Raw genomic sequence first — 57,671 nt, 5'->3', positions numbered from 1 at the left:
TTTACCTTTAATTCTTCTTGTATTTGATTGTAAGGAGCTTCTATTTCAGTATATACATTTTGCAGGGCTTCCTTCTCAGCAACAATTTTCTCACGCCCTTGTTGCCATACAGAAATCGCCTGTTTTATTTCTTCAATAGAAGTTGCTTTCGATTTTCCCTTCATCGTTCCATACTCACGCTCAATAAACTGTTTATGTTTCTCAGATTGCTCTTTTAACGTATTAACTGTTTTCGGAAATATAATTGCTGTAGAAAGCGTCGCTTCTACTTTCGTTTCATGAATGAACGCCGCTTCTGTATGCGTCATAATTTGAGATCCTAAATAAAACGTAATAGAACACATACACGGCAATATAAGCATCTTTTTAAAATTACGCGGTCTTTTCAGCATCTTAATCTCTCCCATCGAACATTACGTTCTTTATACAGAACATTATCTATATTATAGTAAAGAACTATTAAAATTGATAGACAAATACTAGAAAAATAGAAAAAGGGCTATCCATGTGATAGCCCTTTTTCTTATTATCTTTCTTCACCTGCTGTTTGTTGTGCATCAAACGTCCAATTTAATTGTAACTTATCGCCTTGGAATTGATTTTGATCTTTTCCATTATCAACGAACTCGAATTTCACTTTGAATTTATCAGATTTACCTGCTGAAATACCTTTTTCATCCCAGAACCAAGCCGATAAATCATTATCTACAGCTGTAAGTGTGTCACCTTTTAATTTATCTAAAGTAGTTTGTTTCACAATTGTCTCATGCTTATCTACATTTTTTAAGAATGTTACTTTAATATGTTTACCAAAATCATCTTTATTGTCTTTCTTTACATCTTCTACATTATAATCTGTTTTCAGTAGAACCTTTTTAATATTTAAAGAGCCTTTATTTTCTAGTTTAAATTCTTTTTCAATTGTATCCCCAGGTTTTAAATTCGATACGTTAACAACTGTTGATGGATTTAATGCTAAATCCAGTGTTCCAGCCGCAAATGTATTATTTGACACTTCTTTATCACTGAAAAATGCAAATGTTCCTCCACCAACTAAAGCTGCTCCTAATACTGCTGATGTAATACCCATTCCTAATTTTTTCTTTAAAGTCATGTCCATATCCCCTTAATATATATTTGTTAACTTCCTAAACGGAAAGTATAACCAAACGAACTAGACGGATTGTTCTACTTTTTTATCTTTCTTTTCTCCGTCAATGCTACGAATAGCACCAAAAATAGAAATCGCGGAATACCCAAGTAAAAAGACTCCTGGAATAATAAGAAGCAATGCTGCTCCCGCTTTTGAATTCGCATAATTCAGTAAATAACCAACATACGGAACTGTAATATCTGCATACTTTCCAACTACATTTTCTGCAAGTACTGGCTCTAAATCTGGTCCGTTGTTGTTATCCCCTTTTGTTTCATACATTACTTTTCCATTTGTATCTTTCACACCGATAATACGGTGAGTGATAATTTTTTGATCTTTCTCTTTAAAGGTAATAACATCACCTTTTTGATATTTAGAACCATCTTTGTTTGGTTCTATTGCAATGATTGATCCTGTTAAAAACGTCGGCTCCATTGATCCTGAAAGAACGCTCTTAAATTGATATCCCATCACTGTCGGATCACCACCGCTTGCTTTTGAAGAAATAACTACAAAAGCTAAAAAAACCATCAATGCAAATAAAACAAATGAGATCGCGTTGCTAATTATCTTCCATATTAATTTCATCGTCTCTCTCCCTCTCCGTTGTTTTATATTATTTGAAGTATGCAATATCCACTTTGTTCTTTAACAAGAACACAAGTAAATGATATAACGAACTTTAAGTTATTGCAATAAGAAAATTTACAATTATTAGTTATTTAAAATATAGAAAAAAGACTGTGCCAAAATTTTACACAGTCTTTTTATTAGTAATTTATTTACCTTCTGATTTCATTCCTTTTGTATTTCGGCGCAACACTACATATAAAATTGCTCCAAATAATATAATCGCACCTATCCCAACACTTATTACTTTCACATTTGAGTCTTTTACTTCAGGCATAGTTGTATCTTTTTTAGGCATCGTAAAAGTGACATCTTCTGTTGAAAGAACATTTACCGTCGCAATTGTTTGATTATTTTTCGTAATATCAACTGCACCAACTACCTCACCACGATGTATTCCTTTATGATATAAAGATTCTTTATCTAATGAAGCCGCCCGGAAAATAGTTTTCACATTTTTCCCTTCATCTTTCTTAAGCATAAGCTCCGCACTTTGTTCCAACTCAGAATTAACATCTTTATTTAAATATGTTGTTTTTTGATGCCAATTATGTTTATCAAGCACCATTTGCTTCGTAAATTGACCGAAAGAATATTCCGCCATCTGCTTCAAATCTTCATAAATTTCAGGTCTTTGAGAAGCCATTACTACGCTTATAATACGATTTCCATCTTTCTCATTTAATAAAACAAGTGTATTACGTGCTTCATTCGTAAACCCTGTCTTACCGCCAATGCTATATGGATTTTCAAAAAAATTAGATTTATTAAAAATAGACACCGTCTGCCTAGACGTCGTAACTGTCGTTCTTTTCGTATTCATCGCTTGTAAAATTTCAGGATACTTTTGCACACCCTTCGTAATCATAGCCATATCATACGGCGTCGTATAATGGTTCGGATCATGCAATCCATTCGGTGTTACAAAGTGGCTATCTTTCGCCCCTAATTGCTTCGCTTTCTCATTCATCATATTAGCGAAATTCTCAACACTCCCGCCAATCCGCTCCGCAATCGCATACGACACATCATTCGCACTCAGCACCATTAAAATCATAAGCGCAGTATTTCTATTAATTGTCTCTCCAGGTTGAAACTCAATTTGATAATTACTCTTCTCTTGATCTAATGCTAATTGTGAAAATGTAAATTGATCCTCTGGCTTTGTATGCTCCATGAGTAAAATCGCTGTTAACACCTTCGTCGTACTAGCAGGAAATGCGCGGTGATATGCGTTTTTGTCATACAAAACATCTCCTGTTTTTGCATCAATTGTCGTTGCAAACTGACTAAAAACATTCGGTCCTTCCGCAGGTGGTGGTGCAACTTGTTCTGGATTTACTCCAATATTCGTCTCAGCACGCAATGTTATGGGCGTCAAAAAAAACGAACAAATAACTGTAATAAAAACCAAAATTTTCTTAAAATTTACCATATGACTCTCCCTTTTCCATTTACTCCTTAACAAAATAATAAATCTACCAATCATATGTAATTTGTATTATATTGGAAGAATTTTCACTATTTTTTACTATATCATACTTTTACGATAAAGAACATAAATATACAATAAAAATAAGAAGGAATTACTCTTTCTTATCCTTCTCATCAATCAACGAATCTATTAACTTTTGACTAGCTTCCTCGGGCGTAATCTCATCTGTTATTCCCATAAACGACCAACCTTTAGAATCAACCCACTCAACAAACTCTTGTAAAAATTCATCATGTGTAACATCCACATCAAGAATCGATCCATTAATCGAAATCGTTCTATTTTTAGACACGCGCATCTTGAACGTTTTTCTTACCATTACAACTTTTCTCCCTCTACTTCTGAATATTTATAAAGTGAAACTTTCATCAACCCTCACGAATCGGACTTTTACGGGCATTCCGACCCGAACCTAACTTCTTTACTTTTGCTGAATTTCGAAGTAAGGGATCTTACTGCCCGCAAATAGCGAGATAAAATAATCATGTATCTCTGTTATACATGATTTTCAGTAAATTGTAAAAAGGATATATTGGCCAATTGGCATATTAAAACTGAAAATCTATCATTCTGCAAAAATATCAAATGATATGTAATTGTTCATAAATGACTAAATAGATTCACATAAAAATAAAACAACTTACATTTTACCACACCAAATACAAATGACTTTCTTACAATGGAATGGAGTATACTAGAAGAAAACTTAAAATGAGGAGGAACCTCATGAAGCGTTGTACGTATTGTAAAACGAAGTGGACAATAAAAGATGTATGGGCAATACTCGTGACATTTGAAAAGGATTGTCCGTATTGTTTTATGAGACAATATCTATCAAAGAAAACGGTGAACGCTATGCCAGAACTTATAAGCTTACCTTTACATTTCTTACTCCCTTTTCTTGTTGATTTGAGTGCTGAAGGTCCTTTGGATTGGTATCGTAAATAATATAACCACTACATCCAAAGACTACTTTCTACTGAATTCGCTTCTCATCATTATTCCTTCATACATTACTAGCATAATCGCTTATACTTTCCCTTTTGAAGATTCTGTAGCTCAGCAGGAAGAGCGTCCCCTGAACAAGGTTTATCAATTATGACTTTAATAAACGATGATATATGCATACTGTTAAGCATAAAAAATTAGCATTAAGTTCCACTCAAATATTAATTGAAACCCAACACTCCATTTAATCTGTAATCTAGAATACAAGCAGTGTTTTTTATTATGCATTTTTGCATACAGTATTATTTTCTCTTGTAAATAGATAATAATGTTATATAATAAAACCAACGTTTTACCAATAAAAGGTAATAAGAAGTAGTGGAATAAGTAAATAACCAAAGCGTATTAACAGATTTGTTCTATGTAAATCATGATACATATATGGAATCAAAACTATGAAATTTTATGTAGTGATTAGATTACTACAAGATGAAAGATTCATAGCGAATACACTTAAGGAAAAAACGTTCCATTAGATTAATGTGATATCTATCGAACGAATTGAGAGTATACTTAGGGGGAATTTCAAGTGAAAACATTTGGTAAAGTATTATTAACTGGCGCATTAGCTTTAGGCGGTTTAACGGTTATGAACATTGAAACACCAAAAGCACATGCTGACGAATGGGATGGTTGTCATTACATTTGTGGTCCTGGTGAAACGGTGAACGGTGTTACAGTTCAGGTACACTCTACACAAGTTACTTTTGGTAACAGCGTAATTGCAAGAATTACAAATGACCGAGCTGAAGAAATTCATTACAATGTCAGCCTTGAAAAGAAATATGGCGATAGATGGGGAGAATTTGAAACCAACTTCCGTTGGCAAAATCAATGGGTCCCATCTGGAAGCAATGATGAAATTGCAACTTTCACAGGATATGGCGATGATATTTATGAGGATGGAACATATCGTTATAAAGTCGAAATAAAAGGCGCTGACGGTTCTATTGATACAATTTACACAGCAGGAATGACAGTTACAGGACGATAGCTTATGAACAAGCTCCATTATTTATGATTGTATTTTTGAAAATATCATTGATAATTGCGTTGATATTATTATTAAAATAAGCTCTTCGGGGCTTATTTTTTTATACAAAAATTAGAATATGAATATTCAGAAAATTACACCTTTACACCATTAAAGTTTGTTGCTATTATAGGAATACATCAAATGTTACAATACTCAACAAATTGTACAAATTCTCCGATTACACGAATGAAATGAAAATACATTGCTGATGGTAACATTTATAGTTGGGATCCCGTAGCTCAGCAGGGAGAGCGCCACCTTGACAGGGTGGAGGTCGTGAGTTCGAGCCTCTCCGGGGTCATATGAAAAACCCCTTGATAGTCAAGGGGTTTTCTTTATGTAGCAAATAAATGATTATTATTAAAACTAAATTTTTCCCTACTTCTTTTCTCCATTTTGGAGAAAGACATAAATTATATTAATTATCGCTCTACGTTGTTCGCTAGAACTCGATTCTTTACTCTCTTTTGGGAGCTTTTTAAAATTCTCTTTGAAAAATAGCCTAATACAGCAATTTTTATATTTATTTATATAAATTTCTCAACAAAAAAGATCTACACAGTTTAACTATGCAGATCTTTGTAAATTTAAGTTTAGAAATGAATAGACGAATCCTATTTTTGCCCTAATTTGATTGCCTTTTTGATATTACTAAATGCACCTTTACCATATATTAATACGCCACCGCGGTAAACACGACTCGTTAAACCAATCATCATACATATTGTTGCAATTAGAATTGCTAATGCAAGCGCAATCTCCCATACTGGGATATTGAGGAATCCAATTCGTACAAGCATAACAATAGGAGTGAAGAAAGGTACATAACTAGTAATGGTAACAACCATGCTGCTTGGGTTTGACATTCCATAAATTGCTATATACAAAGCAGCAAGTAACATAAACATCAGCGGCATAACAGCTTGAGAAGATTCCTCTATACGCGTAATGATAGAGCCAAATAGACAAGATAATGAGCCATATAATAAGAATCCTAATGTGAAGAATAGAATCCCATAAAACACTAGAGTTGGAGCAACAGAATTTAAATCAATACTATTTAAAATATCATTTTTCGAATCATTAATTGCTGTTTTATATCCAACAGTTGCGACCAAGCCCCAAATTATGATTTGCGTAATACCAGCCAATAATGTTGAGAATAGCTTCGCATATAAATGTTTGGTAGGCGAAATACTTGAAACAACTAACTCCATAACACGAGAAGATTTCTCTGTTGCAACATCTGTTGCTAATTGTGCAGCATACATTAATATCATTAGATAATTTAGCATGATAAAGACATTAATTAAAATCCCTACACCCTCAGTATGTTCTCCATCTTTAACCTTATCTGAAACCGTTTTGGTATGAATTTCTACTGGCGTTGTTAACACCTTTAATTCATCTTGAGATAGATTCAATTGCTGGGCGAAATTAGAAGATTGTATTTGAGATAAAATCGTTTGAACCTTGCTAACATCTTGCTGATTTACATCCGTCTCAGTTATATACGTAGCCTTTAATTGTTTATTATTCAATTCCTCTACAACGATTGCATATGTATAATCACCATTTTTAACACCTGATTCTGCTTTTTGTTTATCCGTGCTACGTTTAACTTGTATCTTACTATCGACATTTTTAAACACTTGATGAATGGTTGAATATAATTCTTCTTTTTCTGTAACAACAACAACTTGATCGTCCTCGTTACCTGCAAACAAGTTATAAATCTTGTCAAAATTCATCAATCCTATAATTAACATAGAAACTATTATTGTAATAGCAAAATATGATTTTGATTTCACTTTAGATTTATAGTTTTGTAAAAAAATTGTCCAGAAACTATTCATTTTGTGCACCTACTTTCGCAATAAAGATATCATTTAATGTAGGCTCTTCTACTGCAAACTTTTTAACATACCCTAATTTTGTTATCTCTTTAAATAAAACACGTGAAACTTCTTCATATGAAATTTTAAGAGTAACTGCATTTTTACGTTTCTTCATACTTTCTACACCTTTTATTTCTTTCAAATGGTCAAAGTTATGATCGCCAACGATTACAACGTTCTTTTTACCAAAATCACTTTTAATTTTGGTAATGTCACCCTGAACAACAGGTACACCTTTGTGCATAATACAAATGTGTTGGCATAACTCTTCCACATGTTCCATACGATGTGAACTAAAAAGAATTGACGACCCTTGTTTTTGCATATCAAGAACAGCGTCTTTTAACATTTCAACATTTACTGGGTCTAAACCACTAAATGGTTCATCTAAAATTAAGAGTTCAGGCTTATGTATAATCGCTGTTATCAGCTGGATTTTTTGCTGATTGCCTTTAGAAAGTTCTCCTACCTTTTTGTTCAGATGCTCAGTAATATTAAAACGCTCCAGCCAATAGTGAAGTTCTTTTTCTGCATCTTTACTTTTCATGTTCTTTAGTTTTGCAAAAAAGTTAACTTGTTCTTTGACAGTCATTTTCGCATAAAGACCACGTTCTTCTGGTAAATACCCAATTTTATCTGTAACACCATAATTTATAGGTTTACCATTCCATGAAATGGTCCCACTTGATTTCGATAAAAGTCCAAGTATCATTCGAAATGTAGTCGTTTTACCTGCTCCATTCCCGCCCAAGAATCCAAACATTTCACCTTTTGGTATCTCGATATTCAAATTATTCACTGCAACATGCTCGTCAAATTTCTTTGTTAAATCTTTAATTAGTAAACTCATTATCCACACCCTTAATTCCCAAGATGATTTATTTATACAATTGTATATCCATAGTCAACCACAATATTTTGCCCTCTAATGGCATCGCTTTTATCAGACATTAAAAATAAAATGACATTTGTTACATCTGAAATTTTAACAAATTTTCTATATGGAATTTTTTTAAATAACTTATTTCCTTCAAAGGACTTCAAATAGCTTTCGTTATTATCGTTTATACTATAGGACAGTGGTATACAATTCACTGTAATTATTCATTTTTTATCTTTCAAAAATGAATAATTACCAACAAATGTTATATTTCGCATTATAAGGTTAGCATAAGATTTAAAATATTTAATATGCAATTTTGCATATTTTAACATTCCTAATTATTTACATAGTGTTTGACCATCTTTATTTAAAGCAGCCCCCACATTCACAAAATTCACTTAAAACAAGAATTTGTTTATCCATACTTTTTCTATAATTTTTCATGAAAGAACTGAAATTAATTAGTACCCCCTGTTAAACACCTAAATCTGATACTTAAACTAACTAATCTTCCTCTAATAAATTGTTTTCTTATTTGACTTCACAATTAATAATACCCAGCAGGTATAGTCACAACATCTTCGTACACCTCCTCATTAAAGCTGAAGGAACACTAATTAAAATCTGGTCCAGAAATTTTACCTTTCTACGTTACAGGATCCGCATAAGAAAACATAGAATACAGTACCTCCTCTGTTACAACTAGCTGTATGTCATAAACCAAAAAATCATAATATAAAATTTATAGAATTAATTTCTTGAGTTCAAACCTCTCCAGGTTCATAAAAAAGAGACACCATATCAACCTTCTACGTGATATGGTGTCTCTTTTTATCTAATTCAATTACTTCCCACCAAACATCTTCTCCAAAGACTTCGCATTGGCAAACAATACTTCTTTCAAGTTATCGTCAGCAACGATTTTATAGTCGCCATCTTTGTCTTTCTTTAAGTTCAATGTAACTTCGCGAGTTGCCATTGCTGCATCTTTATCTGCCAAGTTTTTGACGATAGTTGATGTCATTGTTTTTTCGATTGCTTTTTCAGATTGTTCTTTGTCTTCACTAAAGGCACTAGCGAACGCCATTGGCATAACTTCTCCCACTGCTTTTGTTACAGCAACGGATAGATCAGCAGATGTAATTTTCACTTTCACTTCTGCTTTGTCATCCTTTTTCGATACTTCTTCTAGCTTTTCAAATTTAAAGTTCTTTGTAATTGCACTTAGCATTGCTTTTGCCTCAGCATCATCTGTTTTTTCATTTAGTTTATTAAATTCCTTGTCACTCTCGACAAATGTACGAGCTTTTTCTACATCACCTTTTTGTATCGCTGTTAAAAATTCTTCTGTAGTATCTTTCGGATTTGCACACCCTGCTAAAACACCTGCTGTTAATCCTACTACCATCATTAATAGCAATAATCTCTTTACCTTTTGCACGCTCATTCTCCTCTTATCTTTTCTATTAAGTCAGCATCATACAATATTAAGAAACTGACATTACAAACATTTTTTAGTATAGCATTTATATGATTCATTTTCTATTAATTCCCAAAAGATAAAGGACCTTGCAGCATTCCTACAAGGTCCCTCTTCTATCAATCTGTATCCGTAGCACAAATGAACCACATTTTCTGCTCCCTACTATCTAACACCATCCAAGTAGCATCCCATGCAACATCGTAAAACCAATCTGTCCAAGGGCAATAGCTTTTGAACACTTTAATATCTTCATAGCGATCTTGGAACATATATTGACATACATTCACGGCTAATTGTTTTGCGATAACTGGTCGTTCCTTAAATCCTTCATATGCTCCGCCCGACAAAATTTGAGCGGCAATGCTACCATCAAGCATGACTGCCCATTGCTCTTTAAAATGCAACTTATATTTTTCTGACGTATGTATTTTTAACTCTTCTAAGCTATTGATTATATCTAAAGAGTTAAAGATTCTTCTAAAGAAGTGCTCGTGTCCATCTTTCCAATATGGTATTTCTTTAAAAAAATTTTCGTTATGTACTTTAAAACAGCTTATAACCACTCCGCCATTTACGTTTTGTTCCTTAAATGTATGTATGAGTTTCTCAATAGATGAGTCATTCGTTTCTATTTTTTCAAACGTTCCTGCTTTCCATCTCATAACGCCCACTACTCTCTATTCAAAATTTGTTTCTTAATTATAAATATCAAAATAAAACCCAGCAACTTTAAGATTGCTGGATTATCTCTTATTTATATTTAAAAAAACAATAACAATTGCTCCAATTATATAATGCCCTGCTACCATCCACATACTCCGATCAAAAATCATAAGCGATAACCAGAGTGATATATTCATAGTAGCAAATAATAAATATAAAATGTAATCTCTCTTTTGTATTGCTCCTCTATTCATCAAAATGTAAGCGGCACCGATAAGAGGAAAAAGACAAATATTTTTCTTAACGACTACGGATGCGGAGTTAGTGTCTGCATATGAACCTCCTTTTCATCATAATACTTGCTTCAACATCGGCCTCACTACCTTATATTCATCACTATAAGCTTCCTTTATGATTAAAGGCGGGTAATCACTTTTTTCTTCCTCAATCATTATGAATACTTCTGTTTTCTCTTGTAATGTATTAGATTCTCTATTTTTAGTAGGTTTTTTACTTGTTTTAATTTTCTTTGTTACTTCGCCAAGTTTTTGCCCAACTTCTTCTACTTTGGCAGGTTCATTCGTAACATAGTATTCTTGTTCGTCCCATACTAATATAGGTGGCACTTGTTCTCTTTTGTTACATATTATATAAGTAGTACTAGCTACAAGTAGTATACAAGTTAATAAATAGAAGATAGTTTTTTTATTCATATACTACACTCCTTATCTATCATTTCATTGGATTATATAACACAATTTATTTTCAGAAAATGGATTTGGTGGTAATTTTCAGGTTGAACAATAAAGAAAAACCTTACCAAAGTAAGGTTCCGTTTTTACATTCTATAGTGACTGATTAATTAATACGATCATTACAATAATTGCTATAAGCATAACAACTAAACAGCCGATTAATTTATAAAATCCTCGCTTCGTTAATGTCCCACCTTGAACGTCTTTACGAATAAATAAGAATACGGCTAAAAATAATACAAGCCCAATGCCAAAAGCATACATCATTTGCATATGTTAATCTTCCTTTCTCTCCTCCATCTTAATATCTTTTTGCTAAAACAACAAATGAGATAAAGACGGTACTCATTGTAAGTGCCATAAGTATATTCAATAATATAGAAGAAACTTTTTTAAATTTTAGCACGTCTATTTTGAAGCGAAACACGGAACACTGTAAATAACTGTTACTATATCTCCTCACTTCTTTTTTTAAAATTTAATATCTCCATATTTGTTTTATCCTTTTAAAATATTTCATTTATTTCTTTATTTCACGAAATGCGTTATTTGTTTTACGGTGTTTTTCGTCATATTTATAGAAACTAACTGTTTATGGAGCATTTTTTATGTTTAGCAACTTTTTTTGTAGAAATCCTTCACTTTCCTTTCAATATTTAACACTATCTAAATAAAGTTTACGATAAATTCATAATTTTTTATTTTTTATACTATATTCCGTTATATTGTTGTATAATATCTATGAAAGCGCTTATTATTTCAATATACATAATTCAAACTTTTTTTATCGAAACATTCTAACTATTATACCTATATTTAAATGCAACAATTATAGCTATTAGTATAGGCATACCAAATATATCCACCCCATTTTTCTGTAAAATTACTTTATAACATGAAAGATTAACTTGGGTGATAAGTTATTGTGAATGTTTTTTTACAAAACAGATAAGTAATAGTGTTTGGTATTATGTAAATTATTGTAATAACATAAGAGTAAAGAAAAACATTTACATTGATTATTGATTCATTACTTATTGAAAAAGAGCAAAATGCACCTTTGTATGGAAAAGGATTATATGCATTGGGAGGTTTAAACAAATGACGAGGAAGAATACAACGACAAACCCTTGGGCCAAGTTCCACGGTCCGAACCTTGGTTATGTTATTGAGCAGTATGATCTTTACGTAACTAGAGCAGGTTCTGTTGATCCGGAATTACAAGAGCTTTTTGAAATTTTTGGAGCTCCTTCGTTTCAAGATGATGTCGTAACAGGGGACAACACAGCAACACATTTTTCTCCTCAAAACACAGGTAATATTGAAAAAATTCTTAAAGTCGTTCAACTTGTTGAGCAGATTCGTTCTTTTGGGCACACGTTGGCTCACATCAACCCGATGGAAGATGCTGCAAATGGACAATCTCTTCTTGAGAAAGCAATGAACGAACTGAGCGATGCTGACTTGAAAGCGATTCCAGCGAAAACAGTATGGCCAGATGCACCAGAAGGTATTCACACTGCACTTGATGTAATTCATAGATTAAAAGACGTTTATACAAAATCTTTAGCTTATGAATTTTCTCATATACAAGATAGTGAAGAACGCGCGTGGTTGCATCAAATGGTGGAATCAAATTCATTGCGTCAACCACTATCAAATAAAAAACGAACTGCTCTTTTAAAACGTTTAACAGCTGTTGAAGGTTTCGAGCAATTCTTGCATAAAACATTCGTTGGGCAAAAACGTTTCTCTATCGAGGGCGTTGATATGCTTGTACCTGTTTTAGATGAAATTGTTCTAGAAGGTGCTAAGAACGGCGTTGAGGATGTCATGATCGGTATGGCTCACCGCGGTCGCCTAAGCGTACTTGCTCACGTATTAGAAAAACCATATAGCCACATGTTTGCTGAGTTCAAACATGCAAAAATAGAAGGCGCAGTGGCTAATTCTGGCTGGACTGGCGACGTGAAATACCATTTAGGTAGAGAACAAGTCGTTAGTAACGAAGAAGTTAGTACTCGCGTTACATTAGCAAATAACCCGAGTCATCTTGAGTTCGTGAATCCTGTAGTAGAAGGTTTCGCACGTGCGGCTCAAGAGAATCGTAAAAAATCTGGTCTTCCAGATCAAGATACTTCAAAATCATTCGTAATTTTAGTTCATGGTGATGCTGCATTCCCTGGTCAAGGTATTGTATCTGAGACACTCAACTTAAGCAGATTGAACGCGTACCAAACAGGCGGAACGATTCATGTTATCGCAAACAATGCAGTTGGTTTTACGACTGATAGCTATGATTCTCGTTCTACGAAATATTCAAGTGACCTTGCAAAAGGCTTCGATATTCCGATTGTTCACGTGAATGCTGATGATCCGGAAGCTTGTCTTGCAGCTGCTAACCTTGCGATTCAATATCGCATGTTGTTCAAAAAAGACTTCTTAATCGATTTAATTGGTTACCGCCGCTACGGTCATAACGAAATGGATGACCCGGCAGTTACGCAACCACAAGTGTACAAAAAAATTAAAAACCATCCAACTGTAAGAGCAATTTATGCAGATCAATTACAAGCTGCTGGTGTTCTAAATGCAGATGAGGTTGAAACAATTACACAGTTTATACAAGAGCAATTAAAATCCGACTATGCACAAGTACCACCAGCTGATACGAGTGATGCAACAATTCACGTTAAAGTACCAGATGTTGTTGCAAAAGGTATTCAGTCAATTGATACTGGCGTTGAGATTGACTCACTTCGTGCAATTAATGAAGGTCTACTATCTTGGCCAGAAGGTTTTAACGTATATCCGAAAGTGAAGAAAATTCTTGAGCGCCGTAAAGATGCTCTTGAAGAGAACGGCAAAATTGAATGGGCACTTGCTGAATCATTAGCATTCGCTTCTATTTTACAAGAAGGTACGCCAATTCGTTTAACTGGTCAAGATTCACAGCGTGGTACATTCGCACACCGTCATATCGTATTACACGATACTGATACAAATGAAACATATTCACCATTACATCGCTTACCAAACATTAATGCTTCATTCTCTGTTCATAACAGTCCGTTATCAGAGGCTGCTGTTGTTGGTTACGAATATGGTTATAACGTATTCGCTCCAGAAACTCTTGTTATGTGGGAAGCGCAATATGGTGACTTCTCAAATACTGCGCAAGCATTATTTGATCAATATGTTTCAGCTGGAAGAGCAAAATGGGGTCAAAAATCTGGCTTAGTTCTTCTATTACCACACGGTTATGAAGGTCAAGGACCAGAGCACTCTAGTGCACGTCCAGAGCGTTTCTTACAGTTAGCTGCTGAGAATAACTGGACAGTTGCAAACTTAACGAGTGCGGCTCAATACTTCCATATCCTGCGTCGTCAAGCATCTATCTTAGGAACGGAAGCTGTTCGACCATTAGTATTGATGACGCCGAAGAGTTTATTACGTCACCCACTTACGCTTTCAACTGCTAGTCAGTTAAGCGAAGGACGTTTCCAACCTGCTTTAGAACAAGAAAACCTTGGCATGAAACCAAATAAAGTAAAACGTCTTGTTTTAAGCACAGGTAAAATGGCGATTGACTTAGCAGCAGAAATCGAGTCTGGTAAACATGAGTACAACTTAGACGAAGTTCATGTCGTTCGTATTGAGCAATTGTACCCATTCCCTGCTGAGAAAGTTCAATCTATTATTAAACGCTTTAAAAACTTAGAAGAAATCATTTGGGTTCAAGAAGAACCTCGTAATATGGGCGCATGGCATTACATGGCTCCAATTCTGTTCGAACTTGCTGGAGATAAAGTGAAAACAGGCTACATTGGACGTCCTGATCGCTCTAGTCCATCTGGCGGCGATCCATTCGCTCACAAAGCTGAGCAAGAACTAATCGTTGCACATGCTTTAGATGTAAAGTATAACTTCCGTCAAGATAAACAAGAAATTGAAGTTTACAGCAACTAAAAAGTAACAATGAAGCTTTCTTGCTTGTTCCTTGGGCAGATATTCTGCCCAAGGCCAGGCTAACAAATGGAGATTACCGAAGACAAAAGAAGAAAAAACACACCGTTAGGCAAATAAGGGGAGGACATTTAAAATGATCGAAATTAAAGTACCTGAGCTTGCAGAATCTATTACTGAAGGAACTATTTCACAATGGCTTATCAACGTAGGCGACAAAGTTGAGAAAGGTGGCAGCGTTGTTGAGCTTGAAACTGATAAAGTCAATGTAGAAATCATTGCAGAAGATTCAGGTATTGTATCGAAGTTACTAGGCGAACCTGGGGATACAGTTGAAGTTGGCGCAACTATCGCAATTTTAGATGCTAATGGAGCACCAGTTGCAGTAAGTACACCTGCACCAGTGGCTGATGAGCAACCAAAACAAGAAACGACTGAAGCACCGAAAGCTGCGGCACCAAACGCTGAGCAAACTGCAACACTACAAGGTTTACCAAATACAAACCGTCCTATCGCATCACCAGCTGCTAGAAAAATGGCTCGTGAATTAGGAATCGACTTAAACGACGTACGTAGCACAGATCCACTTGGACGCGTGAGACCACATGATGTACAAGCTCATGCTGCAGCACCAAAAGAAGCACCAGCTGCTCCAAAGAGTCCAGCTCATGCTCCAGTTGCAAAAACGGAATTCGAAAAACCAGTTGAGCGCGTGAAAATGTCCCGCCGCCGTCAAACAATTGCAAAACGTCTTGTAGAAGTTCAACAAACATCTGCAATGTTAACAACATTTAACGAAGTTGATATGAGTGCGATCATGGAATTACGTAAAGAACGCAAAGATGCTTTCGAGAAAAAACATGATGTACGTCTTGGCTTCATGTCATTCTTCACAAAAGCAGTTGTTGCAGCATTAAAACAATTCCCATTATTAAATGCTGAAATTCAAGGTGACGAGCTTATCATTAAAAAATTCTATGATATCGGTATTGCAGTAGCAGCTCCAGATGGATTAGTTGTTCCAGTTGTACGCGATGCCAACCAATTAAATTTCGCTGAAATTGAAAGTGAAATTCGTGAATTAGGTAAAAAAGCACGTGACAACAAACTTTCATTAAAAGAACTACAAGGTGGTACATTTACAATTACAAACGGTGGTGTGTTCGGTTCTCTAATGTCAACACCAATCCTAAATAGCCCACAAGTTGGTATTTTAGGAATGCATAAAATCCAAGTACGCCCAGTTGCAATTGATAACGAGCGTATGGAAAACCGCCCAATGATGTACATTGCTTTATCTTACGATCACCGTATTGTTGATGGTAAAGAAGCAGTTAGCTTCCTTGTTGCTGTTAAAGATATGCTTGAAGATCCAAAGTCATTATTATTAGAAGGTTGATAGATTAAAATCTATTAAAGGCTGTAGAATGAATCATTCTACAGCCTTTTTTTATTGTGTTCATACGGGACAAATTTCATGACATAAGGTAATAATGTATGCCTAAACGTAAGGAGGATTAAAATGAATAACCTTCCAATTCATGCAAAACTTAAAGTAAATAAGGATACTTTCTTCCTCCCCGATTCAAACGGGGGTGTCTATTTTCGAAATAACGCCAGTTCATTTCGTATGGACGGTGATGGAATTTATGATTGGATTGAAAAATTAATGCCAATGTTTAACGGGAATTATTCTTTAGCCGAAATAACCGATGGCCTCCCTCTCCCCTATCAAAACCGTGTATTTGAAATTGGAGAGATTTTATATGAAAATGGTTTCGTTCGCGATGCAAATCAAGATGCACCTCATGAATTAAACAGTACATTACTCGACAGATATGCTTCACAAATTGAATTTTTAGAAGCTGATTCTCATTCAGGTGCTTTAAAGTTTGAAACATACCGCGGAGCAAATGTCCTTGTACTTGGTTCTGGGGATATGCTCACTTCCTTAGTTTCTTCTTTATTAGAATCTGGTTTACCTACATTTCATTACCTCGTTACAGATCGGGATGAAACAAACTATGACAGAATACATGAGCTAATAGAACGTGCATATGAAGTTGATAACAGTGTACTCCTTCAAGAAATCGATACTACAATTGACCGTCCCTTGCATGAAGTATTCGAACCTTTTGATTGGATTTTATATGTTTCTCAAAACGGAGACATCGACGGTTTAAAAACAGTTCACACTATTTGTAGAGAAACGAAAAAGAATTTCATACCAGCTATTTGTTTATCAACACTCGGTATAGCTGGACCTGTCGTAACAGAAAATCGTGATGAATGCTGGGAATCCGCATGGCATCGGCTACATGAAACGACTTTGCAAAATGAAAATTCATCGGATTCCTTCTCACCAATTACATCTGCCATGTTAGCAAATGTAATCGTTTTTGAATTGTTTAAACATGTCGCGGATGATTCATATCGTGAAAAAGAATCACAATTCTTTTTATTAAACTATGAAACACTTGAAGGAACGTGGCATCCTTTTATAAAACACCCTCTTGCAACTGATGAAAGTTTTACAATTGATACGATAGAAAATCTTTCTGAAAAACTTGAGCATCGGTATGGCCAACATACTTCAACTGATGTATTCCGCTTTTTCGACTCATTAACTTCTAAAGAAGCCGGTATATTCCATGTATGGGATGAACAAGATTCATATCAATTACCGTTATCACAATGCTATATTCAAGTAGCCAATCCATTATCAGATGGCCCAGCTCCCCTTCTGCCTCTTATGACTCGCAGTGGATTAACTCATAATGAAGCACGCCGAGAAGCTGGTTTAACAGGAATTGAAACATATGTAGCAGAAATCATTCACCGCCTTATTCCTGAACATAACAATATCGGTATCGGTGCTGGAGAAACGATGACAGAAGGATTTTACCGGGCACTACAACAACATTTAAACAATAAACTGTATGAGCGGCAGTCACATATGCTAGAAGAACTTACAACTGTTGATTTAACTGATATTCAAGATAAACATTGTAGATTTTATTACGATGCTCTCTCTACAATCCATGAAACACCTAAAATCGCAATGAGTGAAGAGATTCTCAGTTTTCCAGTCGTTTGGGTTGGTATAAATGATAGATGGTACGGTGCATCTAATATTAATATGACGTTAGCGTTACGAAACGCACTACAACTATCACTCTTTCACGTTCAAAATGAAGAAATTCCTTACAGAGCTAATATCTTGCCTGAATCATCTATTATTTTATATGACACGGATTCTTTTAGAGTGGAAATACAAGCGGAAGAAGAAATTCCAAGCGTACAATCTTTACAACTCGCCTTACAACATTTAGAAGAACATAATTTTTACCCCTTCGTATTTGATTTAGCGATTGAACCATTTTTGAAAGAAAACTTAGACGGTGTGTATGGGGTATTAATTGCAAAGGAGGACGGTTTATGATTCAAAATATATTGCTTATAGGAGATGGCCTTCTTGCAGACTATGTACATGATCAATTATGCAAACAATATTCCATCATTCGTCAGCATACTCTTACAGAAGAACTTCCTGAAAATATTCATCTCGCTCTCGTATTACATGATGGATCTCCTTCTACTATTCATCATGATGCTGAGCTAATTTTTCGCTCAAATCATATTCCGTGGCTACGTGGTTTTACTTCATTTGGCGAAGGTATTATCGGTCCTTACATTCATCCTCTTACGCCCGGATGTTCCCATTGTTCTGATGGACGCCGTTTTATCGCTGGCTTTGATCAAAAAGAAATGTGGGAACTACAGCGGAAATATGCCTTTAAAGCAGATAATGTAACGAGACGTGATGTACGTGCCACCCAAAATGGAATGTTGCAAATGTGTCATCTTATTTGCGCAGAAACAGAAAAAATATTAACTCATAACCATTCTTCTTTAGAAAATGAACTTATTTTACTAAACTTACAAACATTACAATGTACGCGGCATTCTTTTCTTCCAGATCCTCTCTGTCCTGTATGTAGTAATTTACCTGATGATACTGCGGATGCGGCGGAAGTTTCTTTACAACCAAGTTTAAAAGTAAGCACCGAAACGTATCGCTGCCGTTCCATTCATGAATTAAACACATTTTTAACGAGAGACTATTTAGATTATCGGGTCGGTATGTTGAACGGCAAAATGCAGCATTCTTTATTACCATTCGCTGACGTCATTATAAACATGCCATTAATGTTTGGAAATGAAGGTGTTGCAGGCCGAACTCATTCATTTGCAGTGAGTGAAGCAACTGCCATTTTAGAAGGTTTAGAACGATATTGCGGTATGTCGCCTCGTGGAAAAAAAACAAATGTGCACGGTAGTTTTCATGATTTAGAGGAACATGCACTAAATCCCCTCACACTCGGTGTACATACCAATGAACATTACAATCGTGATAACTTTCCATTCAAGCCGTTTGATCCTGATTATGAGCAAAACTGGGTATGGGGATATTCTTTATCACAAAACAGACCGCTTTTAGTTCCTGAATCAATTGCTTATTATAGCCTCGGTCATCGAGATGCTTTCGTGTATGAAACATCAAATGGATGTGCAATTGGCGGTAGTTTAGAAGAAGCGATTTTTCACGGCATTTTAGAAATTGTAGAGCGTGATGCCTTCTTACTCACTTGGTATGCCAAATTACCTCTTCCCCGCCTTGATCTTAGTTCAGCAAATGATACAGAATTACAATTAATGATTCAGCGGTTACGTACGATTACCGGATATGAATTACACGCTTTTAACGCGACGATGGAACACGGCATTCCTAGCTTATGGGTAATTGCAAAAAATACGCGTGAAAATGGAATGAACGTTGTTTGTGCAGGAGGCGCTCATTTAGATCCTATTCGAGCCTTAAAAAGCGCCATTCAAGAAATAGCAGGCATGTTACTTATAACAGACGATGAGCTCGAGCACAAAAGAGAATACTACGAAAAGTGCTTACAAGATCCTTATTTTGTTAATAAAATGGAAGACCATAGTATGCTGTATGGATTGAAAGAAACGGAAGAACGTCTTCACTTCCTTTTACGGGAAGATGCACCGGTGCAAACGTTCCAAGAAATGAATGTATCACAATCATTTGATATGGATTTAACATCCGATCTCCACCAACTTTTAAATCGTTTGCATCAATCTAATCTTGAAATAATCGTTGTAGATCAAACCGTTCCCCTCATAGAAAAGAACGGATTACATTGTGTAAAAGTTATTATTCCAGGCATGCTACCGATGACGTTTGGTCACCATCTTACTCGAGTTACAGGACTGGACCGGGTATATACCGTACCGATGACACTTGGATATACAGACGAACCTTTAACGAATGAAAGATTAAATCCACATCCACATCCGTTTCCATAGTAAAGGAGGGATTTCATGCAGCTAGATACTTTTTTACATCATCTCCATTTCTCTATCGATGAAATTATGCCGAATCATGAGGTGGACTGGAAAGACGCACCGCTTCCTTATAAATTATATCGAAATTTACCTACCATCCCGCTCTCCTTAGAAATCCCGTTATCTTTACCGAACTCTTCTACTACACCTACTTTAGATGAGATTGGTCATTACCTTTGGTATTCATTTGGTGTAACACAATTATGTCAGCTAAATAGCGAGAGAAATGTATTACGTAGATCCATTCCTTCAGGCGGTGCCTTATACCCGAATGAATTGTATATCTATTTAAAGATTGACGATTATCCAGACGGCATTTACCATTATGACGCCGCGCATCACCGACTTATTTTACTTCGCGAAGGAAATTTCGATTCTTATTTGGCAGACGCACTCGGTAATCGCTGTAATATACATGATTGTTTCGGTGCTGCATTCGTATCCACTATGTTTTGGAAAAACTTCTTTAAATACAATAACTTTTCATATCGACTTCAAGGATTAGATAGCGGGGTTCTCATTGGACAATTGCTAGAATGTACAAAACAGTTCGGTTATACGAACGGCGTATACTTTCAATTTCTAGACCGTGCACTGAACCATTTACTCGGATTGTCAGAAGGTGAAGAAAGTGTGTATGCCGTTATTCCTTTAAGTACAGAACCAGAAACTAATTGGTTTCACAATAATTACCGTGAAAATAAAATAGTTACTTCTCATGAGTTGTTGCAACAAATTCCGCCGCTCGCACATGAACATTTCGTTCGCTCAAAACATGTAGGTGAATATCCGATGATAACAAAAATAAATGAAGCTTCTATGATCGAATCGACAGCACACTTCCAAACGCTACATCATGAAGAGCACTATCAACATAATACGTACGCTGTACAGCTACCGAAAGTAGAACGGTTATCGTATGATTTCCTACAACTTTGTAAAAAACGATATTCTCCTGATGCGGACTTTATTTTAACGAAATGGGATGCAGCCGAGCTCGCTACTTTACTACAAGAAGCGAGCCTCTCCTTCCCCTATTACAACGACCTTGACGGTAAGTATACAAATGAAAATGCACGCGTCTCCTTATATGGATGTTTTTATAACGTGAAAAATATTGAAAACGGAGCTTACGCTTATAACAGTAAAACACATTCCATACAACCAATTCGATATGGAGACCTTCGCTACCCACTTCAGTCTAGTATGACGATGGATAACGTAAACCTTTTTCAAGTACCACTTTGCTTACATGTAGTCGGAAAGAAAGATTATTATACAAATGCACTAGGCTATAGAGGGTACCGTATTCATCAAATGGAAGCAGGTATACTCGTTCATAAACTCGTTTTTGCAGCGACCGCGATGGGGATGGGCGGGCATCCTTTACTTAGTTTTGATACAAATTCATGTGATCAATTGTATGGAATAGATGCTGGGAATGAAACATCTCTTATTCAAGTTCCAGTCGGGGCATATCGGGCGCGGAATTGGTTAAAAGGGGCTTTGCATAGTTAAAAGCACGCCGATGGACGGCGTGCTTTTTTACTAGATTAACTTAAAAATACTCTTAATTTGTCTAGCAAATAACCAATTTTTCGTACCGTAGTTATCATTTAAACTATCTAAATTAATAGATTGTCCGTTAGCAAACTTTAATTCTAACGTAGTATTTTTGTCATTTGTTTTTAAGTTACTATTTGTAATGGCATCATACTTTAATTTTTCAATCTCAACATATTCGTCTTTTTCTTGTCCAATCACGACATGGTCTTGAAAGAAGAAAAAGACTTCTACTTTTTTACCGAAACAAAATACATTTTTCGTATAAATTAATGTCGCGTTATCAAGTCCGACACATACTTCTTTCATTTCTTCCACAACGTGTCCAAAGTCTTCTTCATGTCTTGCATTTGATTCAGCAATCCATTCTTCAATTGTTTTCATGTTAATTGCCATACTGCGCCCCCTGGTTCGTTCATTGCTTCGTTTAAAAAATAAATACTATATGAAAATATAAGCGATACGTACTATGTTTTCAAGGGGGAACGGTATATTCAAAATAAAGTGAAACTTTATTTACTCCCTCATTGTAAAAAAATAGCACTTTAAAAAGTGCTATTCTGCTCTCCTTGCCGCTTGCTGAATTGGATCCCAAACGCTGTTATATGGTGGTGCGTAACTTAAGTCGACGTCTTCTAAATCATGAATGCTCATTTTATTGAAAAGCGCCATCGCAATCACATCAATACGTTTATCTACGCCTTCTTCTCCAATTACTTGCCCGCCCAATAATTGTTTCGTATCGGAGCGATATAGTAATTTCAAGTAAAGTGGTTTTGCATTTGGATAATAGCCCGCCATATTTGTAGAATCTACTTTGACCGTTTTATACGGAATGTGTAGCCCTTTTGCTTCTTTTTCATTTAACCCTGTTCTTGCGAGTGTCAAATCCATAAATTTAATAATGCCTGTGCCTAACGTACCTTTAAAAGCTCTTCGTTTATCAAGCATATTCAGTCCAGCAAGTCGCCCTTGCTTATTGGCAGTCGTTCCGAGCGGGATATGATCATGAATTTCCTTTATAACGTGGTAATGTGTTGCGCAATCACCGGCTGCATATACGTCTTGCACATTTGTTTGCATATATGCATTTACTTCGATTGCTCCTTTATGATTCTTACGTATATTTGTCCCTTCAAGAAAATCAGTATTTGGCTTCACTCCAACCGACACTAAAACAAGATCTGCTTTATACGTACCTTTATCCGTTTCGATTGCTTCTACTCGTTCATTTCCTTTAAACGCTTTTACATTTTCATTCGTTAAAATTTCAATAGTGTGTTTATCTGCTTCTTTATGTATATATTCAGCCATATCTGCATCATAAATCGTACCGATATGATCATTTCGCTCAATCATTCTTACTTTCTTACCAAGTTCGACGAATGTTTCTGCCATTTCCAGTCCGATTGCACCACCGCCAATAATAGTTACATCTTCAACTTTATTCGTTTCTAGCGTTTTTAATATACGTTCAGCATCCGGAATTGTTTTTAAAAGATGAACGCCTTGTAATTCCCGTCCTTCCCATTCCGGCATAACAGGACGTACCCCGGTCGCAATTAATAATCGATCGTACGAAAATTCAAAGACATCTTTCGTCTTTGTATGCTCTGCGTACACCATTTTCTTTTCCGTATCTACTTTCGTTACTTCATGACGCACTTTCGCATCAATTCCATATTTCTCACGAAACGTCTTCACGTTGCGCGCGATTAACTTTTCAGTTGAAGCGATAGCACCACTAATGACATACGGTAATCCACACTGAGCATACGAATAAATCTCACCTTTTTCTAAAGTTACAACATTTGCATTTTCATCGTTTCTAACAATTTGCATCGCTGCACTCATACCAGCTGCATCTCCGCCAATAATGACATAGTTCACTTTACCACTCCTTCTTTTTTACATACTCTTTACGTTTTCCATATTTTATAGAAATAACACCTACTTCCATTGTAAAGAAAGAGAATTTCATCTTCAAATTTGGTGCACAAACTTATGTATGAATAGGTAACTGTCGTGTCTTATAAACAACATGTTTAATATGCTATAACAGTAACTATTGAAAGTAGGTGAAACATACATGTGCGCTGGTCTTCTCGCTCAGTTTCCAGAGGAACCGAAAGAACCGAAAGCCGCCCTCCCGCTTGAACAAGAATTTACCATTAATGCAACATTATACAGTGCTCGCGCTTGGTTATCAGACAATGACACTTTCTCTCAAACTATTTGGAAAGCTACCCGCTTCGCTTCTGCATCACACGCTCGCAAGGCCATCTTCCCAGTCGGTACTGTTAAAATTGTAAATGTTTCTGATGATACAATAACGGTTACGATATCATCAGAATCAAAAGATGCTCTTAAAATAATCGTCCCTCCACATTCTGAAGCTGCTTTAACGTCTAGTTCTTTATCTGATGTGCAAGCCAGTACATCAGGAGGGGCAAGTAAAGTCACATTTCTCTTTCATATCTTTTTCTCTAGGGAACCTGCTCCAGCCAAATAACGATAGAAAAGGTACAGCAATATACACTGTACCTTTTTCAAGCGCTCTATTCTCTTGATTTGATTAGTTCAATATTATAAGTTTCGATATCTGTTAACGTTCCTTTAAAATAAGGATTTTCTCTATACCAAGGCTGTTTTGCAAAATATGCTTGCATATCTTTCGTTTGAAAAATATGTCCATGCCTTGCATATATTTCATTTCTAGCAATTTTCAACTGCTCTTTCGATAAATATGTTAAATCTGCGCTCGTTAATTTTCGAATATCACTATCAGGAAAGATGAAACCATTATATACATACCCAGTCGCGGGCGTTGGAGTAACATTATAAACAACTGTTTTTTCTGTACTTTTCTTTTGAAATGGAAGATTATAAGACGAAAGTGCCGTTACCGTCTCTACTTTTGTCGTTTCTCGTCCACTTTCTCCATTTCGTTCTAAATAAACCGTCGCACTTCCATCAGTCGCTACAGGCCCCCATGTAATTTCTTCTCCTGCCAGCGCTGTAACCGGTTTTTGATTTACATACAATGTTGCACCAGGCGCGTTCGTTTGAACTGTAATATATTGACCTTGCAACGTTAAATCTATCGTTACGTTATTTTGGCTTTGTTTCATAAGTACAACCTTTTCCTCACGAGATAATTTTACGTAGTCATTTTTATACTCTGATTGAAACACTTGATTTCCCGGAAGAAATGGCCCATATTGCTTCTCAAACTTTTTGTCATCTGTCTTATCAATTTCTTTTCCGTTCATTTTTAACGATACGTCTTTTTCATTTGTAAGCAAAGTTGTATAGTACGTCTTTGCTTTCAATTTATATCGATCAAATATAAAGAAATACTTTCCGTCTTTCGTTAATGAAAAATCAGCTTTTTCTATTCCGTCCCGTTGTTTTTCACCTTGTCTCAAATATTGTTTTAATTCATTTACGTAAGATGGATTTTCTTTTATATATGAAAATAGAGGCGTTACACTCTCTCTCGTTATCATAACCGATGGATCATCTGCCGTAACGATCTCAGCTAATTTCTCTCCGTCCCTCTCTTGTAAAATCGTAATTATCCGGTCTACTTGTGCCACCTGCGTATAATACGACGATCCGTACAAATACAATCCAATAATTGCTATAACAAATAGCGCTAACAGTGTAATGCCAACTTTTGCACCACCGCTAATGTTCTTCTTTACTACAGAACGTCTCCTCTTCGTCCCGCAGTTTTGACAAAATTGCACACCATCTTCAAACTGAATTCCGCACTTTGTACATACATTCATCCAGTCAACCACCTTTTCATTAGAAGCCAGTTATTCCCTGTGTTAAGGCTTGAATTATCGTGCTAATGTAAGACCAAAGTACAATGAATGTTGCAATTCCAATTAAAACATTTGCAATAATAAGTGTGTAAACGAGATCTAATCCGTCATTGTCTAGCTTTAATACGGCTACAGTTATACTAATCCCTATATAAGTTGCAGCTACCGATAATAATATCGGTAAGAAAAAAATTAATAAGAAACTAAAAAGAAAAGAAAGGACTAATATGACAATAGCCGGCGTCGCTATCGTTCCCCACATACCGAATACTTCAAGAAACGAAAAAGATGATTTCATCATCTTACCACTTACAAAAATAATAAATCCGACAAATAAAGTTAAAATTAATAAAAAGAAAAAGACCGTTATAGATTCTCCAAAAAACGTGGGAGTAGATATATCTGGTGCAAATGTTCTCGTAACTGCTGATGCTGCACTCATCATTCTATAAAAAATACATGCTCCTAAAAAACAAATAAGAACAAGACTTACAATTCCATTTCGTACTTCAATAGCGCCGCTTTGCATAATCGCTGTCGGTGCTTGTAATGCATGTTTAAAAAATTGAAAATAGCCGCTCGCAAACCGCTTCGCTTGCTCTACCGTTTCATTTTGCCGAGCTTCCTTTGCTTGTGCCGCACGTGCTTGTTCCGGCCCTTCTTCTTGGCCACTACTTGCCACTACTTCTTCCGTTAACGAATGTCCACAATTCCCGCAAAATTTTGCCTCCGCTGCATTTTCTGTATGACATGACGGACATTTCATTCTCTTATCCCTCCTTAAGGATATACCGTATAGGGTGTTACAAATTCAATATATGAATTTGTACATAAAACATGACTACAAGAAAAAGATTCTGAAATCCTTCTTCCGAAAGAAAATATATGTGCTAGTAATCTTGAAAAAAAATGCTATTATGAAACAGAACAAATAACATTTTTAGCAGATTGGATGAAAGACAATGGAATTGGTAAACTCAATTTTTCAAATACTCCTTACAAGCGTAATCCAATTATTTTCTTTAATTGGCGTTATCATTGTAATTGGATTTTTATTAGGATATTTAGAATCTCTCACACGCATGTATTGGTCGAGAGCTTTTGGAAGAAAAGGATTCCTATTAACGGCTTGGATTGGTGTTCCTATTCACGAACTTGGACATGCCATTATGTGCGTGCTGTTCCGTCATAAGATTGTAGCAACGCAGTTCTTCCCGACAGATACAAGCCAAGGGGCTTTAGGTTACGTACAACATCAATACAATCAAAAAAGTGTGTATCAACGGATTGGGAATTTCTTCATCGGCATTGGGCCTATTATTTCTGGTATTACTGCACTAATCCTTTTAATGCGCTATTTCGTACCAGAATCATATTTTTTATTTAATACAACTCTCGAAAAAACGATTGCTTCTACTTCTATTAATGTAGAAATGATCCAAAACATGCTCTTGTCGACGTTTGTATTATTGAAAAGCTTATTTACAATCGGCAATTTATTGAATCCTTCCTTTTGGTTATTTTTATTTATCGCCATTTGCATTTCCGCACATATCGCTTTAAGTAAACCAGACATTAAAGGATCAATAGACGGTGTTATCGTCATGTTTATCGTTTTATTTTTATTCAACATCATCGCGGGACTGTTTCAATACGACAGTAACCAGCTAATTGGACAGGTTATGAAATATAATATGTATCTCATTGCGTTTTCTAGTGTAGCACTGCTTTTCTCTTGTATTTCTACACTTGTTAGTTTTTCGTTTTATAAAATAAGAAGAGGGCGTTCTTTTTAAACGCCCTCTTCTTATTAATTATTCCCCTTATAATCACAATGCTCAACCGGAACACGAGCATGCCCCTCTTCATCGGTACACCATGACTGTGATTGGAATGCAAGAAAGATACCAATCCATTCTTCTTCCTTTTCAAAGTGAATGAGTATTCCTCCGTCTTGCCATATGCGATCATCACCTTGCCATTTTTCTACATTCCCTTGATTCATATGAATATCATGTATACCGTTTCCTGGTTTGAAATGAAAATAGGAATCTGGTGTATTTTCTTCTGGTCCCCATCTTTCGCCAAACGCGTAAATAATTGCTTTTTCTTCTATCGCTCGTTTTATATAACGTTCTATTTTTTCATTTAAATCATTATCTGCTCCTGCTTTTTCGGGAGGTAAAGGAATCATTTGATTTGAGTCAAATAGATTTCCTCTTATATAATCTAAAGCTACTTTCGGTTCATTGTTTTTTATTTCTGTAAAACCGAATGGTAATGTCGGTAAAATATGAATCGCCTCTGACTTAATATTGTTACTCGCAAAATATAAAACTTCTGATGGATAACTTTGTGACTTTACGTTAATTGCAATACGATAATCTACTCCTGTCTCGCCCTGTAAATGAACTTGATAATGAGGTGTTTTCCCTTTTCCAATCTTTGATTGTATAACTGTACCTTTTAACACACCGTAGTTTTTTAGGGGCATACATTTCATCTCCTATTCATCTAGTAGAAGCTATTCATATTTAAATCATTATCCACTCATAAAAAAAATCCTCCTATGTTAGGAGGATTTTTAATTTCTCAACATATACCAAACAATAACTTCTACCACTACAAGCAAAACCGCACCAAAGATCATTAACGTCGTCTTCTTTAATAGTTCATTTTCACGGTAAGGGATATTACATAAGTAAGCACCTAGTGTAATCCGTGATGGACAAGCGATTGTCGCTACTGATGATGCGGTGTTTTGAAGTGTTGTGACATATTGCCACGGGAGTGTTACGTTTTGTGCGGTTTGCATTTGTAGTTTTATAAACATTGCATTTGATCCTGCGTTACTACCTGTTAAAAATCCACCAATAGCGCCAATAAACGGAGCAACGAAAACGAAAAAGGTTCCAAATGTTTCACCAGCTGTCTTTGCGAGTAATGAATGCATGCCTGATGCACCCATTAGTTCTGAAATGGCGATAAACATTGTCGTCGTAATAGCAAATGGAATCCATTGTTTAATCGTTTGTGAGAGTGATTGTTTAATAATATTAGACGGGATGCGGAAGAAAATAATAGTAAATAAGCAAGTCATACCGAGCCAAAATCCTGGTGAATATAGTAACTCTAGTTTGTAAGAGTATGATTTCAAATCAAGAACCGCATATGATTTGAACAAATCATGTAATGCTGGAACGAGGCGAGAAAGTAAAATACAAACTGTTAGAAATATATAAGGGCTAATAATTTTTATAATGGATACTTCTCTCTCCGTTGCAGCCGCATGTTCTGTTATAAGATTTTGCCCACTTTTTCCTTTTAATTTAATGATAAAAAAGCCAAAGGTAATCGTAACGATAGAACTTAATATCCCGGCTAGTTCAACACTTACGTACGCATTAGAAAGATAGATTCCGAGAGAAAATAATAGAAAGAACCCTACTCCTTCTTTCCACTTTTCTATAACCGCTTGCCAGCCGCCAACAACGTGTAAAGAAAGAATAACGAAGTAAGCAAACATCGGAATACTTAATAGCGCTGTATTTGTGCCAAGTGTTGTAAGAGGCATATTTATTAGCTGCGAACCGATAATCGTACCAGTTGCCATTGCGCCCCATGAACTAGCTAGTAAGCCGATGAATGAGAGTAGTACAACTTGAAATGGTTTATATCCTAGTGAAAGAAAAATAGGTGCTGCAACCATAAAGCCAATACCGAATCCACTTACTGATTCAATAAGCGGGCAAATGCCAAAACACATAAGCAGCATTTGTAATAAGCGATCCTGAGTAACTGCTTCTAGAAAACGTGCTACTTGATCGATGTACCCCATTTTGTTCATGAGGTGAAATAAAAAAATACCGAAAAATAAAACGTACCCGACAATAAAACAAATTAACCATCCTTTAATCGTTGCGTGCACAGTTTCACTTATCCCTAATTGAAACATTGGCGAGAGTAAAACAATTCCAACAGACACAGCATAAGAAATTAACGAGGACCTTAATGACGTTTGTTTAAATAAAAATAAACAAATGAAAATCATCATAATTGGGATAAGTGCCAACAATATGGCCATGTTATCATCTCTTTTCATTAAAAATACAATTTTTAACTATTATATAACAGATGACATAATTTTCAATTGTTTTTACAACAGATTCAAAAAAGGAACCAAACGGCTCCTTTTTATTCACTCCCATTTTCTATTATCCTGAAAAACTGTCTGCTTTCCGACTATTTCTTTCAACACAACAAACACAATGTAAGTACATATTGCTTGCAATATAATATTCCAAAATTTCATTAATGCAAATGAATGAATCCGTAGAAATAATTCGTTTAATAATACAATCGAAACGATACTAAATAATTCTATACTAATCGAAAATAGACATATTTCTAAAATAGACTGTTCTTGAATGCGATTTAAATTGGAAAAGATGAATACATACCCTAAAAATAGAGCCATTAACTCTATTTTCGTCATGCTAATGAGCCAAGCGTATAGCGGTACAGTTAAAAATAGATATAGTAGTTTACGTCTTAGCATGCCTTCTCACCCTCTGAATTATATGTATTTTCTGTATATTTTAACATTTATTACGCAAAACAAAAAGAAGAGACTACGCCTCTTCTTTTTGTTTTGTTGCATATATTAATTCACATATTTCTTCTTGCTTTTCATTTTCTAAAAGCTCAATGATCTTACTTCCAACGACAACTCCGTCGCATATTGTAATTATTTCTTCTACATGTTCCTTTGTTGAAATACCAAATCCTGCGACTACTGGTAAGTTGACGTGTGATTTTACTTTTTCTAAGTAACTATGAATCTCCTCTTTAAAGTTTTGACGTACTCCCGTTACGCCCGCTACTGTAACAGCATAAACGAACCCTTCTGATTCACTCGTGATTTTTTCAATTCTTTCAATAGGACTCGTTACGGTAACGAGTGGAATGAGCGCAATGTTTGCCTCTCGAAGTAACGGCGCAATAATATTTTGTTCTTCATACGGTAAGTCCGGAACGATGATGCCGTCTACACCTGCTTCTATACAGTTCTCGATGAATCTCTCTTTTCCGAATGCAAGTACCGGATTTAAATATGTCATAAGAACAAAGGGCATTTGTACTTCTTTCCTTACCTCTGCTAACGCTTGAAAAATGCCTTTTAATGTTACGCCGCTCTCTAGCGCTCGCTTTCCTGCTCTTTGAATCGTTGGGCCATCTGCGACTGGATCTGAAAACGGAATACCAATTTCAACGATGCTTGCTCCAGCCTCATCTAGAAAACGAATTCTTTCTTTTAATTTTTCAAGGCCACCATCTCCGCCCATTACGTACGGAATAAATGCTTTCTTGCCATTTTCAAACGCTGCTTTAATTTTTTCTACTCCCATTTTTTACACCTCTTCCATATAACGTTTTATACTCTCTACATCTTTATCCCCGCGGCCTGATAAACAAATAACAAGTCCTTCATCTTCCTTCATTTTCGGAGCTAATTTTAATGCGTATGCGACAGCATGCGAGCTTTCTAACGCCGGGATAATGCCTTCTTTTTTCGTTAATAATTGAAATGCTTCTAATGCTTCTTCGTCTGTTATCGAATGATAAGAAACGCGGCCGATATCTTTTAGCAAACTATGTTCTGGACCAACACCTGGATAATCAAGTCCTGCTGAAATAGAGTGTGCTTCTTGAATTTGCCCTTCTTCATTTTGCAGAAGATACATCATTGATCCGTGCAGGACACCGACGCTTCCTTTCGTTAAAGTTGCTGCATGCTTTTCTGTATGAACGCCTTTTCCAGCTGCTTCTACGCCGTAAAGAGCAACTTCTTCATCGTGTACGAACGGATAAAACATCCCCATTGCATTACTACCACCTCCAATACAAGCAATGACTGCTTCTGGTAACTTTCCTTCTAACGCCTCATATTGTTTTTTCGTTTCATTTCCAATTACACTTTGGAAATCACGTACAATTTGCGGGAATGGATGTGGTCCGAGAACAGATCCCATAATGTAGTGCGTATCATGCACATGTGAAACCCAGTAACGAAGCGCCTCGTTTACCGCATCTTTTAATGTACCGCTACCTGCCGCTACACTTTCTACTTTCGCTCCGAGTAATTCCATTCGGAACACATTTAATTTTTGACGTCTTACATCTTCTTCTCCCATAAAAATGACGCATTCTAATCCGAGAAGAGCACATACAGTAGCTGTTGCAACTCCGTGTTGTCCAGCTCCTGTTTCAGCGACAACTTTTTTCTTGCCCATTCGCACTGCAAGTAGTGCCTGACCGATTGTATTGTTAATTTTATGAGCTCCTGTATGGTTCAAATCTTCACGTTTTAAATAAATCTTTGCACCACCGCAATACTTCGTCATATTATCAGCATAATATAGCGGTGTTTCTCTTCCGACGTACGTTTTTAAATAATGATTTAATTCCTTTTGAAACGCCTCATCTTGCATCGCTTCTTTATATGCTTCTTCTAGTTCTAGTACAGATTGCATTAACGTTTCTGGAACGTATCGTCCTCCGTATATACCGTAATGTCCTTTTTCATCTGGATATGCGTAGTTCATTTGGAACACTCCTTCGCTTTTATAATAAATTGTTTTATTTTCTCTACATCTTTCTTTCCTTCTGTCTCTACTCCGCTGCTCACATCGACCATATATGGCCGAACAGTTCGAATTGCTTCTTCTATATTAAGAGCGTTTAATCCACCAGCTAATATCGTTTTCTTTCGCAATTCTTTTGGCATATGCCCAAGTAGTTCCCATGAAAATGTCTTTCCATTTCCTCCATGAAACTTTTCTTTCGGGCTATCAAATAATATATAATCCGTTTCATACCCTTGAGCGTTTTTCATATCACTCTCTGAAGTTACTCCTAGTGATTTTATAGACGGAATATTCAATCTTCTGATTTGATAATTATCTTCATCTCCATGTAGTTGTACATGTGTTAACCCGCACTCATCTGCAATTTTCTGGATCACTTCTACTGATTCATTTACGAAAACACCGATTTTTAACACGTTGGCTGGAAGCTCCTGAATGATTTCTTTCGCTCTCTTTGGAGTGATTTTCCGTTTACTTTCTGCAAAAACAAATCCGAGTGCATCTGCTCCGTATTCGCAAGCACGTTTTGCTGTTTCCATATCAGTGATGCCGCAAATTTTCACTTTCATATGTTCACCTTACAATCTTCAAAAAAGGTACGAATAGAAGATGATGTCATAAGCGCTTCCCCAACTAATACACCTTTTGCTCCTGCTTTTTTAACACGAATAATATCCTCTTTTGAATGAATCCCGCTTTCGCTAATCCAAAGTAATTTCTCCTCATTTAATCGTTTCCCGAGCTTTTCCGTTTGGTTTAAATCCACTTCAAACGTTTTTAAATTACGGTTGTTAATACCGATAACGTGCGGATTTAATACAATCGCAATTTCTAATTCCTGCTCATCATGAACTTCAACAATTGCTTCTAATCCTTTTTCTAGTACGTAACTATACAGCTCTTTTAACTTCTCTTCCGTTAACGCCGCTACGATTAGTAAAATAATATCTGCGCCAGCTTCATACGCTCTATCGATTTGAATCTTATCGATTATGAAATCTTTACATAAAAGCGGAATGTTACTTTCTTCTCTTGCTGTTTGTAAATCTTGAAACGATCCTTTAAAAAATTGACCATCTGTTAAAACAGATACTGCTCCTGCACCACATTTCTCATATGTTCCCACTTGTTTTCGTACGTCAACGTGTAAATTGATATCTCCTTTTGATGGTGATGCTCGCTTTACTTCTGCAATGACAGTAAACTGCTGTAACGCTTCTACAAGTGAATGTGTCTTTCTTTTTGTTTTTACTGGTGTATATATTTCATATAACTCCGCAACTTCCTTTTTCTTCTGTTCTACAATTTTATCTAAAATCGTCCCCACTTTAGTTCACCCTTTCTAATTTTTCGTTGCTTGCTACAATTAATAAGTTTAATTTGGCTAATGCTTTTCCAGAGTCAATGCTATGTGCCGCGAGTTTAATTCCTTCTTCAATCGTTTCCGTTTTTCCATTTGCGAAAAGAGCTAGGCCTGCATTTAATAAAACTGTATCGCGATAAACACTCTTTTCTCCGCTCAATACTTCAAGCGTAATCTTTGCATTTTCTTTTGAATTCCCCCCTCTAATTTCTTCATTTTTCACTCTTGAAAAACCATACTTTTCTGGATCAATACTCATTTCCACTATTTCATTATCTTTTAAAATGACAACGTGATTTTCCCCTTGTAATGATGCTTCATCTAAAAAACCACTTCCATTTACAACAAGCGCTTGTTTCCGGCCTAACTTTTGTAATACTTGTGCAACTGGTAATAACATATCTCGTTTATAAATACCGACAAATTGTGTTTCTAAATTCACTGGATTTGTTAAAGGGCCAATTAAGTTAAAGATCGTCGGTACGTTTAATTCTTTTCTTATTTTCATAATGCGCCTTAGTGCTGGATGCATCGCTGGTGCAAATAAAAATGCAATGCCCACATGCTCTAGTAAATAATCAATTTCGTTTGGCGTACTACTAATATTTACACCTAGTTCTTCTAATAAGTCTGCACTTCCTGTTTTACTAGAAACAGCACGATTACCATGTTTTGCAACCTTTACACCTGCTCCTGCCAGTACGAATGCTGATGTTGTGCTAATATTAAACGTTTGAGCACCGTCACCACCCGTCCCGCAATTGTCCATTGCTCCTTGTATATGGTTCGAAAATGGTAGTGCCTTTTCGCGAAGAGCTCGAACGAGACCGTATATTTCTTCTGCATTTTCACCTTTCGCTTTCAGTAAGACTAAGAAAGCTGCAATTTCACTTTCTAATATGTTTTCACTTAATAAAAGTAGTCCTGCTTTATACATTTCCTCTTCTGTTAAATGTTGACCCTCCACTAATTTACGAAGATAGTTATTCATACTCTTTCCTCCTCTTTTACTTCTGTTAAAAAGGCACGTATTAACTTTCCGCCTTCTTCTGTTGCGATTGATTCCGGATGAAACTGTAATCCGAAGAGCGGATAATAATTGTGACGGACTGCCATTATTTCTCCGTCGTCCATCGCTGTCGCTAATATGTCAAAGCACTTTGGCAAGCTCGTTTGCTCTGCAACAAGGGAATGATAGCGCATCGCCGTTAGCGGCTGTGTAACATATGAAAAGATTGACGTTCCGTTATGTTTCACACGCGATGTTTTTCCGTGTTTAATACGCTCTGCTCTAACAATGTCTCCTCCAAATGCAGCTATGATCGCTTGGTGGCCAAGACAAATCCCTAATATGGGAACGTTCTTATAAAAATGACGGATGACGTCGATACAAATGCCAGCATCCTCTGGTTTTCCTGGTCCTGGTGAAAGTACAATTCCTCTTGGATTCATCTCTTCTAACTGTTCTATCGTTATTTCATCATTTCTTACAACTACAATTTCTTCTTCATGTTCGCCTAACAGTTGATACAAGTTATATGTGAATGAATCGTAATTATCGATAAGTACAATCATTTCATTACCTCCAAAAGCGCTCTCGCTTTATTTAATGTTTCTTCATATTCAGCTACTGGATCTGAATCGTAAACGACTCCTGCTCCTGCTTGAACGTATGCTTTTTCATCCTTTACGACCATCGTTCGAATGGCGAGCGCCATATCAAGATTTCCTGAAAAACTAACGTATCCAACTGCACCAGCGTATACATTTCTTTTTTCATTCTCTAGTTCATTTATAATTTCCATCGCTCTAATTTTCGGAGCTCCAGAAACCGTCCCTGCTGGTAAGCAATACGCTAACGCATCAAATCCGCCCATTTGTTTTCGCAATATTCCGTAAACTTCAGATACAATGTGCATAACGTGAGAGTATTTTTCTACTTTCATATATTTATCTATCGTAACCGAGCCGATTTCGCTCACTCTACCAATATCGTTTCGCCCAAGATCTACAAGCATCATATGCTCTGCTCGCTCTTTCTCATTGCCTAACAGTTCTTTTGCGATTTCCTCGTCTTCCCTCTTCGTTTTCCCCCTCGGCCTTGTACCAGCAATTGGATTCGTCATCACTTTATCCTTCCGTACTGATAGTAAACTTTCCGGCGAAGAACCGAGTACAACATAATCTTGAAAATCGATATAGAACATATATGGTGATGGATTTGCAATTCGAAGTTTTCGATATAACGCGAATGGATCACCAATACATTCACTTTGTAAACGCTGTGACAGTACGACTTGGAATATGTCTCCCGCTCTTATATATTCTTTCGCCATTTCTACCATCTCACAAAACTCTTTTTCCATTATAGAAGAAGTGAATGATAATGTGGATTGTATTGCATTTACTTCAGCTTCTTCTCCTTGTAGCACTTCCTCTTTGTATACTCGTAGCCTTTCGTATACTTCTTCATAATCTGCTGAATCATCTTGCCTGCATACATATACAAACGACAACTTTTGGCGTAAATGATCGTAAACGATAAACTCACGATATAGTAAAAGATGTACTTCCGGAATATTTAATGGGTCGTGTAAATCCGCTCCAATGTTTTCATACTGCCGAATGACATCATATCCAATATAACCAACTGCTCCTCCGCAAAATGGAAATGGACTGTCTACTTGTGATGGTGCGATTACTTCTTCTAACACTTGCAGTACATTACCTTGTAACTTTTCTGCCCGGCCGTAAATCGTTCGTTCCACTTCCGTACCAACGCTTTTCACTTCTCCATAAGGATTACATCCCAAGTAAGAATAACGCCCTTTATCTTGATGAAGCTGTGAACTTTCTAATAAGAATTTCTGCTTCCCTTTCATACGTCTATATAAAGAAATTGGCGTAATGCTATCTCCTTCTTCTTCAGTGATTACTAAAAATGTCTTTCTCTCTCTTTTTTGTTTTATAAATTCTTCTTTCGTCATCATGTCCTTCACCTCGCCCTGAAAAATAAAAAAGTCCTCTACATATCGAAAATATGTAGAGGACGATAAATATACCGCGGTACCACCTCGTGTTGGATGCAAAAGCATCCCGCTTTGTTCAGGTACAAAATTTATACCTTATCCTTGTAACGGCGGAACCCGGGTTGCCTACTGAAAATAATTGTTCAGCATACCTCTCGTAAGCCCATTCCGTATATGGCACCGTACCGGGCTCCCACCTATTCCCGGCTCTCTGTAACGTCTCTAATATACGTACTCTTCTTACTTAAACGATTTCATTTATTTAATTTTTTATACACAAAAAGGGAGTACTCATCCTATAGAAAGGACGGGTACTCCCGTGGTGCCACCTTAATTCATTACAAATGTAACGCACTTTACCGTATCAAAAACAATACGTGTCTCTTGTATCGATGAGATCATGTCGCCAAAGCCTACTTCTTTCGTTTCGGTTTGGAAGCTCCGAAGCCCATTCCACATCAATTCCATACTGATTCGCACCAACCATCAGCTCTCTGACATGTTCATCATGTGTACTCTTCTTCATCAACGCTTGCATTTTTTTAAGTTGCACTCATTATAGACCTGACTTTTTTCACAAGTCAATACTTTTTTAAAAATTTTATTTTTCTTTCCTTTCAATATTATATTGACAAAACAACCTCTTTTTATGTAAATATAATAAATACTCTATTAAAAATAAGGTTTTTTGTATGAATATTATATATTAAAAAAGTAAAATGACATCAAAAAACGCTTACATTTCTGAAAATTCGTATTTCTATATGGATTTTTCAGAATAATCATGATAGATTATAAAGTGAAACTTTAATCAGTAGGGGTTTGTTCATCCCACTGATTATTAGTTAAATCAATCGGGCATTTACGGGCAGTTGCTCTCCCACCTAACTTCCTTGCCCAGCCAATTTTAAGGTGGGAGTTTTACTGCCCGTTTATGCGGGATAAATATGCATAACGCATCAAAAGACATGACAAAAGGAAGGGGAACTTCATGAGTACGCAGATGTTAACTTTAACTTCAATCTCTATTTACATGCTCGGGATGTTAGTAATCGGCTATTTCGCCTATAAACGAACGTCCAACTTAACAGATTATATGCTTGGCGGGCGTACACTAGGCCCCGCAGTAACGGCATTAAGTGCTGGAGCATCCGATATGAGTGGTTGGCTTTTAATGGGATTACCAGGTGCAATGTTTAGCGTTGGATTAAGTAGTAGTTGGATTGCGATCGGCCTAACACTAGGCGCATACGCAAACTGGCTTTATGTTGCTCCTCGCTTACGTACCTACTCAGAAATTGCAAATAACTCTATTACTATTCCAGAATTTTTGGAACACCGTTTCCACGACAAATCTCATATGCTACGTTTAGTATCTGGACTTGTTATTATGATTTTCTTTACTTTCTATGTAGCTTCAGGATTAGTTTCAGGCGCTGTATTATTTGAAAATTCATTTGGTATGAACTACCACGTTGGATTATTCATTGTTGCAGGCGTTGTTGTAGCTTACACATTATTTGGTGGGTTCTTAGCAGTAAGTTGGACAGACTTCGTGCAAGGAATCATTATGGTAGTCGCTCTTATTCTTGTTCCTATCGTAACAATTATGAATTCGAATGGACTTGGACCTGCATTTGATACAATCCGCTCTGTAGATCCAACACGTTTAGATATTTTTAAAGGTGCCTCTACTTTAGGAATGATTTCTTTATTCGCATGGGGGCTTGGTTATGTTGGACAACCTCATATTATCGTACGCTTTATGGCGATTTCGTCCGTAAAAGAACTGAAAAGCGCACGAAGAATTGGTATGAGCTGGATGATTTTCTCTGTTGTCGGAGCTATGTTTACTGGTCTTATCGGTATTGCTTACTATTCACAACAAGAGTTAACATTATCTAACCCGGAAACAATTTTCCTTGAACTAGGAAAAATTTTATTCCATCCACTTATTACTGGATTCTTATTAGCCGCTATTTTAGCAGCAATTATGAGTACAATCTCATCTCAGTTACTCGTTACTTCAAGTGCAGTAACGGAAGACTTATATCGTACATTCTTTAAACGCTCTGCCTCTGATAAAGAGCTTGTATTTGTCGGTCGTATGGCTGTACTTGTTATTGCATTAGTTGGATGCGCTTTAGCGTTTAAACAAAATGATACAATTTTAGCTCTTGTTGGATACGCTTGGGCTGGGTTCGGTTCTTCATTTGGACCTGCTATTTTATTAAGCTTATATTGGAAACGTATGACGAAATGGGGCGCACTTGCCGGTATGATTTCTGGTGCCGCTACTGTTATTATATGGACTCAATTCAAATTCTTAAAAGATTTCTTATATGAAATGATTCCAGGTTTCGCTATTAGTTTACTAGCCATCGTAATTGTTAGTTTACTAACACAACCTTCAAAAGAAGTTGAAGAGCAATTTGAGGATTTCGAAAAACAACATCGTCATAATTTATAAAAAAATCTCTGCTGTTATGATAACAGCAGAGATTTTTTACAGTTCGACAATCTTCTTATCAAATTTAACAAATTCTTTATGTTTCGTTAAATTTAACATAACACTACTCCTTTATAGTATGAGTATCAGCACTTATACAGAAAGGGGACTCCAACATGTTAGCAGCTTTCCAGCAACAACAAACACGAAAATTTTCACCTATCACAAATACTTCTGCGTCTTGTTTAAACATGCAACCTAACCCGCCTAAAATTTCAATTGCTCCTTCTGTTATTTCAGTCATCGGTGTTCATATGGAAAAACATAAATTAAAAATAAAAACGGGACAAAACATTGTGTTATCAGCTTCCATTTTACCAATACAAGCAACGAATAAAGAGCTTATTTGGTCAAATATGAATTCTGATATCATCACCATATATCCAAAAGGTGACACCGTAACGATTACTGGAAAAAGTACAGGTAAAGCAGTCGTAATTGTCACAACTGCTGAAGGCAAATTCCGTGACCTATGTGTCATTCATGTACACCCTTATATGACAAATCCAAAGTAAAAGAGTGGCTTCGTAGCCACTCTTTTACTTGATTTCAATATTTGAGTTTTTACTTTTTACAAGATTAATAAAAAAAGATGAAGATTTATCTTGTTTATGATGGTTGAAATTTGAAATTGCCTGTTCTTCTGTATAAAAATTTGATGTAACTTCTTTCCCTGCTTCATCTATACTATGTTGCCTAACGCATCCTTTTAATACAAAATAACATTTTAACGGAACATTTCCTTGTCTTAGGAGCACTGTTCCTTTTTTATATTCTTCAATTTGTAATTCACTGAGGATCATTTGCTGCTCTTCTTCACTTAGTGTTGTAAATCTATTCATATACTTCTTTAATATCTCTTCCATTTTCCTCCCCCTTCTACGCCCGCATTTCTATAAAACAAAAAGAGAAGTATCATAACTTCTCTTTTCTCCCCTAACACTATAATTCCTGTGTATACACCGGCTCGTTTACGACATTTTTTGCTGTTCGCTTTTGTTGCTGCAGTAAGAAAACAGATACACCAAACAATACGAGCATGCTACCGATAATTTGCATTGCATTTAATTTTTCTCCAAGTAAGAAGAACGCAAGTATAGATGCTCCAACAGGTTCTCCTAAAATACTCATTGAAATTGTCGTTGCATTCACATAATTTAACAGCCAGTTATTAATTACATGTGACACTGTCGGCACAACCGCAAGTAAAAGAAAAACAGTCCAATCCCACTTCGTATAACCTGTAAAGGGTACTTGTAATATGACATTATAAATCCCCATAAAAAGACCTGCGAACGCAAAGACTGTAAAGCTATAAATCCAGTGCGATACTTTCTTCACTGTCGTTTGCCCGATAAATAAATAACCGACAACTGCTATTACACTTAGAAAGGATAATATGTCACCATAAATTGCTTGCTTACTTAAACCTAAATCTCCCCAACCAATGCACATTACTCCTAAAATAGCGATTCCCATCGTTGCAATGGCTGAATATGTTGTTCTTTCTTTAAATAGAAAAAAACCTCCAACTAAAGATACGATCGGTTGAAGTGCCAAAATAATTGTTGAACTAGCAACTGTTGTATGCTTTAAAGATTCAAACCATAAAAGAAAATGAAGTGCTAAAAAGAAACCAGATCCAATTAAAAAGCCCCAATCTTTCATTTGAATCCTATTAAATTCCTCTCTTTTTTTCCATACGATAGGCAGCATAATAAGTACGATAATCCATAAGCGATACATACTTAATATTGAAGATGGTGCTGAGGACATCTTTACAAAAACTGCTGCAAACGAAATGGCAATTATAGAAATTGCTAATGGTAGTGCGATTGATTTTTCTTGTTTCAAATCCTGTCTCCCCTCTCACCTGTCAAAAATCCCACTTCATTATATCCGTTTTCTTTCGCAACTTAAATACTAATTTTTTAGATTCTTCGTACCATTATGGTAAAATAGAAATTAAGGCACCGATTAGTGAATATTTCTTTCCTTTTCACTACAAGCGTCGCTCTTACAATCGTTACAGTAAATTTTTATTTAGGGGGATCTACATGAGTCAAACAATAGGGAGAATTGAAGAAATTTCATTTTATAGCGCATCACTCCAAGAAGACGTTACACTTCTCGTTTATTTACCAGTAAATTACACGCCACTGCACAAACATACAGTTGTAATTGCACAAGATGGTAGAGATTATTTTCAGCTCGGTAAAGCGCACCGTGTAATTGAGCGCCTTCGTGAAACCGAAGAAATTGACCGTACAATTATTGTCGGTATTCCATATAAAAATGTACATGATCGTAAAGAAAAATATTTCCCAAATGAAGTAAAAAATGCTGCATATATTCGTTTCCTTGCTCATGAACTTGCACCATATATTGATGAAAATTATCCAACGTACCAAATGGGAAAAGGCCGTGTTTTAATTGGTGATTCTCTTGGTGGAACAGTTTCCTTTATGACTGCACTTATGTATCCGCATACATTCGGTAAAGTCGTTATGCAATCACCATTTGTGGATGAGACAGTGATGAACTTAGCAAAAGAATTCAAAGATCCACAGGCGTTAGAACTGTATCACGTCATCGGTACAGAAGAAACGGCTGTAAAGCGTACTGATGGACAAGTATCTGATTTCGTAGGGCCGAACCGTGAGTTAAATACGCTTCTTACAGATAAAAACTTCATCACGCATTATGAGGAATTTGAAGGCAATCATACTTGGAAATATTGGCAGACTGATTTACCGAAAGCCTTCTCTCATATTCTATCAATGAAATAATAGAGAGCAGTATTCAGAATAATTTGATATAATAGATAAAGAGATTTATTTATCTCAAAATCTAACTAGACTTACAAAGGGAGGAATTGGAACATGAAATTAGGCATTGTAATTTTTCCATCTAAAATGATTCAAGATAAAGCGAACGGATTGCGTAAACGTTATGACCCGCACTACGCATTAGTTCCGCCACATATTACATTGAAAACACCCTTTGAGGCGCAAGATGAACAATTAGAGTCGATTGTAAACGAGTTACATACAATCGCAAGTAAAACGAACCCTTTCACCCTTCATGTTGGGAAAGTTGGTTCATTCGCACCTGTTAATAACGTCCTTTACTTTAAAGTAGAAAAAACACCTGAACTTACTTTCTTAAATGAAGAAATGCATAGCGGGTTATTCACGCAAGAACGCGAATATGCTTTCGTACCTCATTTAACAATCGGACAAGGCTTATCAGATGCAGAGCATGCTGATGTGTTGGGCCGATTACGTATGAAAGATTTCTATTACGAACAACCAATTGATCGTTTCCATCTTCTATATCAATTAGAAAATGGAACATGGACTGTACACGAAACATTCCGTCTTGGAAAGGGGAACAACTAATTTGCACGCACAGATTGTACAAACGGACGAACAACTAAGAGATGCATTCTCTGTACGTAAACAAGTGTTTGTAAATGAACAACGTGTCTCTGCTGAAGAAGAGTACGATGAGTTTGAAGAAACTTCAACACACGTTGTTATATATGACAATGATGTTCCAATCGGTGCTGGACGTTTTCGCGCCCTTGATGGTATCGGAAAAATGGAACGCATTTGCGTGCTAAGTTCTCATCGAAAAAAAGGTATCGGAAAAATTGTTATGGATGCGCTTGAAGCGTATGCAAAAGAAAATTCGCTACCAAAATTGAAACTTCACGCTCAAACACATGCCGAAGATTTCTATAAAAAACTTGGATATGTAACGAGTTCTGATGTATTTATGGAAGCTAATATCCCGCACGTCGTAATGATAAAAGAATTGTAATTTGAAAGCAGGAGGTGATCCCTCCTGTTTTTTTACATTGCTATTTTCTTTTTCTTCCGCTAAAGTTAAATGTTGATGCTATAGTTTTGAAGGTGAACATATGACACAAGAAAAATTTTCACAAAAATCGTTAACACACGCTGATATTCCGCGTGCGACATATCATATTCCGAAAACATCTACCCATTTAATCATGGAAGAAGATGTAGATGCGGCTTATTTCCGCGCTCTCGAACAACAAAATGTTTTTTTAAACGAAAAACAATTAGAAGCCGTGCGTACAACAGAAGGTCCTGTTCTTACACTAGCTGGTGCCGGAAGCGGAAAAACATCTGTTTTAACAACTCGCGTAGGTTATTTAGTAAATGTAAAACAAGTTCATCCACGAAATATTTTATTACTTACATTTACACAAAAAGCAGCTGAAGAAATCCGAAGTCGTGTTGCGAAGTTACCGGGTATGAATCATGCAGCAAGTAGTTACGTTGTTGCTGGTACATTCCACTCTGTTTTCTTAAAATTGCTTCGTAGCCAAGGGTATAATCAGCAAATTTTAGCAAATGAAAAACATAAACAAATTATGATAAAAAAAATTTTAAAAGAATTGCGTTTAAAAGACGATTATGATGCTGAAACGATGCTCGCGATGATTTCACTTGAGAAAAACAAATTAAATCGTCCGAAAGATGTAAAAGCGAAAACACCAGTCGAACAAGAATTTAAAGAAGTATACGAACGTTTTGAAGAGGTAAAACAAAGATACAATTATATTGATTTCGATGACATCTTATTGGAAACATATTATATGTTAGAAAATAATGCTCCTTTACTAACTCAATTACAACAACGTTTTCACTACATTGAAGTAGATGAGTTTCAAGATACATCCTATGCACAATATGAAATTGTAAAATTGTTAGCCACGCCAAGAAATAATTTATTTATCGCAGGTGATGACGACCAGGCGATATACGGCTGGCGAGGAGCAAGTCACCAAATTATTTTATCTTTTCCAAAAGAATTTGATAACACAACAATCATTGCACTAAATACGAATTATCGATCCAATCCCTTTATCGTCGGGCTTGGAAATGAAGTTATAAAATTAAATCAAGAACGTTTTGATAAAGAGCTATACTCTGTTCGTGAGGAAGGTGTACAACCTTTTTATGCAAGACCTGCTACGACTCTTGATGAAGCAAATCAAATTTTGCAGCTTATTCAAGAAAAAGTAGAGAGTGGTGAACGTAACTTTAAAGATTTTTGTTTACTGTATCGCACACATTCTGTAAGTCGTTCGTTACTTGATCAGCTTACCATCCATAAAATCCCGTTTATTAAACACGGAGCGAGCCAATCATTTTATGAACATTCTTTAATTAAGCCTGTATTAGATCATCTACGACTTGTGATTGAGCCGTTTCGACTAGAATCACTTTCAAACATATTGCCGACGATGTATATCGGACGTGATGATTGTATTTCATTTATTGAACGTGAACAATGGAAATATGGTGAGGGGCGCTTCCCTTCTCTTCTTCATTTCTTACTATTAAATCCAAGCTTAAAACCTTTTCAAGTGAAAAAGGTAAATGAGCGCATCGATTTTATTAAATTTATAAAAGAATTAGAACCGAAAAAAGCATTAAAAGAAATCATTCATGGTAAAGGAAAATATTTAGAGTACTTGCAAAGTAACGATCGTTCTTCCTTTACAATGCATAAAGACATACAAGAAGAAATGTTGGAAGAATTAATGGAGTCTGCCACTCGTTTCACCGATATTCCAGCTTATTTACAATTTATCGACGAGGCGATTCAAGGTCAAAAAGAAATGGAAGCATTAAAAACAATGCCGCAAAAAGATGCCGTTTCACTTATGTCAATTCATAACGCAAAAGGCCTTGAATTTCCATGTGTCTTTTTACTTGGAGCGAGTGATGGAATCCTGCCCCATACTTCTTCTTTAAAAGATGCAAATGATCGTGTTACGGAAACTTCTGAAGCGTTAGAAGAAGAACGCCGGTTACTGTATGTCGCCATTACACGTGCGAAAGAAGAACTTTACATTTCTTCTCCGCAATTTTTCAGAGGAAAGAAATTAGATATATCTCGTTTTTTATATACTGTGCGAAAAGATTTACCTGAAAAGACATCCACTAAATAAGGATGTCTTTTTTTTATATCACGCTATGTACATCCCTCCTATATAAATTCCTTGTTTTTATCGTAAGAATTAACGTAATATCAGCCATATCCCACTCATATTGTAATAGTGTATGTCAGAACTCACGAGAAGGAGTGAACATAATGAGCTGCAATTGTAATGAAGATCATCAACATGAGTGTGATTTCAACTGTGTATCGAATGTCGTTCGTTTTATACATGAACTACAAGAATGTGCAACGACAACATGTGGATCTGGTTGCGAAGTTCCATTTTTAGGTGCACATAACAATGCATCAGTAGCGAATACACGTCCTTTTATTTTATACACAAAAACTGGAGAACCTTTCGAAGCATTTGCACCATCTTCAAGCCTTACTAGTTGCCGTTCTCCCATTTTCCGCGTAGAAAGTATAGATGATGATGACTGTGCTGTATTGCGTGTATTAACTGTAGTTTTAGGTGATGGTACCGCTGTACCACCTGGTGACGACCCAATCTGTACGTTTTTAGCTGTACCAAATGCAAGACTAATATCAACCTCCACTTGCATTACTGTTGATTTAAGTTGCTTCTGCGCTATTCAATGCTTACGTGATGTTTCTATTTAAAACTAAATAATGAGTTAAGCATGGATTGGGTGGCAGATAATTCTGCCACCCAATCCATGCTTAAAGAGTATTCTTATGTAAATTTCTTAAAATTGGGAACTTGTCTAGAACATAGAACCTGTCCTTTTCATTAACTGAAAGTAGAAACAGATAAAGGAGTGAAAAACATGTTCTCTTCTGATTGCGAATTTACTAAAATCGATTGCGAGGCAAAACCAGCTAGTACACTACCTGCCTTTGGTTTTGCTTTCAATGCTTCTGCACCTCAGTTCGCTTCACTATTTACACCACTACTATTACCTAGTGTAAGTCCAAACCCAAATATTACTGTTCCTGTAATCAACGATACAGTAAGTGTCGGAGATGGCATTCGAATTCTGCGAGCTGGTATTTATCAAATTAGTTATACATTAACAATTAGTCTTGATAACGTACCTACTGCACCAGAAGCTGGTCGTTTCTTCTTATCATTAAATACACCAGCTAACATTATTCCTGGATCAGGTACAGCAGTTCGTTCTAACGTTATTGGTACTGGTGAAGTAGATGTATCCAGTGGTGTTATTCTTATTAACTTAAATCCTGGTGACTTAATTCAAATTGTGCCAGTTGAGTTAATTGGAACTGTAGACATCCGTGCGGCAGCATTAACAGTTGCACAAATTAGCTAGTAAAAAGCGGTATTTCTAATACAGAAATACCGCTTTTTATACATAATAAAAAACACTCACAGTAGCATGAGTGTTTCATTCTTCATATTGTTTTATTGTGTTCTTCTTTTTCCCGCAATTGCATCCCTTTTTCTTCACAAATCCTTGTTGTTGTAATTGTTCTTGATATGCCTGTTGTTGTGCTTGGTGTTGTTGCTGTATATGATACCACTGCTGCAGGTCATATGAATTCTGCCTTGGATTATTGCTCACAGCAAACATCTCCTCTACTGTCAATTCTGTCTATTTACTATATGAACAACTCTTTATTTCCGTTCCCTCATTCTTTTAAACTCCGCTTTTTCTCGTATTATGAAAATATATTATTCTCCCATAAAATATCCTGTAATTGTTTCAATGATGGCTGCTGCTCCTGCAATAGCTAATAATGCAAGTAACGGTTCCGCAACGATAGGGATCCAATTATATAAGACTAATAAAAAAGCACTAACCCATACACCTGTACACCAATAACAGCTTAATAATTCGCCAATCCACTTTCTTAATCCATTACCTTTCACTTTTGTAAACGTTGATACACTTCCATCCGGCTCCGTAATCTCTAATTCATCAATAAATGGTCTTCGCAAAAAGGCTGTAATTTTATCATAAACAATTAAACGAGTGAGCCTAAAGGCAGCTAACGCAAAAATAAAAAATAAAAGCCAGCTTGTAAACAGCATAATTCCACCTTCCCTTATCCTCTTTCGCCTATTTAAAAAAAAAGGTCTTGAGATTGTGACCAAATCTCCTCGACTCCAATATCTTATTAATGTAAATACAAACAAGAAGATAAGGAGTGACATTAATGAGTTGTAACGAAAATAAACACCATGGCTCTTCTCATTGTGTAGTTGACGTTGTTAAATTCATCAATGAATTACAAGATTGTTCTACAACAACATGTGGATCTGGTTGTGAAATCCCATTTTTAGGTGCACATAATACTGCATCAGTAGCAAATACACGCCCTTTTATTTTATACACAAAAACTGGAGAACCTTTTGAAGCATTCGCACCATCAGCAAGCCTTACTAGCTGCCGTTCTCCAATTTTCCGTGTGGAAAGTGTAGATGACGATAGCTGTGCTGTATTACGTGTATTAACTGTAGTATTAGGTGACAGTTCTCCGGTACCACCTGGTGACGATCCAATTTGTACGTTTTTAGCTGTACCAAATGCAAGATTAATATCTACAACTACTTGCATTACTGTTGATTTAAGCTGTTTCTGTGCAATTCAATGCTTACGCGACGTTTCTATCGTAAAGTAAACTAAAAAACTATTGGGGTGGTAGAAGCTTTCTACCACCTTTACATATTTAAAAACCGGCCATACTAATCGATTGGATATCATCTATAGACAACCTAATATCTCTCATACTATTTTGCGGCATAATAGATACAATGCCATTACGATACGATATGATCGATCCAACATATGAGACTGTAGCTGTTTTTATTCTGCATCTTACTTTCGGAATGTAATGAGGGCGGTTTAGTAAAAAATGAATTTTTTCATCATTATTCATATCCTTAAATGATTTATTATACGGGACAGTTCTTACTGATTCTGGTTCTTGCTCTTCTTGTTCTATGTGTTCTTCTTTTTCTTCTTCTATTTTTTCTTCCACTTGCTGCTCTTCTTGTTGTTCTTGTTCTATTACCTCTTCCACAGCACTGCTTACAGCATTTTCGTTTCTATTACTGCTCTCTTTTCGATCCTCATTTTCAAAGTTTGTTAAGATAATCCTTTTTATTTTCGGTGCAGCAAGTTCCAAATTTACTTGCGCAATATATAACAACGGTTTTCCAACTGTTGAACTTTTATTTTTATTCTTCACACTCGTCCCTCCCACTTCCATACGTAGCTGAATAAATCGTGTACTATTATAGTTATATTCATTACGTAGTAAGAACTTTCGTTAAAAATCGTTCTTTCTCAGAACAAATAAAAAGGACAATCTCAGCATTTAGAGATTGTCCTTTAAAAATTAATATTATATTTATCCTAGGATATGATACCCTGAATCAACGTGAATGTTTTCTCCTGTTACACCGCGTGCTAAATCACTGAATAGGAATACTGCTGTATCGCCAACTTCTTCTGGAGTTGTTGTACGACGAAGTGGTGCGCGCTCCTCAATTTCTCTTAAGATTGAGTTAAAATCGCCTACACCTTTTGCAGATAACGTACGAATTGGTCCTGCAGAAATAGCGTTAACACGAATACCGTGTTGACCTAAATCGTTCGCTAAATATTTCACGCTCGCTTCTAATGAAGCTTTCGCAACACCCATAACGTTATAATTTTTCACAACACGCTCGCCGCCAAGGTATGTTAACGTTAAAATATTTCCGCCTTCTGTCATTACTTTTTTTGCTTCTCTTGCTACAGCTGTTAAAGAGAATGCGCTAATATTTTGTGCAAGTAAAAATCCATCGCGAGAAGTATCTACAAACTCACCTTTTAAGTCATCGCGATTTGCAAAAGCAATACAATGTGCTACACCGTGAATAGTACCTACTTCTTGTTTAATTGTTTCAAAGCAAGCTGTAAGTTCCTCATCATTCGTTACATCACAAGGTAATACAAGTGATTCTTGTCCTTCTAATGTGTCCGCTAATTCACGAACGTTTCTTTCTAAACGTTCTCCTGCATATGTGAATATTAATTTTGCACCTGCATTATGCAAAGAGCGAGCAATTCCCCATGCAATACTTCTTTGGTTCGCAACGCCCATAACAACAAATGTTTTCCCTTGTAATAGTTCCATGATATATCCTCCCAGAAATACTTATACTTGTTATTAGTACCTGATACTATAATTATAGTACCATAAAACCGCTTAAAGGCAAACAAAAAAGTCATTAACAGAAATTTGTTAATGACTTTTGGTTTCTATAAAAAACCGCTCTAATCCTTCTTCCCAAGACGGCATTTGTGAAAAACCATTTAATCGTAGCATGTTATGTTGAAAAACAGAATATTTGGGTCTCGCAGCTGCAGCCCCGAATTCTTCCGTTGAAACAGGTAATACATTCACTTTCATATTGGCGTACGAAAATATCTTTTGTGCAAATTCAAACCAAGAGCATGAACCACTGTTTGATACGTGGTATGTACCGTATAAAGAAGTATGAATGAGCTTATTAATAACCATATTTAAATCCGCCACATACGTAGGAGAGCCAACTTGATCCGCTACAACGGATATTTCATCTCTTTCTTTTCCTAATCGCATCATCGTTTTCACGAAATTATTTCCATATTTACCATATAGCCACGATGTGCGAACGATAAAATATTTATTATGTAACTCTTTGACGAACTGCTCCCCCGCATACTTAGAGGCCCCATATATATTTATCGGCGCTGGACTATGAAATTCGTCGTATCCATCTGGTCTGGCACCTTGAAATACATAATCAGTACTAATATAAACTAGCTTTGCCCCTACTAATTGTGAAGCAACCGCTACATTTCGAGCTCCGATTGCATTTATTCTATACGCAAAATCCTGTTCTTTCTCCGCATGATCTACTTTCGTATAGGCAGCACAATGAATAATTATATGCGGTTTTATTTCTTGTACCACTTGTTGTATTCGAGATATATTTGTCACATCTAATAACTTTTTATCAAATGGATATATATCATATTCTTCAGAGTCTAACTCTTCAAATAGTTGCTTTCCTAATTGACCGTTTGCTCCTGTTATGATAACCCTCTCTTTCATTTAACATGCCCCTTACTGGTCTTTTAGTGGTTTCCACCATTCCTTATTCTTTTCATACCATTTCACCGTCTCTTGTAATCCTTGTTCAAACGTGTATTTCGGTTCCCAATCAAATTCATTCTTCATTTTCTCTGCATCAATCGCATAACGACGATCGTGCCCTAAACGATCTGTAACATATTCAATGTCTTTTTTTGTTTTTCCTAAAAGAGTAATAATTTGTTCCACAACTTCTACATTTGTTTTTTCATTATTTCCACCTATATTATATACTTCTCCTACACGTCCCTTATGCAGAACAACATCAATCGCACTGCAATGATCCGTTACATGTAACCAATCTCTTACATTTAAACCATCACCATATAGCGGTAGTTTTTTTCCTTCTAGTGCATTCGTAACCATTAATGGAATTAATTTTTCAGGATACTGGTACGGTCCATAATTGTTAGAACAACGCGTTACTATAACCGGTAATTGATATGTTTTATAGTAAGATAGAGCTATCATGTCCGCGCTCGCCTTACTTGAAGAATATGGACTATTTGGAGCTAACGGTGTTTTCTCTGTAAACTTCCCTGTTTTTCCTAAAGAGCCATACACTTCATCCGTTGACACTTGCACAAGTTTTATATGCGAATATTTTTTAACTAGTTCTAATAAAGTAACCGTTCCAATTACATTTGTATCATAAAAAGGAATCGGATTTTCAATACTACGGTCCACATGTGATTCAGCTGCAAAATTTACAATCACTTGTACGTCTCGCTCTTTTATAACGTGTTCTAATAGCTCTCCATTTTGAATTTCTCCTTTTACAAAAGAGTAATTCGGGTGATCCTGAAGAGATTTTACGTTATTTAAATTCCCACTATATGTTAATGCATCGTAATTAATAATTTTATATGTTTCATAACTTTGTAGCATGTAATGAACGAAATTACTTCCAATAAATCCAGCCCCACCTGTTACTAATATATTCATAAACAACTCTCCTACTTAAAAACTATCTTCATATTCCTCTAGTAATGGTAATATCTGATCCTTATCGGACAATATAGGATCGGTTACTGGCCAAGGAATTGCTAAATCTTTATCTTCCCAAAGTAATCCTGAGTCATGCTCTGCGCTATAATATTCATCTACTTTATACATAACGATAGTATGCGGGACAAGCGTGCAAAATCCATGTGCAAACCCTTTTGGCACTAGTAATTGCCGATGGTTATCTGCACTTAAAATATATCCTTTCCATTGTTTAAATGTCGGTGATTTTTTTCGTAAATCAACGATAACATCATAAATTGCCCCTTGCATAACTTGAATGAGTTTCGTTTGTGCTTTCGGATTTTTTTGAAAGTGTAGTCCCCGAATCGTTCCTGCCTTAGCCGAATAAGATACGTTATCCTGTACAAATGAATACGTTATCCCTAATGTTTCTAGCACCTGCTTATTATAGCTCTCTGAAAAAAAGCCACGATCGTCTCCAAACAACCTCGGTTCTAACAATTTTGCATCGGTAAAATTTGTTTCTACAACTTTCATATTCTCACCTATTCTCCGTTAAACTGTTTCCCAAAATTAATATCCCGTGCTAACGTATTCGCCTTTTGAAGCGAAGCATGAGTTCCCGCATCAGTCCACCAGCCGCTCATTTCATTATAAGTAAGTACCCCTCGCTTTAAATACCAATTATTTATATCTGTAATTTCAAGTTCTCCCCGTGCAGAAGGTTTTAATTCTTTAATATAAGAAAAGACTTTCGAATCATACAAATAAATTCCCGTAACCGCATAAGAACTTTTCGGCTCTTTCGGCTTTTCTTCAATTTCAACTATTTTTCGGTTTTGAATATGTGCTACGCCAAATCTTTCGGGATCTTCTACAGATTGCAATAGCACTTTCGCACCTTCTTTTTGGTTTGCAAACTCTTCAACATACGGAAGAATATCATCTGAAAAAATATTATCCCCTAATATAACTACCATACGATCATTCCCGACGAAATCTTCACAAAGTCCTAACGCCTGTGCGATCCCGCCCGCCTTATCTTGCACACGATACGTAAAGGACACTCCAAATTCATGACCACTCCCTAAAAAGCTAACAACATCCCCCATATGCTCTTTACCTGTAATAATCATAATATCTGTAATATCGCATTGTTTTAGCTTATATACCGCATGATAAATCATCGGATACCGACCAACAGGAAGTAAATGTTTATTCGTTACTTTCGTTATTGGATATAATCTCGATCCAGTACCACCTGCTAAAATAATTCCTTTCACTTTGCATCTCTCCTTTATGATGGAGATAATATATCTTTGTAATGTTCTACAAACACTTTCCGGTACTTCTCATATGTATCCGCATCAAACTCATCCCCGTTGTAATGAATACACCATAAATTTGCTTGATTTGGGATACCAATTAAATAACCAGCCCTTTGAAACTCTAAAGACTGTGACACATCATAAAAGTGAAACCCTTGAAACAAATCTTCTCGCCACGGAATATCATACTGCGTTGCCATGAATAAACCATCAATTGCCTGAACTGACAAAAATGGTTGATTACCATAAAAAACCTGATCTAAATTTAATAATTGATAATTCCGTCTTCTATACTCAATCACTTTCCCTACTAAATTTTTCCCTTCCCACCATATCCCGTTATTCGGTAAAAACTGAGCCCCAGCGACTCCTATTAAACCAAGCTTTTCATTTTCTTTAAACAGAGATATAAGTGTAGAAAACATGTCTCGATTAATAAGATATGTATCTTGATGTATATACACTTTGTATTTCGCTGGATATGAAAGGGCTCGGTTGTAAGCACTTGCCATACTTTGTGCATCTCGTATCGGAAAAATTTGTACTGTGTAACCTGGGGGAACAAAAATGTTTCTTATTTGGCTCTCACATTGTTTGAAAAGCTCCTCATTATTTACACAAACAACGACTAATATTGTATGATCTTTCATTTTTGTCCCCCCTTTTATTCTTCCTTATTTACATCTGACATATAGTGTTCCACAAATATTTTCCGATACTTTTCATAGTTCGTCATATTCACATCAAAATGATAATGGATACACCAAGCATCGCGCTGTACAGGTACACCGACTGTATATCCTGCTTTTTTAAATTCAAATGATTGAGATACATCATAAAAATCAAATCCGTCAAATAAATCTTCTCGCCACGGAACATCATATTGTGTCGCCATTAATAAACCGTCAATACATTCTACAGGAATAAATGTTTTTGATTCATGATATGGTTGTTCTAAACTTGCCATATAAAACAAATCATTCATATAACCAATGACCTTTCCTACAATTCCACGCCCTTCGTTCCATACGCCAGTCGGAGGAACATATTGCGCTCCAACCATCCCAATCATCCCAAGGTGTTCATGTTCCTCAAATAATTGAAGTAATCCGTATAAAAAAGCCCTATTTATAATAAAAACATCTTGATGTAAATAAACTTTATACTTCGCTGGATGCGAAATGGCTTGATTGTATCCACTCGTCATACTTTTCGCATTTCGAATCGGCATAAATTGTACAATATACCCTGGCGGTACTAACAATTGCAATATATGACGCACGCAGTTTGCATACAATTTCCGATCATTTATACATGTAACAAATAATATTGTTTTGTCTGCAGCACTCATAATTGTGATTTTTCAGCTTCAATAATATACTGAAATACAACTGTCTCAGCCATGAAGCCACTTCCAAGACGATATTTTTTACAAATTCCATATAACTCCTCAATAAGCGGTTCATACATTTTATGATCAACATATACACGATCTACTTTACTAATAACATATCCTGCTTTTAAAAACATTCTTAGCATTTCATTAAATGTAAAGAAACGAATATGTGTTTTATCTAATAAACCATATTCTGTATACGTCCAGTTTCCAGCAAGTAAGGGAGCTAATACTGAAATATGAGCAACGTTTGGTATACTTGCTAAAATCACACCATTTTGCTTTATATATGGCTTTACTTTTTCTATTACAGCCCACGGATCAAATAAATGCTCTAATACATCCCCAAATATGACGCAATCAAATTGCCCCTCCTCATAAGGAAGATCTATTTTTTCTATATCCCCTAAAATAACATGATCTAGTCTTTCTTTCGCTTTTTCTGCCGCCTCTGGAAACGCCTCAATTCCTGATACACGTGTACCATTTTCTTTAATAGCCGCTCCCAATGCACCGCTCGAGCAACCAATATCAAGAACTTCTTTCCATTCCTTTTTTATATGCTTTAATAAATTCGGATTCGCTGCATTATAATAATGTTCGGATTTTTCTTCATATAAAGAACTTTTTTCGCGATTCATTTCACACACTCCTTATGCAAATTGAATTAGAAATATAAATCTCATATGAATTCTATAAAGTGCAGTTTTTGTTCCTCCCCATTGATTATTAGTCCGCAAATAGCAGTATAAAATTTTTTATCTATATTGGTTACGTTACTGATACTCTAATATATAACCAATCTATTAGAGTTAGAATAACGATAAATCATTTCTACAAAAAACGAAACCTATTACGCTTTATATGGTTTATCAAAAACTCCACGAAAATATTTACGGTTATATTCAATTGCAGCATTATTCGGAACATAAGAAGCTGCTAATTCATTGTAATAATATGCTTTATCCTGCTCTCCTAACCTGCTATAACAAATACACATTTGTAAATAGGGTAGCCATGTGTAGCTAGCTGGACTATGGAAAGGACTTTCCGTTGCCATTGGTACTTCCGTAGCAAGTTTAAACCAAAATATCGCTTCATTATATTTTTCTTGTTCCATATATATATATCCTATTCTTGTACAATTCTCTCCTCTAGGGACGTCATACCGAAACGACTTCACACAAGATTCGATTGCCTTCTCCCACATTCCGAGCTTTGCATAGCAATCTCCTAACTTACCACATGCATAAATTTTCTCTTCATACCATCCTTCGTCTTGATTAAGAAATGTTTCATATAGAAGAACTGCATCATCATATTTTTGGTTATCCGTAGATTCATTTGCGTAATAAAATAAATCTCTCGGACTTAATTCTTCACCTGCCGCTAAAGTATTTTGAAAAATTTTCAAATTACGATTTGTTACTTTTTTTTCTTTTTTATGTGTAATAGCAACATTACTACTAAAAACCTCACCAGAAATAGCTAAATACTCATGAACCTTTCCAAACCATTGAAATTGTTTTTCACGCTTTACAAGTCGATTTCTTTTTGTACAATATAAAGGTTTCCCGTTAGAATCCATTGCAAGGTGATAAGGCATCGAAACAGCATCAATTTTAGGATCTAATTCTCTTTTTAAAAGTTTCAATGCTTCTTGAGCATCTTCTAATAAGACGTCATCTGCATCTAGCCACAATATATACTCTTGCGTCGCTTTTGAAAAAGAAAAATTTCTTGCTGCTGCAAAATCATCAATCCACTGGAAATCATATATGTTAGAAGTGTATTTCTCTACGATTTCTTTCGTTCGATCGACGGAGCCTGTATCAACCACTATAATTTCATCCACAATTTTTTCAACTGTGTCTAAACAACGGGCTATTGTCTCCTCCTCATCTCGAACAATCATACATAAACTAATTGTAATTCCTTGCTTGTTCAACATAATCACCCTCTTCCAAATCAATCATATGTTATACATATACTAAACTTTCCATTTTTTTAAATTGTTCAAGTAGTTTAAGATTTCTTTTCAATAATTCAAATGTCCGTGTCATTTTCTTTCGGTTTTGCATCTACTATATAATGAACGCTTTATGGAGGTGAATTTATGTCAAATAATAATTATTCAAATGGATTAAATCCCGATGAATCTTTATCAGCTAGTGCATTTGACCCTAATCTTGTAGGACCTACATTACCACCGATACCACCGTTTACCCTTCCGACTGGGCCGACCGGGCCTACTGGACCGACCGGACCTACGGGGCCGACTGTACCTACGGGACCGACTGGGCCGACTGGGCCGACTGGGCCAACTGGACCTACGGGACCGACTGGTGACACTGGGACTACTGGACCTACGGGGCCTACTGGTGACACCGGGGCTACTGGACCTACGGGGCCTACTGGTGACACTGGGGCTACTGGACCTACGGGGCCTACTGGTGACACTGGGGCTACTGGACTTACGGGGCCTACTGGTGACACTGGGGCTACTGGACCAACTGGAGCTACTGGACCAACTGGGGCTACTGGACCTACGGGACCTACTGGACCATCAGGACTAGGACTTCCAGCAGGACTATATGCATTTAACTCCGCTGGGATTTCTTTGGATCTTGGACTTAATGCTCCAGTACCATTTAATACTGTTGGATCTCAGTTTGGTACAGCAATTTCTCAATTAGATGCTGATACTTTCGTAATTAGTGAAACTGGATTCTATAAAATTACTGTTATCGTATACACTGCAGCAGTAAGTCTATTAGGAGGTCTTACAATCCAAGTGAACGGAGTACCTGTACCAGGTACTGGAACGAGTTTAATTTCAGTTGGATCACCTATCGTTGTTCAAGCCATTACGCAAATTACGACAACTCCATCATTAGTTGAAGTAATTGTTACAGGACTTGGGTTATCATTAGCTCTTGGCACGAGTGCATCCATTATTATTGAAAAAATTGCTTAATTTTTTACTTAGCAGTAAAACTGATATCAGTTTTACTGCTTTTTCAATTTCAAATTCAATCATGAAACGTCCATTATGTACATAATCATATTGTTGTATGACATTTTGCAGGAGGCACAAATATGGAAAGTAAATCTGCTGTTCAGCTTTATCTCGAATTGCTAAAGAAGACCATTTTATTTGAAATATGGTTAGAATATGAGGCATACTTACCCGCATCTCTACATATTTCGAAAGAACTAGAATTCGAGCCAGTTACAGTCCCCCTCCCTTTATTCATTAAGCAATATGCTGAAAACCATAACTTAAAAATTGTAAAACCAAATGTTTCAAAAAGTGAACGCCATGATGGAATGGATTGGCCAAGAGCAGCACATAGCATGATCGGTCGAGAACGTATGAACCAATTACAAGAGGCAATGGAAACTGTTGTTCGTGAAAATATAGAGGGAGATTTTATTGAAACAGGTGTATGGCGCGGAGGATCGTGCATTTTTATGAATGGTTTTTTACAAGCAAACAACATTACGAATCGTAATGTGTGGGTCGCTGATTCATTTGAAGGT

General features: G+C 36.1%; 59 protein-coding genes, 1 tRNA gene, 2 pseudogenes and 2 other annotated features (2 of these 64 running past the window's edge). Of the genes and pseudogenes, 21 read left to right on the top strand and 41 right to left on the bottom strand.

The genetic code is table 11. The features are described from left to right. The 5 genes from NST27_RS06450 to NST27_RS06430 form a co-directional block, all read right to left on the bottom strand. Positions 1-392 carry the 5' portion of a DUF4047 domain-containing protein gene (locus NST27_RS06450; RefSeq protein WP_047385765.1) on the bottom strand. 415 nt of this gene lie to the left of the window's left edge, so the window shows 392 of its 807 coding nt (coding positions 1-392); it begins with the start codon at positions 390-392; its stop codon lies off the left edge, out of view. Between the two features lie 134 nt (positions 393-526). Beyond that, on the bottom strand, positions 527-1,114 hold the full coding sequence (locus NST27_RS06445) for a CalY family protein (protein WP_000172854.1): 588 nt from the start codon (positions 1,112-1,114) through the stop codon (positions 527-529). A 60-nt stretch (positions 1,115-1,174) separates the two neighbouring features. Then, positions 1,175-1,744, bottom strand: a complete 570-nt coding sequence (sipW, locus tag NST27_RS06440) for a signal peptidase I SipW (protein ID WP_000767792.1) — start codon at positions 1,742-1,744, stop codon at positions 1,175-1,177. Between the two features lie 190 nt (positions 1,745-1,934). Then, complete coding sequence (locus NST27_RS06435) at positions 1,935-3,221, bottom strand: D-alanyl-D-alanine carboxypeptidase family protein (protein WP_000247029.1); 1,287 nt, start codon at positions 3,219-3,221, stop codon at positions 1,935-1,937. A 151-nt stretch (positions 3,222-3,372) separates the two neighbouring features. Continuing rightward, the gene (locus NST27_RS06430; RefSeq protein ID WP_000251856.1) at positions 3,373-3,600 is read right to left on the bottom strand and encodes a hypothetical protein; all 228 of its coding nucleotides are present in this window, start codon (positions 3,598-3,600) and stop codon (positions 3,373-3,375) included. Between the two features lie 407 nt (positions 3,601-4,007). Between NST27_RS06430 and NST27_RS06425 the strand changes: the two genes are divergently transcribed. From NST27_RS06425 to NST27_RS06415, 3 genes are all read left to right on the top strand, one after another. Beyond that, positions 4,008-4,229, top strand: a complete 222-nt coding sequence (locus tag NST27_RS06425) for a hypothetical protein (protein WP_000817344.1) — start codon at positions 4,008-4,010, stop codon at positions 4,227-4,229. Positions 4,230-4,818: 589 nt separating this feature from the next. Next, complete coding sequence (locus tag NST27_RS06420) at positions 4,819-5,283, top strand: hypothetical protein (protein WP_061661786.1); 465 nt, start codon at positions 4,819-4,821, stop codon at positions 5,281-5,283. 270 nt (positions 5,284-5,553) lie between these two features. After that, positions 5,554-5,626: transfer RNA gene (locus NST27_RS06415), tRNA-Val, on the top strand. A 313-nt stretch (positions 5,627-5,939) separates the two neighbouring features. Here the strand turns inward: NST27_RS06415 and NST27_RS06410 are convergent. From NST27_RS06410 to NST27_RS29535, 8 genes and pseudogenes are all read right to left on the bottom strand, one after another. Next, positions 5,940-7,181 carry an ABC transporter permease gene (locus tag NST27_RS06410; protein WP_001084160.1) on the bottom strand — a complete coding sequence of 414 codons (1,242 nt, stop codon included), beginning with the start codon at positions 7,179-7,181 and terminating at the stop codon, positions 5,940-5,942. Further along, positions 7,174-8,073: an ABC transporter ATP-binding protein gene (locus NST27_RS06405; protein ID WP_000054725.1), complete on the bottom strand. Its 900-nt coding sequence runs from the start codon at positions 8,071-8,073 to the stop codon at positions 7,174-7,176. Before NST27_RS06405 ends, NST27_RS06410 begins: the two co-directional genes overlap by 8 nt. Before the next feature lie 32 nt (positions 8,074-8,105). Beyond that, positions 8,106-8,318, bottom strand: coding sequence for an SDR family oxidoreductase (locus tag NST27_RS06400; protein ID WP_224765010.1), 213 nt, complete (start codon positions 8,316-8,318; stop codon positions 8,106-8,108). 632 nt (positions 8,319-8,950) lie between these two features. Then, positions 8,951-9,553: a DUF4878 domain-containing protein gene (locus tag NST27_RS06395; RefSeq protein WP_080008923.1), complete on the bottom strand. Its 603-nt coding sequence runs from the start codon at positions 9,551-9,553 to the stop codon at positions 8,951-8,953. A gap of 152 nt (positions 9,554-9,705) precedes the next feature. Further along, positions 9,706-10,251 (bottom strand): hypothetical protein, encoded by a 546-nt coding sequence (locus NST27_RS06390; RefSeq protein WP_001267320.1) that lies wholly within the window; start codon positions 10,249-10,251, stop codon positions 9,706-9,708. 351 nt (positions 10,252-10,602) lie between these two features. Beyond that, positions 10,603-10,965, bottom strand: coding sequence for a hypothetical protein (locus tag NST27_RS06380; RefSeq protein ID WP_001036575.1), 363 nt, complete (start codon positions 10,963-10,965; stop codon positions 10,603-10,605). A 132-nt stretch (positions 10,966-11,097) separates the two neighbouring features. Beyond that, positions 11,098-11,280 (bottom strand): DUF3976 domain-containing protein, encoded by a 183-nt coding sequence (locus NST27_RS06375; RefSeq protein ID WP_001178294.1) that lies wholly within the window; start codon positions 11,278-11,280, stop codon positions 11,098-11,100. Between the two features lie 28 nt (positions 11,281-11,308). Beyond that, positions 11,309-11,383: pseudogene (locus tag NST27_RS29535) on the bottom strand (permease); the annotation flags it as partial. A 725-nt stretch (positions 11,384-12,108) separates the two neighbouring features. Between NST27_RS29535 and odhA the strand changes: the two are divergent. The 5 genes from odhA to NST27_RS06350 all read left to right on the top strand — a co-directional run bounded on the left by odhA (position 12,109) and on the right by NST27_RS06350 (position 21,918). Next, positions 12,109-14,976: a 2-oxoglutarate dehydrogenase E1 component gene (gene odhA, locus NST27_RS06370; RefSeq protein ID WP_000197175.1), complete on the top strand. Its 2,868-nt coding sequence runs from the start codon at positions 12,109-12,111 to the stop codon at positions 14,974-14,976. Between the two features lie 133 nt (positions 14,977-15,109). Further along, positions 15,110-16,372: a 2-oxoglutarate dehydrogenase complex dihydrolipoyllysine-residue succinyltransferase gene (gene odhB, locus NST27_RS06365; protein WP_000569921.1), complete on the top strand. Its 1,263-nt coding sequence runs from the start codon at positions 15,110-15,112 to the stop codon at positions 16,370-16,372. 123 nt (positions 16,373-16,495) lie between these two features. Next, on the top strand, positions 16,496-18,415 hold the full coding sequence (locus NST27_RS06360) for a putative thiazole-containing bacteriocin maturation protein (protein ID WP_001061561.1): 1,920 nt from the start codon (positions 16,496-16,498) through the stop codon (positions 18,413-18,415). Beyond that, complete coding sequence (locus NST27_RS06355) at positions 18,412-20,361, top strand: TOMM precursor leader peptide-binding protein (protein WP_047385761.1); 1,950 nt, start codon at positions 18,412-18,414, stop codon at positions 20,359-20,361. The genes NST27_RS06360 and NST27_RS06355 overlap by 4 nt, the downstream gene beginning before the upstream one ends. A 15-nt stretch (positions 20,362-20,376) precedes the next feature. Next, positions 20,377-21,918 carry a SagB family peptide dehydrogenase gene (locus tag NST27_RS06350; RefSeq protein ID WP_001175531.1) on the top strand — a complete coding sequence of 514 codons (1,542 nt, stop codon included), beginning with the start codon at positions 20,377-20,379 and terminating at the stop codon, positions 21,916-21,918. A gap of 30 nt (positions 21,919-21,948) precedes the next feature. Here NST27_RS06350 and NST27_RS06345 read toward each other — a convergent pair whose 3' ends face one another. Continuing rightward, positions 21,949-22,359, bottom strand: coding sequence for a DUF3908 family protein (locus tag NST27_RS06345; RefSeq protein ID WP_000996782.1), 411 nt, complete (start codon positions 22,357-22,359; stop codon positions 21,949-21,951). 159 nt (positions 22,360-22,518) lie between these two features. Continuing rightward, entirely contained in the window at positions 22,519-23,853 is a 1,335-nt protein-coding gene (locus NST27_RS06340; RefSeq protein WP_001110240.1) for a CoA-disulfide reductase, read from the bottom strand. 199 nt (positions 23,854-24,052) lie between these two features. Here NST27_RS06340 and NST27_RS06335 point away from each other — a divergent pair, with 199 nt between their 5' ends. Further along, positions 24,053-24,475 (top strand): hypothetical protein, encoded by a 423-nt coding sequence (locus NST27_RS06335; protein WP_000332393.1) that lies wholly within the window; start codon positions 24,053-24,055, stop codon positions 24,473-24,475. A gap of 46 nt (positions 24,476-24,521) precedes the next feature. Here NST27_RS06335 and NST27_RS06330 read toward each other — a convergent pair whose 3' ends face one another. Then, positions 24,522-25,757, bottom strand: a complete 1,236-nt coding sequence (locus tag NST27_RS06330; protein ID WP_001099915.1) for a TcaA 3rd/4th domain-containing protein — start codon at positions 25,755-25,757, stop codon at positions 24,522-24,524. A 19-nt stretch (positions 25,758-25,776) separates the two neighbouring features. Beyond that, on the bottom strand, positions 25,777-26,562 hold the full coding sequence (locus NST27_RS06325) for a zinc ribbon domain-containing protein (protein WP_000650089.1): 786 nt from the start codon (positions 26,560-26,562) through the stop codon (positions 25,777-25,779). Positions 26,563-26,758: 196 nt separating this feature from the next. Here NST27_RS06325 and NST27_RS06320 point away from each other — a divergent pair, with 196 nt between their 5' ends. Continuing rightward, the gene (locus NST27_RS06320) at positions 26,759-27,592 is read left to right on the top strand and encodes a hypothetical protein (protein WP_047385758.1); all 834 of its coding nucleotides are present in this window, start codon (positions 26,759-26,761) and stop codon (positions 27,590-27,592) included. A 14-nt stretch (positions 27,593-27,606) separates the two neighbouring features. Here NST27_RS06320 and NST27_RS06315 read toward each other — a convergent pair whose 3' ends face one another. From NST27_RS06315 to trpE, 10 genes are all read right to left on the bottom strand, one after another. Beyond that, positions 27,607-28,290: a DUF2278 family protein gene (locus NST27_RS06315; protein ID WP_047385755.1), complete on the bottom strand. Its 684-nt coding sequence runs from the start codon at positions 28,288-28,290 to the stop codon at positions 27,607-27,609. A 90-nt stretch (positions 28,291-28,380) separates the two neighbouring features. After that, positions 28,381-29,880 carry an L-lactate permease gene (locus tag NST27_RS06310; protein WP_047385753.1) on the bottom strand — a complete coding sequence of 500 codons (1,500 nt, stop codon included), beginning with the start codon at positions 29,878-29,880 and terminating at the stop codon, positions 28,381-28,383. A 114-nt stretch (positions 29,881-29,994) separates the two neighbouring features. Continuing rightward, a complete protein-coding gene (locus NST27_RS06305) occupies positions 29,995-30,354 on the bottom strand; it encodes a DUF4029 domain-containing protein (protein ID WP_000946130.1) in 360 nt (119 codons plus the stop codon). A gap of 73 nt (positions 30,355-30,427) precedes the next feature. Further along, on the bottom strand, positions 30,428-31,204 hold the full coding sequence (trpA, locus tag NST27_RS06300) for a tryptophan synthase subunit alpha (RefSeq protein ID WP_000537834.1): 777 nt from the start codon (positions 31,202-31,204) through the stop codon (positions 30,428-30,430). A gap of 3 nt (positions 31,205-31,207) precedes the next feature. Beyond that, positions 31,208-32,401: a tryptophan synthase subunit beta gene (trpB, locus tag NST27_RS06295; protein ID WP_001105032.1), complete on the bottom strand. Its 1,194-nt coding sequence runs from the start codon at positions 32,399-32,401 to the stop codon at positions 31,208-31,210. Beyond that, a complete protein-coding gene (trpF, locus tag NST27_RS06290; protein WP_000865123.1) occupies positions 32,398-33,012 on the bottom strand; it encodes an N-(5'phosphoribosyl)anthranilate isomerase in 615 nt (204 codons plus the stop codon). Before trpF ends, trpB begins: the two co-directional genes overlap by 4 nt. Continuing rightward, the gene (gene trpC, locus NST27_RS06285) at positions 33,009-33,770 is read right to left on the bottom strand and encodes an indole-3-glycerol phosphate synthase TrpC (protein WP_000536701.1); all 762 of its coding nucleotides are present in this window, start codon (positions 33,768-33,770) and stop codon (positions 33,009-33,011) included. The genes trpF and trpC overlap by 4 nt, the downstream gene beginning before the upstream one ends. A gap of 1 nt (position 33,771) precedes the next feature. Beyond that, complete coding sequence (gene trpD, locus NST27_RS06280) at positions 33,772-34,797, bottom strand: anthranilate phosphoribosyltransferase (protein ID WP_001067354.1); 1,026 nt, start codon at positions 34,795-34,797, stop codon at positions 33,772-33,774. Beyond that, positions 34,794-35,381, bottom strand: coding sequence for an aminodeoxychorismate/anthranilate synthase component II (locus tag NST27_RS06275; RefSeq protein ID WP_000636320.1), 588 nt, complete (start codon positions 35,379-35,381; stop codon positions 34,794-34,796). The genes trpD and NST27_RS06275 overlap by 4 nt, the downstream gene beginning before the upstream one ends. After that, positions 35,378-36,796, bottom strand: coding sequence for an anthranilate synthase component I (gene trpE / locus NST27_RS06270; RefSeq protein WP_001985877.1), 1,419 nt, complete (start codon positions 36,794-36,796; stop codon positions 35,378-35,380). The genes NST27_RS06275 and trpE overlap by 4 nt, the downstream gene beginning before the upstream one ends. Positions 36,797-36,848: 52 nt before the next feature. Continuing rightward, positions 36,849-37,093 (bottom strand) — a binding site (T-box leader). Positions 37,094-37,135: 42 nt separating this feature from the next. After that, positions 37,136-37,373, bottom strand: a binding site (T-box leader). 453 nt (positions 37,374-37,826) lie between these two features. On the opposite strand from trpE, the gene putP reads away from it, so the two are divergent. Further along, complete coding sequence (gene putP, locus NST27_RS06265; RefSeq protein WP_000107210.1) at positions 37,827-39,305, top strand: sodium/proline symporter PutP; 1,479 nt, start codon at positions 37,827-37,829, stop codon at positions 39,303-39,305. Positions 39,306-39,460: 155 nt separating this feature from the next. Next, positions 39,461-39,859 carry an Ig-like domain-containing protein gene (locus NST27_RS06260; protein ID WP_000878736.1) on the top strand — a complete coding sequence of 133 codons (399 nt, stop codon included), beginning with the start codon at positions 39,461-39,463 and terminating at the stop codon, positions 39,857-39,859. Positions 39,860-39,937: 78 nt separating this feature from the next. Here the strand turns inward: NST27_RS06260 and NST27_RS06255 are convergent. Further along, positions 39,938-40,210: pseudogene (locus NST27_RS06255) on the bottom strand (Crp/Fnr family transcriptional regulator); the annotation flags it as partial. A 76-nt stretch (positions 40,211-40,286) separates the two neighbouring features. Beyond that, a complete protein-coding gene (locus tag NST27_RS06250; protein WP_000806939.1) occupies positions 40,287-41,198 on the bottom strand; it encodes a DMT family transporter in 912 nt (303 codons plus the stop codon). A 203-nt stretch (positions 41,199-41,401) separates the two neighbouring features. Between NST27_RS06250 and NST27_RS06245 the strand changes: the two genes are divergently transcribed. From NST27_RS06245 to exsF, 6 genes are all read left to right on the top strand, one after another. After that, positions 41,402-42,133 carry an alpha/beta hydrolase gene (locus NST27_RS06245; RefSeq protein ID WP_000084012.1) on the top strand — a complete coding sequence of 244 codons (732 nt, stop codon included), beginning with the start codon at positions 41,402-41,404 and terminating at the stop codon, positions 42,131-42,133. Positions 42,134-42,226: 93 nt separating this feature from the next. Further along, positions 42,227-42,745 (top strand): YjcG family protein, encoded by a 519-nt coding sequence (locus NST27_RS06240; protein ID WP_000765863.1) that lies wholly within the window; start codon positions 42,227-42,229, stop codon positions 42,743-42,745. 1 nt (position 42,746) lies between these two features. Further along, positions 42,747-43,169 carry a GNAT family N-acetyltransferase gene (locus tag NST27_RS06235; protein WP_000543293.1) on the top strand — a complete coding sequence of 141 codons (423 nt, stop codon included), beginning with the start codon at positions 42,747-42,749 and terminating at the stop codon, positions 43,167-43,169. A gap of 100 nt (positions 43,170-43,269) precedes the next feature. After that, entirely contained in the window at positions 43,270-45,336 is a 2,067-nt protein-coding gene (locus NST27_RS06230; protein ID WP_000191204.1) for an ATP-dependent helicase, read from the top strand. Between the two features lie 143 nt (positions 45,337-45,479). After that, positions 45,480-45,947: a spore coat protein CotY gene (gene cotY / locus NST27_RS06225; RefSeq protein WP_001277719.1), complete on the top strand. Its 468-nt coding sequence runs from the start codon at positions 45,480-45,482 to the stop codon at positions 45,945-45,947. A 167-nt stretch (positions 45,948-46,114) separates the two neighbouring features. Further along, positions 46,115-46,618: an exosporium protein ExsF gene (gene exsF / locus NST27_RS06220; RefSeq protein ID WP_000492942.1), complete on the top strand. Its 504-nt coding sequence runs from the start codon at positions 46,115-46,117 to the stop codon at positions 46,616-46,618. Between the two features lie 75 nt (positions 46,619-46,693). On the opposite strand, the gene NST27_RS06215 is transcribed toward exsF, so the two are convergent. Both NST27_RS06215 and NST27_RS06210 read right to left on the bottom strand, forming a co-directional pair. Next, positions 46,694-46,879, bottom strand: coding sequence for a hypothetical protein (locus NST27_RS06215; protein ID WP_029948404.1), 186 nt, complete (start codon positions 46,877-46,879; stop codon positions 46,694-46,696). A gap of 101 nt (positions 46,880-46,980) precedes the next feature. Further along, positions 46,981-47,340, bottom strand: a complete 360-nt coding sequence (locus NST27_RS06210; RefSeq protein WP_000899664.1) for a DUF1360 domain-containing protein — start codon at positions 47,338-47,340, stop codon at positions 46,981-46,983. A gap of 125 nt (positions 47,341-47,465) precedes the next feature. On the opposite strand from NST27_RS06210, the gene exsY reads away from it, so the two are divergent. Then, positions 47,466-47,930: an exosporium assembly protein ExsY gene (gene exsY / locus NST27_RS06205; protein ID WP_001277740.1), complete on the top strand. Its 465-nt coding sequence runs from the start codon at positions 47,466-47,468 to the stop codon at positions 47,928-47,930. A 48-nt stretch (positions 47,931-47,978) separates the two neighbouring features. Here the strand turns inward: exsY and NST27_RS06200 are convergent, their stop codons facing one another. The 10 genes from NST27_RS06200 to NST27_RS06155 all read right to left on the bottom strand — a co-directional run bounded on the left by NST27_RS06200 (position 47,979) and on the right by NST27_RS06155 (position 56,079). Beyond that, positions 47,979-48,521, bottom strand: coding sequence for a spore coat CotO family protein (locus NST27_RS06200; RefSeq protein WP_080008921.1), 543 nt, complete (start codon positions 48,519-48,521; stop codon positions 47,979-47,981). Positions 48,522-48,662: 141 nt separating this feature from the next. After that, positions 48,663-49,433: an enoyl-ACP reductase FabI gene (gene fabI / locus NST27_RS06195; RefSeq protein WP_000421885.1), complete on the bottom strand. Its 771-nt coding sequence runs from the start codon at positions 49,431-49,433 to the stop codon at positions 48,663-48,665. A gap of 108 nt (positions 49,434-49,541) precedes the next feature. Continuing rightward, positions 49,542-50,396: a dTDP-4-dehydrorhamnose reductase gene (gene rfbD / locus NST27_RS06190; RefSeq protein ID WP_000664648.1), complete on the bottom strand. Its 855-nt coding sequence runs from the start codon at positions 50,394-50,396 to the stop codon at positions 49,542-49,544. 12 nt (positions 50,397-50,408) lie between these two features. After that, entirely contained in the window at positions 50,409-51,380 is a 972-nt protein-coding gene (gene rfbB / locus NST27_RS06185; protein ID WP_001024171.1) for a dTDP-glucose 4,6-dehydratase, read from the bottom strand. 15 nt (positions 51,381-51,395) lie between these two features. Beyond that, positions 51,396-51,941 carry a dTDP-4-dehydrorhamnose 3,5-epimerase gene (gene rfbC, locus NST27_RS06180; RefSeq protein WP_000869413.1) on the bottom strand — a complete coding sequence of 182 codons (546 nt, stop codon included), beginning with the start codon at positions 51,939-51,941 and terminating at the stop codon, positions 51,396-51,398. Positions 51,942-51,949: 8 nt separating this feature from the next. Continuing rightward, the gene (locus NST27_RS06175; protein ID WP_000676160.1) at positions 51,950-52,687 is read right to left on the bottom strand and encodes a sugar phosphate nucleotidyltransferase; all 738 of its coding nucleotides are present in this window, start codon (positions 52,685-52,687) and stop codon (positions 51,950-51,952) included. 14 nt (positions 52,688-52,701) lie between these two features. After that, positions 52,702-53,382: a glycosyltransferase family protein gene (locus NST27_RS06170; RefSeq protein WP_000651520.1), complete on the bottom strand. Its 681-nt coding sequence runs from the start codon at positions 53,380-53,382 to the stop codon at positions 52,702-52,704. A gap of 14 nt (positions 53,383-53,396) precedes the next feature. Continuing rightward, positions 53,397-54,083, bottom strand: coding sequence for a glycosyltransferase family protein (locus tag NST27_RS06165; protein WP_001271183.1), 687 nt, complete (start codon positions 54,081-54,083; stop codon positions 53,397-53,399). After that, entirely contained in the window at positions 54,080-54,769 is a 690-nt protein-coding gene (locus NST27_RS06160; protein ID WP_001078431.1) for a class I SAM-dependent methyltransferase, read from the bottom strand. Before NST27_RS06160 ends, NST27_RS06165 begins: the two co-directional genes overlap by 4 nt. 212 nt (positions 54,770-54,981) lie before the next feature. Beyond that, a complete protein-coding gene (locus NST27_RS06155; RefSeq protein ID WP_061661872.1) occupies positions 54,982-56,079 on the bottom strand; it encodes a glycosyltransferase in 1,098 nt (365 codons plus the stop codon). A gap of 165 nt (positions 56,080-56,244) precedes the next feature. Here NST27_RS06155 and NST27_RS06150 point away from each other — a divergent pair, with 165 nt between their 5' ends. Both NST27_RS06150 and NST27_RS06145 read left to right on the top strand, forming a co-directional pair. Then, on the top strand, positions 56,245-57,105 hold the full coding sequence (locus NST27_RS06150) for a BclA C-terminal domain-containing protein (protein ID WP_047385744.1): 861 nt from the start codon (positions 56,245-56,247) through the stop codon (positions 57,103-57,105). 122 nt (positions 57,106-57,227) lie between these two features. Next, positions 57,228-57,671, top strand: partial view of a TylF/MycF family methyltransferase gene (locus NST27_RS06145; protein ID WP_000444386.1) — the 5' portion only. The gene runs 402 nt beyond the window's last position; the window shows 444 of its 846 coding nt (coding positions 1-444); the start codon lies at positions 57,228-57,230; its stop codon lies beyond the right edge, outside the window.

This window comes from Bacillus sp. FSL W8-0770, assembly GCF_038008705.1.
GTDB lineage: Bacteria > Bacillota > Bacilli > Bacillales > Bacillaceae_G > Bacillus_A > Bacillus_A cereus.
Note: the sequence above shows the minus strand (reverse complement) of the source record. Positions and strands in the feature narration are given on the sequence as shown.

Coding starts and splice junctions, on each gene's coding strand:
- NST27_RS06405 (WP_000054725.1), bottom strand. CDS start 8,073: ATGAGTTTACTAATTAAAGATTTAACAAAGAAATTTGACGAGCATGTT.
- NST27_RS06380 (WP_001036575.1), bottom strand. CDS start 10,965: ATGAATAAAAAAACTATCTTCTATTTATTAACTTGTATACTACTTGTA.
- rfbD (WP_000664648.1), bottom strand. CDS start 50,396: ATGAAAGAGAGGGTTATCATAACAGGAGCAAACGGTCAATTAGGAAAG.
- NST27_RS06330 (WP_001099915.1), bottom strand. CDS start 25,757: ATGAATGTATGTACAAAGTGCGGAATTCAGTTTGAAGATGGTGTGCAA.
- NST27_RS06310 (WP_047385753.1), bottom strand. CDS start 29,880: ATGGCCATATTGTTGGCACTTATCCCAATTATGATGATTTTCATTTGT.
- NST27_RS06315 (WP_047385755.1), bottom strand. CDS start 28,290: ATGCCCCTAAAAAACTACGGTGTGTTAAAAGGTACAGTTATACAATCA.
- NST27_RS06165 (WP_001271183.1), bottom strand. CDS start 54,083: ATGAGTGCTGCAGACAAAACAATATTATTTGTTACATGTATAAATGAT.
- NST27_RS06355 (WP_047385761.1), top strand. CDS start 18,412: ATGATTCAAAATATATTGCTTATAGGAGATGGCCTTCTTGCAGACTAT.
- NST27_RS06275 (WP_000636320.1), bottom strand. CDS start 35,381: ATGATTGTACTTATCGATAATTACGATTCATTCACATATAACTTGTAT.
- NST27_RS06320 (WP_047385758.1), top strand. CDS start 26,759: ATGGAATTGGTAAACTCAATTTTTCAAATACTCCTTACAAGCGTAATC.
- NST27_RS06230 (WP_000191204.1), top strand. CDS start 43,270: ATGACACAAGAAAAATTTTCACAAAAATCGTTAACACACGCTGATATT.
- trpB (WP_001105032.1), bottom strand. CDS start 32,401: ATGAACTACGCATATCCAGATGAAAAAGGACATTACGGTATATACGGA.
- trpA (WP_000537834.1), bottom strand. CDS start 31,204: ATGGGAGTAGAAAAAATTAAAGCAGCGTTTGAAAATGGCAAGAAAGCA.
- NST27_RS06360 (WP_001061561.1), top strand. CDS start 16,496: ATGAATAACCTTCCAATTCATGCAAAACTTAAAGTAAATAAGGATACT.
- NST27_RS06305 (WP_000946130.1), bottom strand. CDS start 30,354: ATGCTAAGACGTAAACTACTATATCTATTTTTAACTGTACCGCTATAC.
- NST27_RS06155 (WP_061661872.1), bottom strand. CDS start 56,079: ATGTTGAACAAGCAAGGAATTACAATTAGTTTATGTATGATTGTTCGA.
- NST27_RS06240 (WP_000765863.1), top strand. CDS start 42,227: ATGAAATTAGGCATTGTAATTTTTCCATCTAAAATGATTCAAGATAAA.
- NST27_RS06160 (WP_001078431.1), bottom strand. CDS start 54,769: ATGAATCGCGAAAAAAGTTCTTTATATGAAGAAAAATCCGAACATTAT.
- rfbC (WP_000869413.1), bottom strand. CDS start 51,941: ATGAAAGTTGTAGAAACAAATTTTACCGATGCAAAATTGTTAGAACCG.
- cotY (WP_001277719.1), top strand. CDS start 45,480: ATGAGCTGCAATTGTAATGAAGATCATCAACATGAGTGTGATTTCAAC.
- NST27_RS06345 (WP_000996782.1), bottom strand. CDS start 22,359: ATGGCAATTAACATGAAAACAATTGAAGAATGGATTGCTGAATCAAAT.
- NST27_RS06435 (WP_000247029.1), bottom strand. CDS start 3,221: ATGGTAAATTTTAAGAAAATTTTGGTTTTTATTACAGTTATTTGTTCG.
- NST27_RS06325 (WP_000650089.1), bottom strand. CDS start 26,562: ATGAAATGTCCGTCATGTCATACAGAAAATGCAGCGGAGGCAAAATTT.
- exsF (WP_000492942.1), top strand. CDS start 46,115: ATGTTCTCTTCTGATTGCGAATTTACTAAAATCGATTGCGAGGCAAAA.
- NST27_RS06375 (WP_001178294.1), bottom strand. CDS start 11,280: ATGCAAATGATGTATGCTTTTGGCATTGGGCTTGTATTATTTTTAGCC.
- NST27_RS06410 (WP_001084160.1), bottom strand. CDS start 7,181: ATGAATAGTTTCTGGACAATTTTTTTACAAAACTATAAATCTAAAGTG.
- NST27_RS06350 (WP_001175531.1), top strand. CDS start 20,377: ATGCAGCTAGATACTTTTTTACATCATCTCCATTTCTCTATCGATGAA.
- NST27_RS06245 (WP_000084012.1), top strand. CDS start 41,402: ATGAGTCAAACAATAGGGAGAATTGAAGAAATTTCATTTTATAGCGCA.
- NST27_RS06210 (WP_000899664.1), bottom strand. CDS start 47,340: ATGCTGTTTACAAGCTGGCTTTTATTTTTTATTTTTGCGTTAGCTGCC.
- NST27_RS06150 (WP_047385744.1), top strand. CDS start 56,245: ATGTCAAATAATAATTATTCAAATGGATTAAATCCCGATGAATCTTTA.
- putP (WP_000107210.1), top strand. CDS start 37,827: ATGAGTACGCAGATGTTAACTTTAACTTCAATCTCTATTTACATGCTC.
- NST27_RS06390 (WP_001267320.1), bottom strand. CDS start 10,251: ATGAGATGGAAAGCAGGAACGTTTGAAAAAATAGAAACGAATGACTCA.
- trpE (WP_001985877.1), bottom strand. CDS start 36,796: ATGATGACGAAAGAAGAATTTATAAAACAAAAAAGAGAGAGAAAGACA.
- NST27_RS06335 (WP_000332393.1), top strand. CDS start 24,053: ATGTGCGCTGGTCTTCTCGCTCAGTTTCCAGAGGAACCGAAAGAACCG.
- NST27_RS06430 (WP_000251856.1), bottom strand. CDS start 3,600: ATGGTAAGAAAAACGTTCAAGATGCGCGTGTCTAAAAATAGAACGATT.
- NST27_RS06445 (WP_000172854.1), bottom strand. CDS start 1,114: ATGACTTTAAAGAAAAAATTAGGAATGGGTATTACATCAGCAGTATTA.
- NST27_RS06200 (WP_080008921.1), bottom strand. CDS start 48,521: ATGGAAGTGGGAGGGACGAGTGTGAAGAATAAAAATAAAAGTTCAACA.
- rfbB (WP_001024171.1), bottom strand. CDS start 51,380: ATGAATATATTAGTAACAGGTGGGGCTGGATTTATTGGAAGTAATTTC.
- NST27_RS06425 (WP_000817344.1), top strand. CDS start 4,008: ATGAAGCGTTGTACGTATTGTAAAACGAAGTGGACAATAAAAGATGTA.
- trpF (WP_000865123.1), bottom strand. CDS start 33,012: ATGAAAGTGAAAATTTGCGGCATCACTGATATGGAAACAGCAAAACGT.
- NST27_RS06260 (WP_000878736.1), top strand. CDS start 39,461: ATGTTAGCAGCTTTCCAGCAACAACAAACACGAAAATTTTCACCTATC.
- odhA (WP_000197175.1), top strand. CDS start 12,109: ATGACGAGGAAGAATACAACGACAAACCCTTGGGCCAAGTTCCACGGT.
- sipW (WP_000767792.1), bottom strand. CDS start 1,744: ATGAAATTAATATGGAAGATAATTAGCAACGCGATCTCATTTGTTTTA.
- trpD (WP_001067354.1), bottom strand. CDS start 34,797: ATGAATAACTATCTTCGTAAATTAGTGGAGGGTCAACATTTAACAGAA.
- odhB (WP_000569921.1), top strand. CDS start 15,110: ATGATCGAAATTAAAGTACCTGAGCTTGCAGAATCTATTACTGAAGGA.
- exsY (WP_001277740.1), top strand. CDS start 47,466: ATGAGTTGTAACGAAAATAAACACCATGGCTCTTCTCATTGTGTAGTT.
- NST27_RS06170 (WP_000651520.1), bottom strand. CDS start 53,382: ATGAAAGATCATACAATATTAGTCGTTGTTTGTGTAAATAATGAGGAG.
- NST27_RS06395 (WP_080008923.1), bottom strand. CDS start 9,553: ATGAGCGTGCAAAAGGTAAAGAGATTATTGCTATTAATGATGGTAGTA.
- NST27_RS06215 (WP_029948404.1), bottom strand. CDS start 46,879: ATGTTTGCTGTGAGCAATAATCCAAGGCAGAATTCATATGACCTGCAG.
- fabI (WP_000421885.1), bottom strand. CDS start 49,433: ATGGAACTATTACAAGGGAAAACATTTGTTGTTATGGGCGTTGCGAAC.